Origin of the sequence: Candidatus Glomeribacter gigasporarum BEG34 (genome assembly GCF_000227585.1) — a bacterium.
Taxonomy (GTDB): Bacteria; Pseudomonadota; Gammaproteobacteria; order Burkholderiales; family Burkholderiaceae; genus Glomeribacter; species Glomeribacter gigasporarum_B.
Map to the genome: position 1 here is coordinate 1 of NZ_CAFB01000043.1, position 48,082 is coordinate 48,082.

Genomic DNA, 48,082 nt, shown 5'->3' on the forward strand with positions numbered 1-48,082 from the left:
CATGCGGATCGGTCTGGGCGGCGGCGCGGCCAGTTCAATGGCGGCGGGCGCAAACTGCGCCGCACTCGATTTTGATTCTGTCCAGCGCGCCAATCCCGAAATGCAGCGCCGCGCGCAGGAAGTGATTCATGCGTGCATCCAGATGGGTGAGCAGAATCCCATTCTGAGCATTCACGATGTCGGCGCGGGCGGTTTATCGAATGCCTTACCTGAGCTTGTGCACGGCGCGGGCAAAGGCGCGCGCATTGAATTCAGCCGCATTCCGCGCGCGGACCGGAAGATGTCGCCGCGGGAAGTCTGGAGCAATGAAGCGCAGGAGCGTTATGTGCTGGCGGTTGCGCCTGATGCGCGCGCGCTCTTCGAGGCGATGTGCGCGCGCGAACGCTGCCCGTATGCGGTGGTCGGCGTGGTGACCGACGAGCGGCAATTGCAGCTTGTCTGGACTGAAAACGGTGTCCAGACGCCCGCAGATATGCCAATGGATGTGTTATTCAACCATGCGCCGCGGCTGCATCGCACGGCTGAGCGCGCCAAAACAGCGTGCGCGGCAATAGATTTGACCGGCTTCAGTCTGGACGAACTGGCGTTTGACGTGCTCAGACATCCAAGCGTTGGCAGCAAAGCCTTTCTGGTGACGATTGGCGACCGCACGGTGGGCGGCTTGTCGGTGCGCGACCCGATGGTCGGGCCGTGGCAGACGCCGGTCGCGGACTGCGCGATCACCGCGATGGATTACGCGGGCTATCGCGGACATGCAATGACGATGGCTGAACGCGCGCCGGTCGCGGTTATCGATGCGCCGGCTTCAGCGCGCATCGCGATTGGCGAAGCGATTACCAATCTGGCGGGCGCGCCGATTGCGGCGCTGACGGAGATCAAACTGTCGGCGAACTGGATGGCGGCGTGCGGCAGTCCAGGGCAGGACGCCGCGCTCTACGATGCGGTGCGCGCGGTGGGTCTTGAGCTGTGTCCGGCGCTGGGCTTGAGTATTCCGGTCGGCAAAGATTCATTGTCGATGCGCGCCCAGTGGCGTGATGGGAAACGCGAGCGGGAAGTGATTGCGCCGGTCTCTCTGGTTGTTTCCGCATTTGCGCCGGTGACCGATGTCCGTCTCCATTTAACGCCCCAGCTCAGGCGTCCGGACGGATGCGGCGCGTCGGCGCTGATTGCGATTGATCTGGGACGCGGGCGAAACCGGCTCGGCGGCAGCATTGTGGCGCAGGTGACACAGCAGGCCGGTTCGGTTGCGCCCGATCTCGATCATCCAGAGGACTTGCAACGCTTTTTCACCGCGATTCAGCAACTGGCGGCGCAGCGCAGATTACTCGCGTACCACGACCGTTCGGACGGCGGCTTATGGGCAACGATCTGCGAGATGGCCTTTGCCGGCCACGTCGGCGTCTCGCTCAATGTTGATTTATTGACGCTGGAACACGGGCATGAGTCCGATTACGGCGACGCCAAAAACTGGGCGCGGCAAGTTGTGGGCCGGCGTGAGGAGCGGACGCTGCGCGGCCTGTTCGCTGAAGAACTGGGCGCGGTGGTGCAGGTGCGCGCCGCGGATCGCGAGGCCGTGTTTGCGGCGCTGCGCGCGCAGGGCCTGGCCGATTGCAGTTATGTCATCGGTCAGTTGAATGGGCGCGATACGATAGAAATCTGGCGCGATGCAAAAAAAATCTTCAGCGCGCCGCGCATCGATCTGCAACGCGCCTGGAGCGAGGCCAGCTGGCGCATTGCGCGTTTGCGCGGCCATCCAGCGTGCGCGGACGAGGAATACGGGGCGCTGCTCGATGCGCGCGATCCGGGATTGACGGTGCATTTGAGCTTCAATCCAGAAGAGGATATCGCCGCGCCCTTCGTTGCGTCTGGCGCGCGCCCGCGCATCGCGATTTTGCGCGAGCAGGGCGTGAATTCACATCTTGAGGCGGCATATGCCTTTGATTGCGCGGGATTCGCCGCATACGACGTGACGATGAGCGATTTGCTCGCGGGCCGCGCGTCTTTGGCGGATTTCAGCGGATTCGTCGCTAGCGGCGGTTTTTCATACGGCGATGTGCTGGGCGCCGGACGGGGCTGGGCCAAAACGATTCAGTTCAACGCGCAGTTAGCCGAAATGTTCAGCGCCTTTTTTGGGCGCGGCGATACATTTGCGTTGGGCATCTGCAACGGCTGCCAGATGATGAGCGCGCTGCAGGGCATGATTCCGGGCGCGCAGGCATGGCCGGAATTCAGCCGCAATCTCTCTGAACAGTTTGAGGCGCGGCTGGCGCTGGTCGAGGTCACAGAATCTCCCTCGCTGTTTTTTGACGGTATGGCCGGCTCGCGGCTGCCAGTCGCCGTTGCGCATGGGGAAGGGCGGGCGGATTTCTCGCGGCAGGGAAATAGGGAAACGGTGCATGTTGTGCTGCGCTATATCGACCCTTATGGCGCGCCGACGGAACGCTATCCGTTCAATCCAAATGGATCGCCCGCCGGCATGACGGCGGTGACCACGCCGGACGGCCGTTTTACGATTTTGATGCCGCATCCTGAGCGCGTTTTCCGCACTGTACAGATGAGTTGGCATCCACCAGAGTGGGGCGCGGAGAGTCCGTGGCTGAGGATGTTTTGCAATGCGCGCCGCTGGCTGGGTTAGAATAAAAAACATGAAATTCCTGTTCGACCTCTTCCCGCTGCTGCTCTTTTTCCTGGCGTTCAAACTGTGGGGCATTTTTGCCGCAACGGCAGTGACAATCGCGGCAACGCTGGCGCAGATTGTATGGATGGCAGTCCGGCGCCGGCGCGTCGAGCCCATGTTATGGGTCAATCTGGGGATTGTCGCGGTGTTCGGCAGCGCGACCCTATTGCTGCATAATGAAATATTTATCAAGTGGAAGCCGACCGCGCTGTATGGATTGTTCGCGGCGGCGCTGGCGGTTGCACAGTTTGGATTCGGAAAAAATCTGATTCAGGCGGCGCTCGATAAACAGATCGCGTTGCCCTCCCGCATCTGGAGCCGGCTCAATATGGCCTGGATGGCGTTCTTCGCCGCGCTGGGATTGCTCAATCTGGTGGTGGCGTATCATTTTTCGACCGCGGCATGGGCCCACTTTAAACTGTTCGGCGCCACCGCGTGCCTGGTGATTTTTATCATTGCGCAGAGTCTATGGTTGATCAAATATCTGCCGAGAAAATAGACCGCGATGCGCTGCGTGCACGTATTGAAGCGCGCCTGAGAAGCCGCTTTGCTCCGCCGCATCTGGTCGTGGAAGATCAGAGCGCGGTGCATGCCGGGCATGCGGGCGCGCAGGCGGGCGGGCATTTGCGCGTGCTGATTATTTCTTCGGAATTCGAAGGACAAACGCATATTGCACGCCATCGGAAAATTTACGAAGCGCTCAAGCCATGGATGCAGAAGGGAATTCATGCGCTCTCGATCAGGGCCTTAACGCCTGAAGAATTCTCTGCAGCGTCCTAGGGCCTAGGCTGATTTCCGCATGCTGTATCCATTTATTTGAGATCAAGGAGTGTAAAAATGATGCCGCTTTCTAATATTCCACCTTATGATGAGATATATTTGGGCCAAGACACCGCTCCCATGGAGCGCGTTTTAGATAATCTGGAATTATTTCAGAATAATCCCTCGCGTATTCCAGAGAATATAAGCGAGGCATTTAAATCATGGACGATTGACGAAGTTCAATGGACGCATGATCAGGCTCAATGGGAGTCTGCTATTCAGTCAGCGGCTCAGCGAGTACGATTTTTCAATCTTGCACGGAATCCGCGGATCTTACAATCCATTCCTGATGTCCAAACTGGAAGCCGCTTAAGTACAGAAATACAGGCTTCTCCAATTGGAAGACCCAACTGTCAATCAGGCTTCATAGTGATGACTGAAGACGGGTGTAATTTTTACCCTGATTGTTCAAATCCAGAGCACCTGACGCTTCCCTTATTATTAGCAAGAATCGGGGACACTCTAAAAGAAGTCAAAGAAGGAATACTTGCGTGTGTACGGGTGGATGGCGCACCCCCATCCAGTTTCAACCTTACACAAGGAGATATTGATGGGACAAAGGAGATGACGATTGGCGATTTTGCGTCTCAGAAAATTCCCCTTGTTTCAGTCAAGCATCTGCCGGATATATTCCACTATTCAGAATTACGGCACCTCACGCATATTCGCCTTCATGGCTTACTCGATTTGAAAGACCTCCCTGAGTCGTTGCATCAGCGGAATTTACCCTTTCTTCAAGAGGTGGAAGTGCACAACTGTCCCTCCTTTGAAGAAAGGGATGCTGAGGGAAGGGAGATTTCTTTAGGCGATCATGTGGAACTCATTGTGCATTGTGATTCTGAACTCAGCCCTCTTCTTCCAGAAGAGTAAGTCTCTATATCAATAATGAGTGAGTGATCGCGCACTCTCAATTTATTGCTCCATTTCTGCTGATTGACGCGGGCAACACTTTCATCAAATGGGCGCTAAACGAGGCCGATAGCGCGTATTTCGCGCAGCAAGGCAGGTTTGCGCAGTGGCATGTGCGCCGTGCGACCTCAGTATCCGCAGAACCCGACTGGTCAGATGCGCCTGCGCCGGGCAGCGTCTGGATTTCCAATGTAGCAGGTGAATGCAGCGCGCAGCGGATTGAAACCCTGATTCGCGCACGCTGGCCGGGGGTTCCATACCATGCGGTTCGCGCACAAGCTTCTCAGTGTGGGGTGCATAATGGATATCGCGAGCCTCCGCAACTGGGCAGCGACCGATGGGCGAGCCTGATCGGCGCGCGCGCCGCCTGGCCGGACGAATCAGTGCTGATTGCCGCGCTGGGCACCGCAATGACGCTGGATCTGCTCGATGCAAACGGATATTTCGCGGGCGGATTGATTGCGCCGGGCGGGTATTTGATGATGGAGGCGCTGGGACGGCATACCGCATTGCTGCCGACGATCACGCCAGAAGACCAGGATGCGTGCGCAACGCATGCGGATGCAGATGCGCGCGCGCGCTTTGCAACGGATACGCAATCCGCATTGCGCGCCGGGTGCCGGCTTGCCCAGGCCGCGTTGATTGAGCGCGTTTGGCAAGCCGCCCGTCAGCGTTTGAATGCGCCGGTGCGTTGCGTGCTCAGCGGCGGCGGCGCGGCTAGGATGCGGCCCCTGCTGAGGATGGATACAACGTATTGCGAGCATTTGGTGTTGTTAGGTCTTGCGCGGATTGCGCAGGCTGACGGCGCGGCGGCGATGCTCTAGCTCCCTTGTGTGCGGATGCGGCGCAACAGCGCGCTCGTCGAGCGCTGGTATTCGAACGGGATCGACACCGCGCGGCCGCCCCAACGCCGCGCCAATGCGGCTTCAGGCAGTGCGTCCATATCATAATCTCCACCTTTGACCAGGACATCAGGACGCAGAGCCTCGATCAATGCCATTGGATTGGATTCGCTAAAGCGCACGACCCAATCGACGCTTTCAAGCGCGGCAACCAGCGCCATCCGGTCTGCTTCATCGTTGATCGGGCGTTGCTCGCCCGCCTCGCCCTTGTTCAGCGTGCGTACGGAAGCGTCGCTATTGATGCCGACAATCAGACATGTGCCGAGCGCGCGCGCAGCGTCTAAATAACTGATATGGCCGCGATGCAAAATGTCGAACACGCCGTTGGTGAAAATCACCGGCGCAGGCAGAGTTGCGCGCAATGTGGCAAGCGCATGACAATCAATGAGTTTGCGTTCAAAATGAGCGGCCATCGTCAATCAGCGGCGGACATCCGCTGTTAGAATCTAGCGCCAAGCGCATTTAGAGCATTTTTCAGCGAGATTGCACAAGGAACGAGCGCGAAGACAGTATGCACAATACGGCGAGCGCGAAGTGACACAGTGCAAGCCGCTGAAAAATGCTCTAGCGCATTTTTCAGTCTGTAATCTCTCCAATCAGGCAATTATATTGATACGGCATGTTGCCCGCACAAACACAAATCATCGAAGCCATTTTTACCGATGCGGTTCGGGAACTGGCGCATTCTGCTCCATCTTCCGACGCTACGGATATATCCATTACGCTGGAGCGGCCCAAGATCGCCGCGCACGGCGATCTTGCAAGTACGGTTGCCTTGCAGCAGGCGAAGGCATGGGGCGTTTCCGCCCGCCGGCTGGCGCAGCAACTGGCAGATGCGGTACAGGCGCATCCGCGCGCGTGCGGCCTGATTGAATCGGTTGAAGTCGCCGGGCCGGGCTTTATCAATGTGCGCATCTCCGCGCAGGCGAAGCAGACCGTGGTTGCGCAGATATTGGCGCAAAAGGCGCAATTCGGCTGGAAGCCGTCGACGCCAAAAGGCAGGCAGCGCGTGTTGATCGAGTTCGTATCTGCGAATCCTACCGGGCCGCTGCACGTGGGCCATGCGCGCCAGGCCGTATTGGGGGATGTGCTGGCGAATCTGCTGGCAACGCAAGGCTGGCAGGTGCAGCGGGAATATTATTACAACGATGCCGGCGTTCAGATTCAGAATCTGGCATTGTCTGTGGCCGCGCGCGCGCGCGGTCTTCAGCCGGGCGATGCCGGCTGGCCGGACGCTGCCTATCACGGCGAATACATCGCGGATATTGCGCGTGATTATTTAATGGACGAAGAGGGGAAAAGCGATGCAGGCGATGCGAATGCTCTAGAGCATATTCGGCTTTTTGCCGTTGCATACCTGCGTCGTGAACAGGATGCGGATTTGCAGGCGCTGGGCGTTCGGTTTGATCAGTATTACCTCGAATCCTCCCTGTATCGCACTGGACGCGTTGACGCAACGGTACAGGCGCTGTGCGCTGCGGGTAAAACCTATATGAGAGAGGGCGCGCTCTGGCTGAAGACGACGGAAGAAGGTGATGATAAAGATCGCGTGATGCGTAAATCAGACGGGTCATATACCTATTTTGTGCCGGATATCGCGTACCACCTCACCAAGTGGGAGCGCGGTTTTACGCGCGCGATCAATGTGCAGGGCGCAGATCATCACGGCACGGTGGCGCGCGTGCGCGGCGGTTTGCAACAGTTGGCGCGGGGCGCGCCAAAAGGATATCCTGAGTATGTGCTGCACAAAATGGTGACGGTGGTGCGTGATGGGCAGGAAGTGAAATTGTCAAAGCGCGCGGGCGCTTATGTCACGGTGCGCGATCTGATTGAATGGTCTGGCGCGCGCGCGCCGACTGAAGAGAATGCCTTATTAGATGAAGGCGAAGCCATTCGGCGCGGGCGCGATGCGGTGCGTTTTTTTCTGGCGTCGCGGCGCGCCGATACGGAGTTTGTATTCGACGTCGATCTTGCAGCGCAGCAAAATGATCAAAATCCCGTCTATTATGTGCAATATGCGCATGCGCGGATTTGCTCGGTACTGGCGCAGTGGGGCGGCGAGGAGGAACGGCTGATAAACGCGGACGTTACGGTATTGACCAGTGAAAGCGAGCGCGCGCTGCTGAGCTGTCTGGCGGATTATCCCGATCTGCTCAGGCGCGCCGCCGATGAGCTGGCGCCGCATATGCTGACTTTCTATCTGCGCGCGCTCGCGAGTTGTTTTCATAGCTTTTACAATGCCGAGCGCATCCTGGTCGATGAAGCGCTCAGGCGCACGGCGCGCATTGCATTGATTGCGGCCACGCGCCAAGTGCTTGCGAATGGCCTGGCTGTAGTGGGTGTGCGTGCGCCCGTGAAAATGTAGAAGTCATTTTCTAAAATATTTTCAACTGATTGCAACAATGGCCAAATCACACCGCCTCCAAAAGCAAAACGGGGGCATGTTTATCGGGCTTGTGCTGGGACTGATTGCCGGGCTTGCGATTGCAATTGCGGTGGCGCTGTATATCACCCGCGCGCCCAGCCCGATTGTGCAAAAAGATTCGGCGCCTGAGCGCCTGATGCCGTTTGTCCCCTCGCCGTCCGACCCAAACCGCTCGCTGCAGGGTCAGGCGCCGGCCGAGCCTGCGCCCGCCGCGCCGCTCGCCGCTCAGTTCAGCGGCGCGCAGCCTGAACAGACGCGAAATCAGACGCCGCATGTCTCCGAAGCGTCGCCAGATGACACCCAAATCATCGAAGTATCTCCCCCGCCAGTTGAACAACCTGCTAGCCGCGCACCAGAGAAAGAGGAACCTGTTTCAGCCAGGCCCGCGCCGTCTCCAAGTCGTCCTGCCGCGCATGAAGCGCCGCGCGCGGAGATCAACACAGGCTATTATTTGCAGGCCGGCGTGTATCGGGCGCCTGCCGATGCCGAGGCGCGGCGCGCTCAGCTTGCGCTGCAAGGTTTTGAAGCGGGAGTGAGCCGGCAGGGCAGGGGGAGATATATGACCTATCGGGTCCGGATGGGACCGTTTATGCAATTTGATGAAATGCGCAATATGCGTCAGCAATTGACTGAAGCGGGCATCCGCACCGTGGTCATCCGTTTCCGTAAAGCACGAAATATGGAGTAAAAATGAAGAAGCTGCTGTTAATGGGGTTGATATGGATGGGATGCGCCGCTCAGGCGGCGCCGGCGCCTGCCGCACCGCAGGCCGGCAAGGATTACAAGGTGCTGGAAAATCCGCAACCGGTCAATGCGCCGGCGGAAAAAATCGAAATTCTCGAATTTTTCATGTATGGTTGTCCGCATTGTGAGCATTTTGAGCCGGTGCTGACAGGATGGGTGAAAAAGCAAAGTCCGGACATCGTTCTCAAACATGTGCCGCTTGCTTTTAACAAAGCCTTGGCCGCGCATCAAAAGCTCTATCATGCGCTGGATGCGCTGGGTCTGGCGGATCAATTGACACCTTCGATCTTTAAAGCCATTCATACCGAGCGGAATTATTTGCTGACGCCTGAAGCGCAGGCCGCGTTTCTGGCAAAAAAAGGCGTCGACAAGAAAAAGTTTCTGGCCGCTTATCATTCATTTGAAACGGCGAACGCGGTACAGCGCGATAACAAATGGATGGCGGACTACAAAATCACGGCCACGCCGGCTCTGATTGTGCAGGGCAAATATGAAACTTCGCCCGCCATGACGAATAATCTTGAAGATGTGATTTCGGTGCTGGATTTTTTAATGCAACAGATTAGGGCGGAGAAGATGTAGGATTCCGAGCGCCGCCCGACCAGAGCATTTTTCAGTGAGATTGCACAAGGAGCGAGCGCGAAGACAGTATAAGTAATACGGCGAGCGCGAGGCGACGCCGTGCAAGCCGCTGAAAAATGCTCTGATTCTTGGGGGACTATCATGCAGATCAAACAAAGCCTCTTTTATAAAGCGCTGGTTTTATTTGGGATACCGCTTACGGTTTCCGCGCAGTCGTTGACCGTGTGTACGGAGGGCAGTCCGGACGGTTTCGATGTGGTTCAATACAATTCCTTGATTACGACCAACGCATCGGCTGATCTGATCTTTAACGGCCTGGTGGCGCTCGATGAATCGACGGGCGCGGTGATTCCCGCGCTCGCCAGACGTTGGGAAGTCAGCGACGACGGACTCAGTTATACTTTTTATTTGCGTCCTGGCGTGCAATTCCAGACGACACCCTATTTCAAACCAAGCCGGGCATTGAACGCGGATGATGTGGCGTTCAGCTTCAACCGGATGCTTAATCCAGATCATCCGTGGCATCGGGTACCCGCAGGCGGCGGATTTCCGCATGCGCAAGCGATGCAGTTGCCGCAACGGATCAAATCAATTGACAAGCTGGACGGGATGACCGTGCGCTTTTCGCTGAACGAACCGGCGGCGACTTTTCTGCCGATATTGACGATGGGTTTTGTGTCGATCTACTCAAAAGAATATGCGGATCAGTTATTCAAGGACAAACGCACGGCGGACATGAATACCAAACCCGTCGGCACAGGCCCGTTCATGCTGCGCGGTTATCAGAAGGATGCGCTGATCCGCTACGATGCGAATCCGCATTATTGGGACGGACGCCCGAAGGTGGAGCGGCTGCTTTATGCGATTACGCCGGATGCCGCGGTGCGGATGCAGAAGCTAAAGGCGGGCGAGTGCCAGATTGTCTTGTCGCCGCGCCCGCAGGATGTGTTTGCGGTCAAGCAAGGCAAAGTTTCAAAAGAGATCAAAGCGGTCGAGACGCCGGCTTTTATGACCGCTTTTGTCGCGCTCAATACGCAGCGCATACCGCTTGACAACCCGAAAGTCCGTCAGGCGCTTAATCTTGCATTCGATCGCGAGACTTATCTGAAGGCTGTGTTTTATGGTACGGCAAGCCCGGCCTATCATCCGTATCCGCCGTCAACATGGAGTTATGCGAAAGGGATTCGGCCCTGGCCGTATGACCCTGAACAGGCAGCGAAGCTGCTGATCGAGGCAGGTTATCCCAAAGGCTTTGAAACGGCGATCTGGACGCGGCCGAGCGGCAGCGCGCTGAATCCAAATCCGAAGGTTGGCGCTGAGTTATTGCAGTCAGACTTGGCAAAGATTGGCGTGCGCGCAAAAGTGAAGATCGTTGAATGGGGCGAGCTCATCCGCCGCGCAAAACAGGGCGAACATGCGCTGTTATTTATGGGATGGAGCGGAGACAATGGCGATCCAGACAATTTTATGACGCCGCAATTCAGTTGCGCGGCGGTAAGGGCCGGAGTGAACTTTGCGCGTTTCTGTGACCCAAAACTGGACCAATTGATTCAGGAAGCGCGGACAAGCTCAGATCGGGCGCAGCGCACGCAAGCCTATCTTGATGCGCAGCAGATCATTCATGAACAGGCGCTTTGGATACCGCTTGGACATCCCAATGCCGCCGCATTGATCCGCGGTACGGTGTCTGGTTATCGCGTCAGTCCATATGGCCGTCAGAACTTTGCAACGGTATTGATCCGCTGAAGGCGCAGCTTATTGCAAGCAAGGTCACGCATCGTTTTCCGAACTATAGCCAAGCGCATTTAATTTGAGACAAGGAAGCAGCCGCGAAGACAGTATACAAATACGGCGAGTGGCGATGACACCGTATCAGATTAAATGCGCTTGGCTATAACGCACTGAAAAAATGCGCTAGCGCAACATATCATGCAAAGATTCAAATACCTGTTCCGGCCTCAGTTCACGCAAACAATTCAAATGGCCCAGCGGGCACTCGCGCGCAAAACATGGGCTGCATTCAAGTTGCAGCCATTGCACGCGCGCGGTGTTTGAAAGCGGCGGCGTATGACGCGGATCGCTGGACCCGTAGAGCGCGAGCAGCGGCCGGCGCAGTGCGGCAGCAATATGCATCAGCCCTGAATCATTGCTAATCACAGCGCTGGCATAGGCAATCAATGCACAGGCTTCATCCAGCGAGGTATGTCCGCATAGATTGCGGACGCGCGGCGCTCGTTCAGCAATCGCCTGCGCAAGCGGCGCGTCCTTTGATGAGCCAAGCGCAACAATGCAGGTCGTTGGAAATGCCTGAGCAATGCGTTGTGCAAGCATTGCAAAATGTTCAGCCGGCCAGCGTTTTGCCGGTCCATATTCAGCGCCCGGGCAAAACACAATGAGCGGGGCTTGAGCTTCCAGCGAGAAACGCGCTAACACCTGAGTCTGTTCATCGAATGCGATTTCAAGGCGGGGAGCTGGCAGAGGATCCGGCAGCGGCGCGCCGGGCGCATATGCAAGTGCGGCGTAGCGCCGCACCATCGGCGGCCGTTCTTTTTTGCACGGATTTGGATGCCGACTATTCAATAGTCCGTGGCGATGCTCTCCGTGATAGCCAATACGTAATCCGATACCCGCAAACCACGGAATGACAGCGGATTTTGCTGAATTCGGCAATATATAGGCGGCGGCGTATTTCGCTGCGCGCAGCCTTTGCGCCGTTTGCCAACGGCGCCATAACTGCAGTTTGCGGCGCGCGAAATCGGTGAGATAGACGGTTTCGATTTCTGGCATCCGTTCAAGCACAGGCGCGACCCAGCGCGGCGCAATGGCATCGAGCCTCAAGCGGGGATACCGTGTTTTCAGCAGTGTAAAAAAGGGTTGCGCCATCAGCGCATCGCCGATCCAGTTGGGCGCGATGATCAGGGCGCGGTTGATTGTAGCCACTTCAGGGCTTTTACCTATACCTGCGTTGAGCAAAGCTTCATATCATGGACAGAACCGTACACACTGTGGAGATATCCATGATTCCAAATATCGTAGTAAAGGCGAATATCATACCAGGCGTTGCCGGCACTCTAGAAATGCAGGCAGCGATTGAATACTGGAAAACGCAACAAAGACAGGAAGGTGTTTCTGATCGAGACATTCGCATGGTAGAAGAGGCCATTCAGGATAGTTTGAATGGTGAAGATATGGATGATTTTGGAAGGCGATATTTTGTGCTCAATGCGTTTGCTCCAGAAAATTCTAGCGTACTTCAGATCGGCATTACCACATTGCCCGAAATATTCGGATTCGATGAATTTCAAGAAATTGAACATTTTGAAGTCCATTATGCCAAGAATCTAAAAAAATTACCGATCTCTATGAGTTTAATGACGAAGATCAGACATTTTGAAATCAATTATTGCGGACTCGAAGAGATTGAGGGCGACTTGATCAGGAATAATCCAGACATTGGTTTTTTTAGTGTGCCAGAAAATAATCTTTCTACCATTCCACCAGAAATAAGCGATTTAAGAAATATAGAAACCCTGGATTTATCTTATAATAAAATAAAGTTTCTCCCGGATGCGATAGGAAACCTGAGAAATACAGAGGCCTTAGACCCAGAGCTTAAATTGAATGATAATGAACTCTGTACTTTACCGGTCTCAATTGAGATGTTGACAGAATGGTCCATCGCTTATCGGAACAATCCTTTTGAAATGCAAAACCCATTTGGTTGCATCCCGAGACATCAAGATTCAGGCAAAGCGCTCATCATTCAACTGTCTCAGTATAAAAACTATTTCAGGAGCCCTGAAGATGCGCAATGGCTCGATCTAACGATGCGTTTGATGCAAATAACCGGCGCTTGATGGCATAGTAAAACTCAACCGGATGATGCCAGCACTTTATTACACATATTTCACTTTCCTCGATGCGCGATGCTAGAATATACGCGACGGGCCTCCTCGCATGGCGGCGCGGTTAACCGGGTCAGGTCGGGAACGAAGCAGCCACAGCCGTTTTCCGCTAGTGCCGAGGGTCCGGCTCGTCGCCCCTGTTTTCTCTTTCCATGACTTATCAAGTACTTGCGCGCAAGTGGCGGCCAAAAGACTTTGCCTCACTGGTTGGGCAAGCGCATGTGGTTAAGGCGCTCACGCATGCGCTTGAGCGGCAGCAACTGCACCATGCCTATCTGTTGAGCGGCACGCGCGGCGTTGGAAAAACCACATTAGCGCGCATTCTGACCAAGGCGCTCAATTGCGAGACGGGCATTAGCGCAACGCCATGCGGCCAATGTCAAACATGCGTTGAAATCGATGCGACGCGCTCGGTGGATTATATTGAAATGGATGCCGCTTCCAACCGGAGCGTCGATGAAATGTCTGCATTGCTTGAGCGCGCGATCTACGCGCCGGTCGCCGCGCGCTTTCAGGTCTATATGATCGATGAAGCGCATATGCTGACGCATCACGCCTTTAACGCGATGCTGAAAACGCTTGAAGAGCCGCCGCCGCATCTCAAATTTATTTTGGCGACCACTGATCCCAAAAAAATTCCTGTCACCGTGCTATCGCGTTGTCTTCAATTCAATCTGAAGCAAATGCCGGCCGAGCAAATTTCTGCAGCGCTTGAAAAAATACTCGTCGCGGAAAATGTGCGTTTTGAGCCGCGCGCAGTCCATTTGCTGGCGCGCGCGGCACACGGCAGCATGCGCGATGCATTATCACTGACGGACCAGGCCATCGCGTATGCGGCGCGCGACTTAAGCCTTGCAGCGATCCGGGAGATGCTCGGCGCAGTGGAGCAGCGTTATTTGGTTCAGTTGCTCGATGCGGTTGTGGAACGCAACGGCGCCGCTGTGCTTGAGCTTGCAGATGAAATGGCAGCGCACAGTGTATCGTTTGCGCACGCGCTGCAAGATCTGGCGAGTCTGCTGCATCAGATTGCGTGGAGCCAATATGCGCCGGACTCCATTCCCGATGCCGAGGTGAATGGTGAAGAGATTCGCCGCTTTGCGGGCGTATTGCCGCCCGAAGAGGTGCAACTCTATTATCAGATTGTCACGATTGGACGCAGTGAGCTGGGGCTGGCGCCGGACGAATACGCGGGTTTTACAATGACATTGCTCAGAATGCTTGCGTTTTGCGCTGTCGATGCCAATGATTGCCGCACGCCTCAAACAACGTCAAAAACAGAGGCACGCAGCGCCTCGCCCGCCCGTGCAGCGTTGGAGGTGTTAAATGGCGTGCGTTCCGTGGATGATCAAGCCGCTGTGCAACGCCAGCAGGACGCCGAGCGTGCGCTCAAGCAAGACCCTTTCGTCAAGCAACTCGCGCGCGACTTCGGCGCCACGCTGATTCCAGGTTCGGTGCAGTGATCGATCAGATCGCGCACAAGTTCTGAAAATACCTCAATCCTTAAGGAGTTTTGTCACGATGAAAGGCCAACTGGCGGGCTTGATGAAACAAGCCCAGCAAATGCAGGAAGAAATGCAGAAAAAACAACAGAAGCTGGCGTTGATCGAAGTGGAGGGGACCGCGGGCGCGGGACTGGTGAAGGTCGTCATGAGCTGTAACCACGAGGTGCGGCGCGTATCCATCGACCCCAGTGTGCTGGACGAAGATAAAGAGATGCTTGAAGATCTGGTTGCCGCTGCGTTTAATGACGCGTTGCGCAAGGCCAGCGCAGCGGCTGAAGAGGAAATCGGCAGTATTGCGAGCGCGCTATCGCTGCCGTCGGGTTTTAAGTTGCCCTGCTGAGCGGGTGATGCGCGTTAGGCTTTGATCTCCTGATTCTGAGGTCCGGAATTGAGTTTAAAGTACGCCAATTTGAATCATGACTTGCCTGAACAGCGTTTGATTACTGAGGGAACCTCTTCTGCGATATTCAAAGAGCGTCTGTTCTTTAAACGGATATTGCAGAATATCAAACATCAATGCGAGTTGCGCCAAGTCGACCATTTCACGATAGTACAAATCGCGTTTTAGAAACGGGGCATGACATATCATGACCAAAGGTATTCCGAATGAGTGAGGATTACTACTGGATTCCAGAATTTTTCTGAGGAAATCGATAAATACCAGCCGTATCATCTCGATACTAATTTTTCGGTTATTTATAAAAGTCTTCTTGATCGGATAAAAATATACATCGCACAGCAAATAAAAAAATGGATAATACTGTATAGCACCTGAAGACTCAAAAAAGGATATCAAATCATTGATGACTTTTTCTTTTGAGTAGAGTATATCGATACTGCGGGCTGATTTATATAACACCCTGCTGAAATAGCATTCTCCTTTCCGAATAACATAAAGACGGGAATTATAGGGTTTATACTTTTCCCAATATTGTTTAACTTCTTGTTGACAAAAAACTTTTGTATCAATATCAATAAAAAAAGAAGAAATATGACGGTGATAATCTGTATTTTCGCAGAGTCCAATAACGTCAGACCTGGATGCGAAAAAAATTTTTTCAAATGCCCCAGTGTCACCCATTGGAAAAAATATACTGTCATTAATGAGTAAAACGCGCTGGTATTCAGAAATCCTATCGAATCCTACTTTGAGAATCGCATCTTTGTATGAGCCAAAATCTCTTCCGACATTTTGGCGCATTATCCGGAAACGGCAGCGCTGGTCGAGATAGTCTTGATCCGCTTGTCTCAGTTCGTGCGGGACGGCAACCGCAACATCATATCCCAGCTTGATTAAATAATCGAGTTGAGACTCTATAAATACTGAAAGATCGCTCAATTGATAAATAGAAAAGATCGCCAGACGGTTGGATTTTTTTTCTCCAAGAACGATCAGGTGGGATTTCTTCCAATAGTCTCGAAGCCAATAGACCAATCGATCTTGAACGGCACAGAGTAGTCTATGAATGCCACTGAAATAAATAAGCTGAGCAAAGCGTTTAGAAATAAGTTTATGCATAGGTTATAGAATTCCTAAAATAAAAAAACTATAAACACCGGTCCGAAACGATTCGCCCCCGCTCCAACGTGATCACCCGATTACAAATTTGATGGATCAATTCCTCCTGATGTGAGGCCAACACAAGAATCTTGGCTTTCTGGATGATTTTCTGTAATTTCTGGCCCGCTTTTTCCTTGAATTCAGCATCGCCCACCGAAAGCCATTCATCCATCAGTAATATATCCGCTTCAATTGAAGTGGAAATGGCAAAGCCTAAACGCATCCGCATTCCGGTCGAATACGTCCGAATCGGCAAATGCAGATATTCTCCCAACCCGCTCTCTTCAGCAATGAGTTCCACTTTAGACTGCATCTGTTTGGGGGGAACGCCAAGGTAGACGCCCCTTAACAGAATATTTTCATAACCGCTCGCTTCATCGTCCATTCCCAGAGAAATATCAAGCAGAGCAGCCACCTGGCCCTCGACACAGACCTGCCCGCCTGTGGGTAAGTAAACACCTGCCAGTACTTTAAGCAAGGTGCTTTTTCCTGAGCCATTATGCCCCAGTAAGCCGAGACGGCAGCCGGCCTTCACATCGAGGGAAATATCATCGAGTGCTTTGACTACCGTGATTTTCTCCGACAGTGTCGAGATTTTTCCGCCGGTACCCAGATTCAGCAGAGATTTTTTCAAAGAACGGTGGGTTGCGCCGTAAATTGGAAAATCGATTTGCAGCCGCTTGATATGGATCCTTGCCATTTTTAGAATATGAGTTATAACCAATAAGTAATGCGTGCACGATATTTAAGAAACAGAAACGCAGAGGTTAAAATAGATATTGCCGTACAAAGGAGAGCGCCATTCCACAGGTCGAAAGTGATTGTCAGGCCAAATAATGGCCGCCGAACGGTCTCCATTAAATAAAAAATCGGATTAATCCTAACAATAAGGGATTGGGCGCCATGTTCCAGTATCTCGGTCTTCCAGAGAATGGGCGATAGAAAGAAGAGGATCTGGAGCATGGAAGAGATGAGCTGTACCATGTCTCGATACCGTGTGCATAGAATACCAACGGCAACGGATATTGACAGTAAAAAAAGTAGGAAAATAAAAAAGGCGGGCAAAAAGTAAATGAGATTCAGAGAAAATTTGAAACCGAATATCATGAAAGCAATCAGAATAATCAGTGCATTATGTAAAAGAATAATGACATGACGGGTCAAAATCCGTAGTACACAGGAAAGTAATGGAATCCGCGTTTGCTTTAGAATATTTTCGAACTGCGTAAAAGCCGTTGCAGATTCATTGATTTGACCTGAGAAAAAAATCCAGAAAATATAGCTGACAGCGAAATTTGGTAAATAGTCAGAAATCGTATGTTTAAAAATCCCGGCATATAAAATGCCCATTGCGGCAACCAGAATCCCCGTGCTGATGGTGAGCCACCAGGGCCCTAGAGCCGACCTTCGATAACGCAGCTTGATATCCTGCAATCCCGTCCATAACCAGAGCTGGGTATGAGAAAACGACTCCCGAATATCATGGACAGCAAAGAGGAATGAATTCATATAAATGTTCTAGCGGAAACTCCAATATTTGTGACCGAGATAGCTGGTGAATACAGACAGCCCAATGCCGGCCGCATGCGATATCTCATGAATCAATGCAGTAATATGAAACGCTGGCAAGAGGTAATACGCAAATCCCATACTGATGAGCCAAGTTTGAATGATCGTAATGAGATTGACCAAACAGAACAAGAATATCGAGTGAAGAAAATTTTGCTGACTGTGCTTGAAAACGAATACTTTGGTTAAACTGAAAGCGATTGCCATTCCAGCGAAATGGGAAAGAAGTATGGACGTTGAAAAGCTGAACCAGAGATTGAACAAAATGCGCGCGCCAAAATTAACCGTTGTCGCAGTACCACCCATCAGTAAATAGATTAAGAACTGCTTTGAAAAAAAATGCCGGATCATGCAATCGCCTGCGTTGCTATCTTCTTTCCAAACTCAATACTCTCTGAAATGCCGCGATCTTCTGGATAGTAATAGGACGTATCGGCAGCCCACAGTCCTTTAACCGGCAGTTCGACGGGCGGTAGAGTGTCCAGATAATGCGGCGGGCAGACGGGCTGCGCAGAGCGGTAGCGGCTCGCGCGCAGCTCGATCAAGTCATCCGCGTTGAGTGCGGGGTTGATCGTCAAGAGATAACGCTGGACTTTGTCCAGAAAGACTTGATCGGGTTCCTGAAATTTGGGGTGCGCGCCGGGCATATAAAATGGTACATAAACGATGTGATGGTCGAGCGGCCTTAAGTGGGTATATTCCACCAGCCCCGGAATATCCATATGCGGATCGTTCACGTTCACCCAGAAGTTCCCGCTCACCGCGCGCTTCAATTTAGCAATCACGCACACCACGGCAATATTCTTGACCGCTTTAAATTTGCACAGAATATCTTCGGGTAAACCGGGCATGAGGCGCGGAATATACGGCAGCGGGACCGTGCTGATGACTTTATGAAATGGGTGAAATTTCCCTTGCGCCTCAACGCCGCGCGTCTGCCTATTTTCAAACACAACGCGCGAGACCGGGCACTTCAGGCGGAATTCGCCGCCCCGCGTCTCGATAAACGATCTCATTGCTTGTAATAGCGTTTCCGAGCCGCCTTCCAAATAGCCCAGTTTTTCACGGAACAGGTTGTAACGGGAACGGCCAATCCGCCGGATGCGGCTCCATATCCAGGCGGCGGATAAGTGATCGGCCTCCTCGTAGAACTTATAGTCGAACAATGTGCGCCAGAGAACATCATACGCTTCTTGACCCACCCAACGCTTAATCCAGCGCGTTGCGTTAATACCGTCCAGCGCTCGCCAATCGTTCCGTTTGGTTGACGCAAAGGCATGCAGCCCATAGCGAATCTTGGCCGGCAGACTCAATCCCTGAAACTTCAACAATGCGAGCGGATTGCCCCACGGCTGGAGTTTGCCCTGAGTCCAATAACCCATCTTGGTTTCAACCCAATGCATTTTGTCGGCCAAACCGAGTTCGTCAAGTGTCTGGAGAAACGCATGATCCGAAATGCAATGGAAGTGGTAATACCGCTCAATCGTCAAACCGTTGAAGTCAAACGCCGCCGTCATTCCGCCGATCCGGTCGTCGGCTTCAAAAATCACGGGCGGGTAACCTTCTTGAACCAATTGATAGGCAGCGGCTAAACCCATTGGGCCCGCGCCAAGAATAGCGACATTTTCTTTTTGAGCAGATCTGTTCATATCCAAATTTCCGATACGACTGGAGGGTGAGCTCGTTGAAGCATTGAGCGGACTCTTTCCATTCTATTTGATATAGGCGGGTACATTAAGATTCTGGCAATGCTCGATTTGATTTTTATATATTCGAGATAATCCAAGCACATACTCCCCTTTTAATTGAGAAATATCGGCAACCATCTCATAGCCTACATCGGGCATATTAGGCTGATTGAAATGATTTTTAACGTCGTTACGCGGCGTGCGGCGCGTTTCTATGTATAGAGTTTTCCCAAACGTATCGGTCAGCGTGACAAAGATATGTTCTGGAACGATCCCTTCTTTAGAAGATATAGAAAGCCAGCCGTTTACATTTAAAAGACTGGATATACGCATCCCTTTTGGAGAAGGAGAGATTCCATTGATCCAGTCAATTACGCCATCGCAGTTCACTGAAGATGCAGGTTGAGCCGTCTGAGCGGGGATTGCTGGATGAATGGTATTGAATTTAAGCAGTTTATGGATATCTAAGTGCGCTAACTCAAGACGGCTGAGCTTTAGGCGATAACGGGAATTCCATAACAGGGTTGTGTGATCGGAAGAGCGCACTCGAACGGATTGTACATTCTTGTCGAGCAGTAAATTTCGATTGCTAAATAAATAAGCGAATTCTGTTGTGTTTTCTACGAGCGGAGACAGCAAAAATCCAGTTTTTGCCATGCTTGCAACCAATCTAAAATTTTTTTTAATTCCATTATTCAGCTTAACTGAAATTTCCAGTGCGCTAGGCTTGTATAGAAAGGAGAGCAGTCGTCCTAACAAAGTCGGATGAATATCTATTTCAGCAAATAGGGGTAGCTCTGTATTTGGAAGGCGGCTCGTTTCTTCAAGCCGATGTTCTTGGTTGAGTATCTCCGTGCGGGCGGGTCGGACATTGCGTGAGATTTTCTTTCGCAGATAAACAAAATCCTTCTCTAATTTAAAAGGTATATAGTTGTAAATGAGTATAGGCCAGCTTAAGCCGTCTTCAAGAGAAGCTAGCCTTCCATCAATAGGCTCTACTTTGAAAACAATATTGTTAGGCGCTCTCTCGCTTAATAAATGTAATTCATTTAGTCGGGCAAGCTTTGGTGTGTAAGCGCCGTGACTTTGGATAACAGGGCGGGGAGACCAGAGATTGCCAGCAGCTAACAAATAGGACTGATTGTACGAATAAATATCGGTTGTGCCATTCAGCCTTGGTATTGCGCCTTCTTGGCTTATTTCTAATAGACGTTCATTAAAGTTTTCATATAAGCGCTCTTTATTAAACAGCCTCGCTTTGATTCCATCATAGGCACTCATATAAGTGCCTTTTATATTTTCAAAAAAGCTTTTCGTTGAGGAGCCGATAAAGTCTTTGTCAATATAAGCCCATGAAAGAACGGACAAGAAAAAAACAATAAACAAATATTTATGACGCAATGTGACTGCGAACAGGATGGCCGAGATAATAATTGCACTCCCGGCAATCGTTGCATGAGCGTCATGACGGACGAAACCATGCTTAAATGAAATGAATAAAAACAACGAAAAGGATAGCAATAAAAAAGCTCTAGATATATAAGGAATATCCTTTGATTTTCCTATAACCAATAGAATGCTACTGACTGCAATGATGTAGTAAGGGATCTGGCTATAGAACCCTCCTGTGCTCGACATAGCTTCGCTATAGCCAGAAATGACATGGGATATATTTAAAAAGTAATCAGGCAATCCATAAAGCGATTGGCCGGAAATCAACCAGAAGAAAGCTAGAGAAAGTGAAGGAGACAATATCGAAATCGCTGCGAGCTTCTTGTCTTTCTTGTATAAGAACATGAATGCGCATAATATTTCTACTGCAACACAAATAGGAAGGAAAGACCCTTTGATCAAAGGTAATAATCCCAGCGGAGAAAACAGCAGAATCGCCCAGGGCAATAAGTGAGCAGGCGCTGCGATCTTATTTTCATAGCTATTTGGGAGCGTCAGCTGGAAGACGGACAAAGCGGCTAATAAAGGGTACAGACACAATAACGTATCTCTAGAAAATATGAAACCTGTTAACAATACACACAGGATAATCGTCCATCTCAAAGATGGTTTCTTTTAATAAAAAGAGAATAAGTAATCCGTAACAAATACTCAGATAAAAACCGCCTATGAGCATTAAATAATCCGTGGCGGGATGGAAAGCCTTCGTGTAAATGGATCCATAAGGGCCCGTTGTAAATATAAAATCTCTGCCGAAAATTAGCCCTTGTGCAACGGCCTGATTTGTGCCGTATACCCAGGATGGATCTAGCCCAGAGGAGGGCATATAAGGCATAAAAGGAACAAAAATCGCTATAATTGTAACAAATAAGAGACCTGCAAGAACTATTCTTGATAAATGTAAATAATAAAGTTTTTTTGACATTTCATTCCTGTTCGACGCAGAGTCTGATGATTTTGCGTTTATATCCTCAAATAGTGATATTTGCATGAGTCAGTGAAGTCTCCTGCAGTCATCAGGCGAAACTTTTAAGGTCCATACATCTTTACTGCTTCCGGACGTATGAATAGGGAAAACAAACTCAGAAAAAGTAGACGCTTTACATTGTTCTACATAATCTTTCCATACGAATCGATCTATTGAACGGATATAGGGCAATGAAGCTGTTGTATAGATGCCTTGTGCCAGAAGCAGTGACAAAATGACTGAAAAGAAAAATCTACTATAAACGATTAAGTAAATTACTACCCAATATAAAAAAATATACGGATAAAAGAAATAACGAGGGCCTGCCAAATATGGATCAATAATTGAAACAGAAACTCGTACAACAGATAGCGCTACAGAGGAAAAGAACATACATAGCAATAGCCAGAATGTTTGGCTAAGCTGCTTTAGGCGTAGAGAGATGGAAATGATCAAAATTGCCAATATGGACAAAGTTAAGTATATAATATATGGTCTATATTGATTAGGATAAAAAAATGCGTAGCCGATAAATTTATTGATGAAATCAATAAATACATTTGAGTCAATTAAAGAGAGCAGTTGCACCAGCGCTCCGGGGCCTTGTTTATCTCCCGCCATTCCATAAGTGATGATGGCAAACATCTGAATTGCAGCGCAGATCAGCGCCAAGCCTGCAAATAGCCATTCCTTTCGCCCTTCCTTATAAGCTCTCCATAAAAATAACGGAGAAAGTGGGATAATGACTGGAGAGGATAATCCCCCTAAAACGATAAATATTGACCTAATCCAGCGATGCCTAAGATGATCGGCTTCTTTTTTCCATAATAAAGCCAGAGGCACAAGCAAAGTTGCATGCCAGAACGCAGTGAGCGGAACAATATAGTTTTCACCTCCATTCGGATGAAGCAAAACCATGAATGCACACAGTGCTTTACCCGCAAGATTCGTGGGCGCTTTCCAAATGCAACACAAGACAGCCAACTCAAAACTAAATGAAAGCCAATTGGCAATGACTGGATAATGCTTAAATGATATTGAGAGCGCGGTGACGCTAATGAGTTTGGTCGCAAGGACAAAGTAACCTGCAACCGTATGGAAAATGGAGCGTGCGCCATAATCAATAAAATCTCGGATATTGACAACCCCATCCTCAGCCCATACATAAGGATTCAATAACTCATCCGGCCTGCGCAGCGCCAATAGCGCGCCAGCGGTCAGTAAAAAGGCGAACCAAGTGATCGGCGCGGGAATTCTCTGGAGGGCGCTTGAAAAAGCGAAAGCCCAACGCGTGAAAGCCAAGCTTATATTTCTCATAACGTCAATCGCTTAAAAACACAATTCGGGATGGCTTTAATCCCCCACATCATGCCGCCCCAAAAACGCGGCGCATAAATGACATTGGATCGGCGTTCAATGCCGCGCAGAATCACGCGCGCGACTTTCTCCGCTGAAGCCACGAGCGGCTTCGGCAGCGGCAGTCCCTGCGTCATCGGCGTTGCGACGAAGCCCGGTTTGATCGTCAGCACGTGCACGCCGGATTTGAACAAACGTGCGCGCAGTCCTTCGCAGAATGCGCTGACGGCGGCTTTGGCAGCGCCGTACAAAGTGTTGGACGGCCGTCCACGATCTCCGGCGACGGATGAAATCACCGCAACGGTTCCGCGCCGCTGCGCTTCCATCCGGGGCGCTAATGCAGTGAGCAGCGCAATGACGCTTAAGCCATTGTTGGAGAATTCCTGCAGCGCCAGATCGACATTGTGTTCGCACGCTTTTTGATCGGGCAATGTACCGTGCGCGATGAGCGCGATATCGATCTGCCCGAACTGGCTGAACGCCGCGTCGAGCATGGCCGGATGCGCATCAAACTGATTCAGGTCGAGCGTGTGCGTGTGCACGGCCGCTGCGCCGCGCGTCGTTAAATCGTCCGCCGTCTGTTGCAGTTTCTCAGCATTACGCCCAACGAGAAACAATTCGGCGCGTTCAGCGGCCCACAAGCGGGCGCACGCAGCGGCGATGCCGGACGTTGCGCCGATGATCAATATCTTTTTCATATCTGTGTCACCCGTTTCCAAAAGCGCGAGCATAAAGCGGGGTCGCGCAGCGCTTCAATCCGTTCCCAGGCGGGATACGCACGGCGGAAGTCCGCGCCGGACATATGCGCATCCTTGGCTGGATACAGTCTTCCTTCCGCGTGTCGAACAATCGCATCCAGCCGGTCAAAGAGCGGATGGTTGACGCGTTCGCGCTGCGGAAAATCCAGTGCCAGCGAGACGCCCGGCATTGGAAAGGACAACAGGCCCGGCGATGGAAGATCGCCGCAGCGTTTCAAAACCGCCAAAAACGATCCGCGGCCTGAATCCGCAATCGCTCGCAACAGTTCAGCGATGCCCGCTTCGGCGCAACGCTCTGGAATCACGCATTGATATTGTTGAAAACCGCGCGGGCCATACAAACGGTTCCACTGTGATATGGCATCCAACGGATAAAAAAAGCTTTCATAGGAGACAGCGCGCCTTTGTTGCGCGGACGGATGCCGGTGATAATAAAGCGTATTGAACAACCGCAGCGTCAAGGAATTGACAGCGGATACGGGCAGCGTACAGGGCGCCGTCCAGCGGCGTTTCCGACTGATCGTCAACGGGCCGTCAGGCGCATGATCGCCGGCCATCCACACGCCGCGTCCGGATGAGGCGCCTTTGGCCAAACAATCGATCCACGCGACGGAATATTCATGGCGCGCATCGAATTCGCGGGAGAGTGCAAAAAACTCGTCCAGCGCGCCGAAGCGGCATGTCAGCGTGTCAATCTGACTGGATTGAATCGGCATTAATTGCAGCTCGACCCATTCAATTAAGCCCGTCATTCCGAGACCGCCAATCGTTGCCGTAAACAGTTCGGTGTTCTCTTCCGGCGCACAGATGAGCGGGAGACGGTCCGAACGGATAAGACTGAACCGGCGGACATGCCGGCCAAGCGTACCGCGCACATGGTGATTTTTGCCATGCACATCGTTGGCGAGCGCGCCGCCGAGCGTGACATATTGCGTGCCAGGCGTGACCGGTAAAAACCAGCCGCGCGGCATGCAGAGCGTCAGAATCTCCTCCAAAGTGAGGCCCGCTTCGGCGATCAAGAGGCCCTTTTCCCAATCCGCAGCGATAAAACGGTCCAGCGCGCGCATGTGCAGCGCATGATCGGATGCGGCCAGGCAACTATCGCCGTAACTTCGGCCATTGCCAAACGGCAGCGTCGTACTGTGCGTGTGCACAATCGCAGAGAGCGTATGCGGCAGATCGCAACGCCAATGGACAGCGTGAAGCGTTTGAGGATGCGCTGGATAGCGCCCCCACGATAAACGCTGAACAGCGCTCATGTCGCAATCCAGAAGACTGCGCCGAATAAAAGACCGACGAGCAGGCTAACGCGATCCTTGACAGCAAAGATGACCGGATCATCATGTATTTGACCGCGATGCGCGAGTAGCCAGGTCCGGCTAATCCAAAACAGGAGCAGCGGGCACGCAAGCCAAATCAATTGCGGGGCGCGGTACAGCGCTGCCGTGGAAGTCTCCTGAATATAAAGCGCCAGCACCATGACAGAGAGATAACCGGATGCAGCGCCTAGCGTAGCGATCATTTCTAAGTCATCCGCGATATAACCACGCCCCCGAAGTTGGGCGCTTTTATTTTTTTTGCGCGCCTCTTTCAATTCAGCGTAGCGCTTGACCAGCGCCAGACTCAAAAAAATGAACATTGAGAAGACAAGCATCCAGAAAGTCAACGGTATTTGAAACGCGAATGCGCCCGCAATAATGCGCAATGTGTAAAGCAGCGCCAGCGTGATGATATCGACGACCATCTGACGCTTCAATGCAATTGAATAAGCGAGCGTCAGAGCGTAATAAGCAGCGAGCGTAGCGGTAAAGCGGCCCGGTAGAAATAAGGCCACGCCTGTAAAAGAAACGGCCAGCAGCAGCGGGAAAGTGAATATTCCCGCGGCAATGGATAAATCTCCGGATGCAAATGGACGATCACGTTTTATAGCGTGACGCCGGTCATGGGCCAGATCCAGCAGGTCATTGAGCACATAAACGCTGGATGCACACAGTCCAAACAAGAAGAAGGCAAGGCATCCCTTGACCAGCAGAGCCGCCTCATTGAGCCGATGGCTTGCCAGTAACGGGACAAAGAGCAGCAGGTTTTTGACCCACTGATGCAGGCGCAAACCTTTCAGCCAGCTCTGGATTCGACGGCGCGGGGTCTGAATGACGCGCTGCACATTGCCGCCCGCTTTCGCCTTGGCTTCGACCCCCGGTTGGGGATTCACCAGATAGGCGCGGCGCGCCGCAGCCCATACGGGTAAATCATCATGCGCATTGCCGCAATAGTCAAATCCGCCTTCGCCATACTCGGCAATCAACCGATTCCGTTTATTGTGAGCGGACAGATTGGTCGAGTCTTCAGTCGCCAAAACCCGGTCAAACAATTGTAAATGCGCGGCAACGCGATTGGCGTAAATTTGATGACTGGCCGTCGCCAGTACGACGGGCCTGCCCTGAGCGCGCGCTTCCCGGATCAACGCGAGCACCTGTGTGTTATAAGGCAGGCAAGTCGCGTCAATGTCCGCGCGATGCGCGAGCTTTGCTTTGAGGTATGCTTTTCCCCGCGTGAGCCATACGAATGGATGGAAAGCGCGCGCCGGATCCGTGCGAATTAATGTAAAACAGGATTCCAGAAATAAATCCGTGTGAATCAGGGTGCCATCCAGATCGATGACTAAGGGAAGCGTGTTCACAGGATGGACCTACGGAAGAGAAATTCCTGGGATGATGCGATTTCCATCGAAGAAACAGCCGTCAAAGCGGGGGCGGTACACGGCGCATATTCTGCCACCCAGCGGCGCAAATCGCGCCGCACTTCATCGTCGGCTGGCGTATCCCGGCGCAGCAGCCAGGGCATCAAGGCGTCGAACAAATCATCGGGCGAGGGACGCGCGCGCGCAATGCGCAGTTTTGCATGATGCGTTGGGCGCGTGGTTTCATCCTGCGCAAGCAGTTCTTCATAGAGCTTTTCGCCGGGGCGCAAACCTGTGTAGACAATTTTGATCTGCGCTTCGGAGCATCCGGACAGCCGGATTAAATCACGGGCAAGGTCGGCGATGCGCACGGGATGCCCCATATCCAGAATAAAAATCTCGCCGCCTTGCCCCATGCTGGACGCTTGCAACACCAATTGCACCGCTTCTGAAATCGTCATAAAGAAGCGCGTCACTTCGGGGTGCGTAACCGTCACGGGCCCGCCTCTCGCAATCTGTTCCTGGAATTTCTGCGTCACGCTGCCCATGCTGCCGAGCACATTGCCGAAGCGGACCGTTTCAAACTGCGTATGGACACTGTTTTTCTGGAGCGTCTGGCAGACCATTTCAGCCAGACGTTTGCTAGCCCCCATCACGCTGACCGGATTGACCGCCTTATCGGTGGAAATCAGCGCAAAGCGCGCGACGCGATGACGGATGGCGGCGCGCGCAACGCGGCATGTGCCCAGCACATTATTGCGCACCGCCTGCCAGGCGTTGAATTCTTCCATCAGCGGCACGTGCTTGTAGGCGGCGGCGTGAAAGACAATATGGGGGCAATAGCGCTGCATCACATGATCAACCAGCAATGTATCTTTGACATCTCCGACGATGGGCGTCACTGGAAGACCAGGGAACGCATACGATAATTCTTCAGTCAGCCGGTACATCGCATATTCGGAAATTTCAAATGCAATCAGTTGCGCCGGCGCAAAATGCAGAATCTGGCGGCATAACTCGGCGCCAATGGAGCCTCCCGCCCCCGTGACCATCGCCACCCGGTTCTTGAGCAGCAGGGCCACATGATCAGCATCAATGGTGACGGGTTCCCGCCGCAGTAAATCTTCCAGGTCGATGTTCCGCACGTGCGACAGGACCTCTTGCCCTTCAGTCAGCGGCGTGAGCGCAGGCAGAACCAGCGCGCGCACTCCCGCGCGGACGCACAGCGTCGCAATCCGCTGGCGGACCGCGAGCGGCGCGGAGGGCAGCGCAATAATGGCGTGTTTGACCTTAAGCGCTTCAGACCACCGCGGCAGCTCGCTGATCGGCCCCCATACTTTATAACCATGCACTTCGCGGCGCTGCTTATCCGGCGCATCGTCCAGCAGCCCGGCCAGGCGCCATTTGCTGGAACGCATTAATTCGCGCGCCAGGTTGGCCCCCGAAGCGCCCGCGCCCAGCACAAGCACCGGCGTGCCTTGCGCGCGCAACCCACCATAACGATGGAGTTCTTTCGCGGTACGGTATAGCGCGCGCGAGCCGCCCATCAACAGCAGCAGAAAAAGCGGCGTCAGAATCCATACCGAGCGCGGTATCGCAGGCGCAGGCTGGAACAAAGCGGCGCCAATGATCATCAGCAAGGCACCGGTGAGGACCGCTTTGCCCAGCCGCAGCAGGTCAGGCAGACTGGCGAAAACCCACATGCCCCGATACAGGCCAAAGACGCGGAAGACAAGACCATGCAATGGCAATATCCAGAGCAGATGCCGTTGCGCGCTTTGCCAGAATTCAGGCGGAACCTCGCCGTTAAAACGGGCTACGTAGGCAAGCAGCCAGACGGCGGCAACTGCGCCCAGATCAAAAATGCAGACAATGAATGAAAGCCAGGCGGCCCGATAACGGAATATAAAGTCCATGATGCGTGCATTAGAGCATTTTTCAGTGATTTTCCCTATGTTGCTTCGCGCTCGCCGTATTGTTCATACTGTCTTCGCGCTCGCTCCTCGGGCCAATTGACTGAAAAATGCTCTAGAGCCTGTTCAGCCGGGTCCAGACATGCCAGCGCCGATCAACTTCCCATCCGCACATTAAAAGCGCGCCGCTCCAGAGTCCAAATATGATCCATTGCGCCTGAATGCCAATGCGCAGTCCCGCCAAAGCGAATCCTGCGCCGAGCAGCATCACAACGTACCAGATGCGTACTGTGATCGCATGACCCTTGCTCATCCGGATCATTCGCTGGTAATAGTGTTCGCGGTGCGCTTGCCAGAACTTCTCGCCGCGCAGCACACGCCGGCCCAGGGTAATCGATGCGTCCAGAATAAAGGGCGCGAACACCGTCAGCGGAAAAGCGCCCCCCCAAACGCCGCGCATCGTTCCGATATATCCCAATGCGCCGGCCAGAAAACCGAGCGGAGCCGCGCCCGCATCGCCCAGAAAGACCCGCGCGGGCGGCCAGTTAAAGCATAAGAACCCGCTGGCTGCGCCCGCCGTGAGCGCCGCGCTGATCGCAAGATCGGGCGCAGTCGAAGACGCGGCGGCAGCATAGGCGCTAAAGCCCAGAAGGGCCATTCCACCGGCCAGCCCATCGGCGCCATCCATGAAATTATAGGCATTGATGCCCCAGGTCAGAAAAAAGACCATCATGATCCATGCCCATTGAGCGGACGGCGGATACAGCAGTAGCAAGCCGCTTGCGGCTAACACGTGCGCGATGAAACGCGCGCGCGCGCAAAGCCCGCGCCAGTCATCCAAAGAAGAGATCAATGCCAGTCCAAGCGTCATCCATGCGACTGGCCAAAGCGGACGCGCCCAAATGAACGCGCCTGCAACCGCCACGGGTATCAGCGCCCAGCCGCCGATCCGGGGCGTGGCGCGCGCGTGCAGCGACCGGCGGTTGGGAAGATCGACTGCCATTCGCTGCGCATATCCGGCGCGCAGCGAAAGCCAGATCATCAATGCTGTGACGACTGCAGCGCCGGCGGCCAGACTGAAGAGATAAAGAATGGAGGACACATCCATGTTTTAGAGCATTTTTCAGTGAGATTGCCCAAGGAGCAAGCGCGAAGATAGTATGGAGCTCGATGCGGGCGGAGCAGGTCTCCATCGTACAGCGATGGAGGCGACCCCGCAGCGAGCTCGGATCGATGCGGGCGGAGCAGGTCTCCATCGTACAGCGATGGAGGCGACCCCGCAGCGATCCCGAATACCGAACACGCAGAAGCGACACAGGGCAAGCCGCTGAAAAATGCTCTAAACGCGCATTCTGTCCTTTTCTCCCGCGCCAAACAAATTTTGAATACAACGCCCGCAGAGCGCCGGATGCGCGGAATCGGCGCCGACATCCGCCCGATAGTGCCAACAACGCGCGCATTTCGGGTGAGGCGAAGGCGTCACCGTCACGCCTTCCTCATCTGGACAGCGCGCTTCGATCACCGTTGCCGCGGACGTGATCAGCATGAATTTCAGATCATCGCCCAGACCGGCAAGCGCCTGATAGCGCGCGCCGCATGCGCGCACTTCAACGTGCGCCTGTAGCGATGAGCCGATCTTGCGCGCTTCGCGCGCCGCCTCCAGCGCGCGCATCACATCGGCGCGGATGGCGCGCAGCAGTTGCCATGTGTCCAGCAACGCGCAGGCGTCTGGAATATCCGGATAGAGATGCCACCGTTGCGTAAAGATAGAAGAGGCTTCGGACTGGAAAACGCGCCAAGCCTCTTCCGCGGTGAATGACAGAAACGGCGCGATCATGCGCAGCAGGCCATGCGCAATGTGATAGAGCGCCGTTTGCGCGGCGCGCCGCGCGCGCGCATCGCAGGCCGAGGTATAGAGGCGGTCTTTCAGGATATCCAGATAAAAACCGCCCAGGTCTTCCGAGCAGAAGCTTTGCACTGTGGCGACGACCGGATGGAACGCATAGCGTGCGTAATGCGCCAGCCATTCCTGCTGGAGTTGAGCGGCCAGCGCGACGGCGTAGCGGTCGATTTCAAACCAGTCTTCAACCGGCTGCGCATCTCGCGCGAAAGAAAAATCGGACAGATTGGCGAGCAGAAAACGCACCGTATTCCGGATGCGCCGGTAACTCTCGACGACATGACGCAGGATTTGATCGGAAATACACAGTTCGCCTGAATAATCGGTGGACGCGACCCACAGGCGGATCATTTCAGCGCCAAGCGCGTCGGCGATTTTCCGCGGCGCCATCACATTGCCGAGCGATTTCGACATCTTGCGACCTTCGCCATCCACGGTAAACCCGTGGGTGAGCAGCGCCTGATACGGCGGCTGGCCGTCGAGCATGACCGCGGTGAGCAGCGAGGAATGGAACCAGCCGCGGTGCTGGTCTGAGCCCTCCAAATACAAATCGGCGGGCCAGCCGAGCACATGCCGATGCGAGCCGCGCAGCACGTGCCAGTGAGTGGTACCCGAATCAAACCAAACATCGAGCGTGTCCCGACTTTTTACGTATTGCTCCGCGTCATTGCCAATCAGTTCGCGCGGATCAAGCGCGTGCCAGGCACGGATGCCGTGTTGTTCAATGCGCTCTGCAACGGCTTCAAATAATTCCAGCGTGCGCGGATGCAGCGCGCCCGTCTCCTTGTGGATAAAGCAGGCAATCGGCACGCCCCATTGACGCTGCCGCGACAGGGTCCAGTCGGGCCGGTGCGCAATCATCTGGGTCAGCCGCGCCTGGCCCCAGGCGGGATAAAAGCGCGTCTGCGCGACGCCTTCAAGCGCGGACTCGCGCAGCGTTTTGCCGCCATCGCGCGGCGTAATATCCATCCCCGCGAACCATTGCAAAGCGGCGCGGTAAATCAGCGGCGTTTTATGCCGCCAGCAATGCATATAACTGTGCGGATGCCGCTCGGCTCTGAAAACTGCGCCCGCTTTGTCGAGCGCGGCGACGATAGTGGGATTCGCGTCCCAAATTGAACGACCGCCGAACAATGGCCAGTCTTCCGCGTAGCGGCCATCGCCGCGCACTGGATTCAGAATATCGGCATCGGCCAGCCCGTGCGCTTTACAGACGTTGAAGTCTTCAATGCCATACGCGGGCGCAGCGTGGACGATGCCGGTGCCGGTGGCCAACGTCACATATTCAGCCGGATAGACGGGCGCGCAGCGGCGATAACCCGGATGGCTGCCTGCCAGTGGATGCTCGAATCGCAGACCCGCCAGCGCGCGGCCCGGCGCATTGACCAGAATCCGCCCTTCAAGTTGATACGCTTCCAAGCAGGCGCGGACCCGTTCGCTCGCCAGAATCAACAGGCCGCGCGGTGTCTCGACCAGGCTATAGCTGAGGTCCGGATGCACGTTCAGCGCTTGATTGGCCGGAATCGTCCACGGCGTGGTCGTCCAAATCACAATCCAGCCGCGTGTACCCGGAGCAGCAGGCAAATTGAACGCCTGCGCGATGCGCTCCGGTTCCGTAAACGCAAAACCGACGTCAATCGCGGTATCCACCCGATCTTGATATTCGATTTCCGCTTCAGCGAGCGCCGAACCGCAGTCAAAACACCAGTTCACCGGCTTTAAGCCGCGAAACACGTAACCTTTTTCAAAAATGCGGGCGAAGGCGCGCAGCGTACCGGCTTCGTTTTGGAAATCCATCGTGCGGTACGGCGCCTCCCAATCCGCGAGCACGCCCAGACGCTGGAAATCCGCTTTTTGCCGCTCGATCTGCGTCTGCACATACGCGCGCGCGGCGCGCTCAATGTGCTCTGGCGGCTGGCCGCGGCCAAGCTGCTTTTCAATCTGGATTTCAATCGGCAGACCGTGGCAGTCCCAGCCCGGCACATAGGCGGCGTCGAAGCCGTCGAGCGTGCGCGCCTTGACGATCATGTCTTTCAGGATTTTGTTCGCGGCGTGCCCCAGGTGGATATCCCCGTTTGCGTACGGCGGCCCATCGTGCAGCACGAACTTTGGAGCGCCCGCGCGCGCGCGCCGAATCTGTTGATATACGCCGCGCCGCTGCCATTCTTCAATCCAGACTGGTTCGCGCCGAGGCAGATCGCCGCGCATCGGAAAAGGCGTATTGAGCAGATTCAGCGGATAGGGCGATTCGGAAGGGGATTTAGGTTTATTCATGATGTGAGTTTGAAAAAAGCGCGCGCTTGTTCCACATCTTCCGCGATCGCGGCGCGCAGTGCGTCGAGGCCCGTATATTTTTCCTCGTCGCGCAGTTTTTTTAAAAATTCAATGCGCACCCGCGCGCCATAGGCATCGCCGTCCCAATCGAGCACATGCGCTTCGAGCAGTATGCGTCCCGAATCATCGACGGTCGGACGCACGCCGAGGCTGGCGACCGCGGGCAGCGGTTCGCGCGCGAGCCCATGCACGCGCGCCACGCAAATGCCCGCCAGTGCAAAGCGCGACGGCGCGATGCGCAGATTCAGGGTTGGAAAACCGAGCAGCCGGCCGCGTTTCTCGCCGTGAATCACATGGCCGCTGATGCCATAGGCGCGTCCCGATAGCGTGCGCGCTGCCTCAAGATCGCCCGCGATTAACGCCGTGCGGATCGCGGAACTGGAAATGCGCGCGCCGCGCGCATCGGTCACGGTCGTTTGCTGCGCGACCTCAAAACCGAAGCGCGCGCCTTCTTGCTGCAATAGGGAAAAATCGCCGCCGCGCCCGCGCCCGAACCGGAAATCATCGCCCGCAAGCATCCAGCGCGCGCGTAATCCGTCCACTAGAATCCGTTCAACAAAAGCGCGCGCGGATTGCGCGGCGAAGCGCGCATTGAAATGCTCGACGACCGCATGCGTGACGCCGTGCGCACGCAGCGCTTCCAGTTTGTCGCGCAGCAACTGGATGCGCGGCGGCGCTGCTTCCGGGTTGAAGAATTCGCGCGGATGCGGCTCAAAAATCAGCGCGTACACGGGCAGACCATGCGCCGCCGCATATTCGCGCGCGCGCGCAAGCAATGCCTGATGACCGCGGTGCACGCCATCGAAATTGCCGGTAATCAACGCGCACGGCCTTCGATGCGATGCGTCTGGAAGACTGCGGAAGATTTTCACGCCGGATGCACTTAAAAAGCCAAAAATTATGTCATACCGTTGTTCAACCCGCTTCAAACCGCCTAAAACATCGCCGGAGTCGCTGGCATTTGCGCTGGATGGCGCTGCGCACGCGGTTGACGCGGTGCGCGCGGGCGGCGCATTACCCGCCGCGCTCGCAAGAATATTCACGCGGATTGACGCGCCCGCCGCGCGCGGCGCGATTCAGGACCTGGCCTGCCGGGCGCTGCGCGCACTTGGTCGCACCGACGCGCTGATCGCGACGCTTGTGCGCCGCCCGCCGCCGCCGCTAGCGCATTTTTCAGTGAGATTGCCCAAGGAGCGAGCGCGAAGACAGTATGGAGATCGATGCGGGCGGAGCAGGTCTCCATCGCGAAGCGATGGAGACGACCCCGCAGCGAGCTCATACGGCGAGCGCGAAGCGACACCCGGCAAGCCGCTGAAAAGTGCGCTGGAGAGTCTGCTCGCCTGCGCATTGGCGTTGCTGAGTGAAGCCGATCATCCGACGTATGCGCCGTATACCGTGGTTGACCAGACGGTGCAGGCAGCGGACGCGCGCGCGCAATGGCAGCCAGCGAAAGGGTTGGTCAATGCGGTGTTGCGCCGTTTTCTGCGCATGCGCGCACAGATGCTGAAGGCGGTGTTGCGCAATCCGGTTGCGCGTTGGAATTATCCGCGCTGGTGGATAGATGCGGTGCGCGCTGCCTGGCCAGTGCATTGGGAAGAGATTCTGAGCGCAGGTAATACGCATCCGCCAATGACGCTGCGCGTCAATGCGCGTAGGACAAACGTCGCCCATTATCTGGAGTATCTGCGCGCGCGCCATATTTCAGCGCTCGCCGCGGACGAGTATGCGATCCAGTTGACCCGTCCGCGTCCGGTCGAACAATTACCGGGTTTTAAAGAGGGCCTGGTATCGGTGCAGGACGCCGGCGCGCAATGCGCAGCAAAGCTGCTGAATGTCCGTGATGGTCTGCGTGTGCTGGATGCGTGCGCCGCGCCGGGCGGCAAGACGGGTCACCTGCTTGAATTGGCCAATCTGGAATTGGTCGCGCTCGATATCGACGGCGCGCGCGCCGCGCGGATTGACGCAAATTTACAACGCTTGCGGCTGCGCGCAACGGTCTGCGTCGGCGATGCAGCGCAGCCCGCGCAATGGTGGGATGGCCGCCGCTTCGACCGGATTCTGCTCGATGCGCCCTGTACGGGTTCAGGCGTGGCGCGCCGGCATCCCGATCTGCGCTGGCTGCGGCGCGCCAGCGATATCGCGCAGTTAGCAGCGCGCCAGCAGCAGATGCTGAGGGCAGTATGGCCGTTGCTTAACACCGGCGGTGAATTGCTGTATTCGACCTGTTCGGTTTTTCCTGAAGAAGGCGAGGCGCAGGCGCGCGCGTTTGAGCGCGCCGCAAGCGATGCGGTACGATTGCCTGCGCCGGGCCAATTGCTCCCCTCTGTCACACCGGCAGAGCAGAATCACGATGGATTTTTCTACGCGCGCTTTTTGAAACGGTGAAATGGCTTTTTGTTCTCTTCTTAGGCGTTTCGCACTGCCGCGCTGGTCGGCGCAGCGCCCCTTGTCGCACTGCTTGCACTGGCAGCAAAGGCGCGCCTTGCCAGCACAGCGGTGCGAAACGCCCGTTCTGAGGCGGATATGCGCAATCGTTGCGATAGCCAGCATGCTCGGCGGGTTCGGCGCGTATGCTTCCGCGCAGGCGGGCGCCATTGAGGTGCGCAGCGCGCAACTGGAGGCGGATCGCAATGGCTGGGCGCTTGATGCACATTTCTATTTCACCTTGAATGAGCATCTTGCAGAAGCGGTCAATAAGGGCATTCCCCTCTACTTTACGACGGGTTTTACGCTCACGCGCGCGCGCTGGTACTGGTTCGACGAGCGCGCCGTTTCGGTTGAGCGCAGCGTTCGGCTGGCGTATCAGCCCCTGACCCGTCAATACCGGATTTCAAGCGGCGGATTACATTTTGGTTTGCCAACGCTGACAGAAGCGCTGGCTGTGATTCAGCGGCTCAGCGGCTGGCATGTGATTGACCGGCGCGCGGTGCATCCGGGCGCGCGCTATACCGCATCGGTGCGGATGATTCTGGACACAGCGTTGATGCCGAAACCTTTTCAGATCAATGCAATCAACGATCGTGACTGGAAACTGGTGTCCGATTGGAAAAGCTTCGACTTTAAGCCAAGCGCGTTCAATTGAAGAAATTCCACCTCCCAACCCGCCCGAAACTTCTTGTCCTGGGCGCGCTGCTCGCGATGGTCGCGCTGTGCGCGCTGCTTCTGCTCGCGTTATTGGCTGTTGCCGCGGCCAATACCGAGTTCTTTGACCGCTACTATTCATGGCTGTATGCCGCGAACGCCGCGGTCGCGTTGATTTTGACGCTCATTGTCGGCGGTCTGGCGGCGGCGCTGATCGTGCGTTTGCGGCAGGGCCGTTTCGGCACGCGGCTGCTGGCGAAGCTGGCGGTGTTTTTCACGCTTGTCGGCGTATTGCCGGGCAGTCTCATTTATTTGATCTCGCTGCAATTTGTGGCGCGCAGTATCGAGTCGTGGTTCGATGTCAATATCGAGGCCGCGCTTGAGTCCGGCCTGGAGTTGGGACGCGCCGCGCTGGATGCCGAACTGGCGGAACTGCGCCGCGAGGGGGTACGCATCGCAGCGCGGTTATCGGCTCTGGGCCGTATCCATTCCGCTGCGCTGGAGCGGTTGCGGGCGCGAAGCGGCGCGCAGCAGGCGATGGTGGTGTCGCAAACGGGCCGCGTGCTTGCGCGCGCGCCGGCGCTGGATGCTGACCATCTAGGGCAGGAGATTCCCACGCGCGCGATGCTGCAGATCAGCGCGCGCGCGGGCGGCGATGCCATCGTTGAAGATATGGGAAAAAACGCGCGCACGCAGAACGCGCTGCGCTTGCGCGTGCTGATTCCGTTTCCGGCGCATGGCGAGAAATTTCTGCAGCTCATGCGCACCGTACCGGCTCCGCTCGCACGCAACATGCAAGAGGCGCAACGCGCCTGGCGCGACTATCAAATCAAGAAGCTGGGACGGACCGGCCTGCGCAAAATGTATATCGGCACTTTGACGCTCGCGCTCTTCTTCGCAAGTTTTCTGGCGATGATATTGGCGCTTGTGTTGGGGAATCAGCTCACGCGCCCCCTTTTCCTGCTGGCGCAGGGCACGCGGGAAGTGGCGCGCGGCGATTACACGCCGAAGCGCGAAATCAGAAGCAAGGATGAACTGGGTTTCCTGACCCAGTCGTTTAATGCGATGACCCGGCAATTGTCTGATGCGCGCGCGGCGGTTGAACGGAACCGGAACGCGCTAGAACAGGCGAAAGCATACCTTGAGAGCGTATTGGCGAATCTGAGCGCGGGCGTATTTGTGTTCGACCGTCAATTTCGTCTGAACATCGCCAATGCGGGCGCGCAGCGTATTTTGCGCCAGTCCTTTCAGCCGCAGCTGAGCCGGCTGCTCGACGAAATCACCGGTTTAAATGCGTTTGGCGCGTTGGTGCGTAAAGCCTTTGCCGAGCGCGCAGCGGCGGACGCGGACGCATTCGCCGATCCAGATCATTGGCAGCATCAGCTTGAAGTCCGGGTTGCGGGCGAAACAGAGCCGCTGACATTATTAGTGCGCGGCGCGCGCCTGTTGCGCGCGCCAAGCGGCGCGGCAAGGCATTCCCTCACATCCGGCTATGTAGTGGTATTCGACGATATTTCAGATGTCATTTCAGCGCAGCGTTCAATCGCCTGGGGCGAAGTTGCGCGCCGGCTCGCGCACGAAATCAAGAATCCGCTGACGCCGATTCAACTGTCCGCCGAGCGGTTGCAAATGAAGCTGATGCATAAACTGGATGCGAACGATGCCGCGATGCTAAAGCGCTGCGCAACAACGATCATCCGTCAGGTCGCGGCGATGAAACGGATGGTCGACGATTTTCGCGAATATGCGCGCATGCCGACGCCCGCGCTGCAAAATCTGCAATTGAACGATCTGGTGACCGAAGTGCTGACGCTCTATGGCGCGGGCGAGGGCAAGAGCGAGATTCATTTTGATCTGAAGCCGCTGCCGGTCATGCGCGGCGATCCAAACCAACTGCGGCAGGTGATTCATAATTTATTGCAGAATGCGCAGGATGCAGTCGCACAGCGGCCCCGGAAATGGGTGTTGATCGAGACTCAAACGGTGAGGCTGGAACCGTCAGACGCCGAGACGAATCAGTCGGGACACGTTCCTCAGGCCGTGCGCCTGAGCATTTCCGACAACGGCCCAGGTTTTCCGGCGCATCTGCTTGCGCGCGCTTTTGAGCCTTATGTCACGAGCAAGTCCAAAGGCACCGGCCTGGGACTGGCCACCGTCAAGAAAATTGTGGATGAACACGGCGCACGCATTGAAATCCGCAATGATGTGCGGGACGATGGGACGGTCAGCGGTGCGCAGATTTCTATTTTGTTTTTTCTAGTTAGCTGATGACGCAGCGCCGCGTATAGGGTAGATGAAGGATATGGCAACCATTCTGGTCGTAGATGATGAAATTGGGATTCGTGAGCTGCTCACGGAAATTCTGCATGATGAGGGGCATATTGTCGAAATCGCCGCGAACGCGCGCGAGGCGCGCGACTGCCGGTTGCGCGGCGCGCCAGACCTTGTATTGCTCGATATCTGGATGCCGGATACCGATGGCATGACTTTGCTCAAGGAATGGGCATCGCAAGGCCAACTGACGATACCGGTCATTATGATGTCCGGACATGCGACGATTAACACCGCCGTCGAAGCGACCAAAATCGGCGCGCTGGACTTTCTGGAAAAGCCCATCGCCTTGCAGAAATTATTAAGGGCAATCGAGAAAGGATTGGCGCAGGGCATGCGCAGGCCGGAAGCGCCGTCCGCTTGCCCAAAGCCGGTATCAGAGGTTCAGCGGCAAGCGCCGTCTTCCGAGGACGCAGCAGAGGCGGATTCTCCAATCGTGCGCATGCAGCATATTTCCTTCGATATCCCTCTGCGGGATGCGCGCGACGCCTTTGAGCGCGCCTATTTTGAATATCATCTGGCGCGTCAGAACGGCAGTATGACGCGCATTGCAGAAAAAGCCGGTCTCGAACGCACGCATCTATACCGCAAACTCAAGCATTTGCGCGTTGGGATTCATAAAAATAAAAATGACGATAAACCCGGCCGAAACCGGGCTGAATAAGAACCTGTCTAAAAATTGCGGCATGACGCCCGCTCAGTAGATTTATAGACAGGCTCTAAGGAATCCAGAAACTAAGCCGTTTCTTCTATTTCGATTTTTAAGGCTTGTTTTCCTTTTGGACTTTCCCCGATTTCAAAACTGACTCTGCTGCCCTCTTTTAGCGTTCTGAAGCCATTGTCTTGAGAGGCGATTTCCGAGAAATGCACAAATAAATCCTCATGCCCTTCATCCGGTGTAATAAATCCAAACCCCTTGCCATCGCTGAACCATTTAACCTGTCCGTAACAGCGTTTTTTTTCCTGATCAATCGTTACCATTGCGTGTTCCCTTCATTTCATGACATATCTACAAGCGCATCTAAAAGCCTGTCTGCAAACTGCACAGAGGTTTATAAACCCGCTCCGCTATTTTCTGTAAATATACAGAAAAACGCTGGCCCGATTGTTCGCGCTCTGGATGCGGGTGTCAAGCTTTTTTGGGCCTTTTGTGACTTTTGAAGCTGAATGAAAAACAACGGGTGGGCGGTGCAGGAATCGAACCTGCGGCTTCCACCGTGTGAAGGTGGCACTCTACCGCTGAGTTAACCGCCCCAGAGCATTTTTCAGCGGCTTGCCCTGTGTCGCTTCGCCGTTCCGTGTGTTCGGGATCGCTGCGGGGTCGCCTCCATCGCGCAGCGAGGCAGACCTACTCCGCCCGCATCGATCTCCATACTGTCTTCGCGCTTGCTCCTTGTGCAATCTCACTGAAAAATGCTCTACAGGGTAATTATAACGATGAGCGCCATGCGCATGGCGCTTTTAAAGTCCGCTCAAGCTCATCCAGCATTGCGCGATGCGCTGCAACTTCATCAGGCGAAGCTTTGCGCACGGGCAGCGCCCCGGCATCCAGCGCCGCCGGAACAGGCAGGCTTTTGCCAGGCGCGGACGGTTCGGAGAGCTCGATCCCCAGGCTTTCCTGGCCGCGCGTCATCGCCAGATAGACATGCGCAAGCAGCCGGGTGTCCAGCAAAGCGCCGTGCAAGGTTCGATGGGTATTATCCACTCCAAAACGCTCGCAAAGCGCATCAAGAGAATTCCGTTTACCGGGAAAAAGCGTTCTCGCCAGCGCTAAAGTATCGATAATCTCGACGCCGCAATGTTCCTGGAAGGGCGGCAAACCGAGCAAAGCCAGTTCCGCGTCCAGAAAGGCCAGATCGAATGGAGCATTGTGAATAATGATTTGCGCGCCTTGCATAAACGCGCACAACTCGAACGCAATCTGTGCAAACTTGGGTTTATCGCGCAGAAATTCGGTCGTTAAGCCATGTACGGCGAGCGCTTCTTTGGCGCTTTCACGCTCTGGATTGAGATAAAAATGGCGGGTCTGACCGCTCAGTTGGCGATTGATCAATTCAACGCAGCCGATTTCGACAATACGGTCGCCAGACTGAGCGTTTAAGCCCGTGGTTTCAGTATCGAGAGTGAGTTGACGCATGGATAGGCGAAATATTATAGTGAAGAGCTATATTTTCTAGCTCTTTATAAAGGAGAGGAATATGTGGAACAGTAGTAGTTATGGAGGCGTAGACCTTTCATTGTATAACGCCGTTAGTGAAGAAGAACTCAAACAGCAGAATTTTCTAAAATCCGCGGATATCAAGGAGTTAAAAGAGGCCTGTAAACAGAATTCTGATTTAAAAATCGATATTTTTAAAAGTGCAGCGATCTGTGAAAAATTTACGCCGAACCAATTGGTCGAACTTGTGACCGTAGAAGGGTTCATGCCTGGCTCTGATGACAAGTCTACAAAGGCCGCGAAACTTCTTTTGCAGAACCCGCACTTCCTCCAGCAGACCCTAGCGCCGCAAATGCCCGAGTCTGAATCAAACCCGGCCGCCAATTTACTCACGCTGGCCTCTATTGACCCGGCCATAGAAAAACAGATCATACAAGATGCGCGACTGATCGGAAAACTGGGCGCTGATCATTTAAACAGAATCATGATTTCCAGCGCTGAGAATGCGCGAATTGTATTTGATAATCATGGTTTATCAGACGAAATAGCAGAACGTCTGCAACCTGAAACCCTATTCAGGCTGGCTTTAAATAAAGAAAATATTGAAATTGCCCAAAGAATCCTGGAACATCCTATTCTTTGTAAAATACTGATAGAAAATAAAAATGAGACTGCACAGAAAGAATGCTATATCAGACTGGTTAAGGCGCATCATTTATATGAATACAACAAGCTCATACCTGAGTGTTTGATGCAATTCAATAGTGAAATTGTAAGAGTCGCTCAAAGTGATGGCCGATCCACAGAAATACGCGATGCGCTCCTCGCTTTTCAAAGCGAGCAACAGAATAACCAGCATCCGGAACTGCTCGATATCGTGACGGAATGTGCATGGGCGCTCGAAATACAAACGAATCAGGATGTCCGTGACAAATTCAACGCATTCATCAGTTGTTGCAGATCGCATGGCGAAGAGGACATAGTGAATATTCTCGATGAGATTAAAGCTGCCCAACAAATATTTTTGAGCCGAGAAGGCGTATTGCTGGCGATTCAGGAAAAAAGGCAATCTAGTCAAATACAGAAGGCGAGTATCGTCTAGAGTATTTTTCAGCGGCTTGCTCCTTGGGCACGCTCACTGAAAAATGCTCTACATGACAATCGTTACTGCTAAAAATCATGCCCGCTTTGCAGGTAAAGCCACTATACTTTGACGCGCGAGCCGGTCCGCGCGTTCGTTCTCTGGATGGCCGGCGTGCCCTTTGATCCAGTGCCATTCAATTGGATGCAAAGCAGCCAGCACCGCCAGCCGCTGCCATAAATCCACATTTTTAACGGGCGTTTTCGCAGCCGTCATCCAGTGATTCCGTTGCCAGCGGTGAATCCACTCGCTGATCCCTTTCTGCACATATTGCGAATCGGTGTAAATTGCGATTTTTTCGGCGCAAAGCGGAGGTTGAACCGCTTCAAGCGCGGCAATGACGGCCATCAGTTCCATCCGGTTGTTGGTGGTTGCCGCTTCATGACCGGATAATTCCCGTTCGCGCATCCCCATTTCCGCGTCCAGGGCGTGATAACGCAGTACGGCGCCCCAGCCGCCGGGGCCGGGGTTTCCCCGGCAAGCCCCGTCGGTATAGATTTCGATGAGTTTTATATTCATTTGTGGCAAGTCCTAGAAGTCATTTTATAAATGGCTGCAAGGCTGTGGTGCTATGAAATGGCTTCTCTTGAGGTTGGAGAAACGGGCGCAGGTAACAGCGAGGGCGCGTTCAATTGCGCTGGTCCAATCAAACGCACGCCATGCGCGCGTTTGACCGCCGTGATGATATACACAGCGCCGAAAATGGGCCACCAGCGATGACCAGCGGTTTCCAGAAAGTGGCCTCGATTCGGCCAGCGTTTCATGCTAGAGCATTTTTCAGCGGCTTGCCCGGTGTCGCTTCTGCGTGTTCGGTATTCGGGATCGCTGCGGGGTCGCCTCCATCGCTGTACGATGGAGACCTGCTCCGCCCGCATCGATCCCCATACTGTCTTCGCGCTTGCGCCAGTGGCAATCTCATTGAAAAACGCTCTAAAAGGCGGCCTGTATATTCCAAAGCGCCCCTGATTCAATTGAAGACCCAGAAGTTTGAGCCAATCTTTGAGTCTTGAGAGCGCGATCAGCGGATGCAACGCGGGCACGAATGGATGGCGTATTCTGTATCCGAGCGCATGCCGCGCGCCCCATAAACTGTGCGGATTAAATCCGCTCAGGATGATCTGACCCTCAGGCAGCAGCGCGCGCGCGGCTTCGCGCAGGAGCTGATGCGGTTCACGGGTGAGCTCAAGCGCATGAGGCAGCGCCAGTAAATCGATGCTTTGCGTTGCAAGGGGAAGCGCTAGAAAATCGCACTGGAGGGTTGAGTGAAAGCTTGGGTTCAAGGAATCTTCCGGGCATACAGATTCACGTCCGCCTGAAATTGCGCCGAGTGCAAGCGTGCGGCATGAGATGCGGTTTTCCCGCAACGCATTCAGCTCAGGCAAGCCCAACTGCACTGCGTGATAGCCGAAAATATTGCCGACCAGGGTATCGAACTGCGCCTGTTCCCAGCGCAGCACAGTGCGGCCAAGAGGCGAGGCTGCCCAGACGGGCCATTGGATGCTGGATAGAGCAGGCATAATACAAGATGGAAAAAGGAAAATCCGAGATGGAGATTTCAGGCGTTGGAGGCGTTGGACATAGCGCGCTCGAATATGCGGCAATCCCCGCGTTTCAGGATAACTATATCTGGGTGATCTCCAATGGCCGCGATGCGGTGGTGATTGATCCGGGCGATGAAGCGCCGGTGCGCGCCTATCTGCGCGAGCGGCGTTTGCGATTAAGCGCTATTCTACTGACTCATCATCATGGCGATCATACCGGCGGCGCGCTTGCGCTGGCGGAGGGGCAGGATATTCCGGTCTACGGCCCGGCCTCCGAGAGCATTCCCGGCGTGACGCATCCCGTGAGGGAAAAGAACACCGTGCAAATCAAAACGCCGGCGTTGCGCTTTTCCGTGCTGGAGGTGCCGGGGCATACGCTGGGACATATTGCTTTTTTTGCTTCCGGATTCGCTTAACGGACCGCCGCGCCTTTTCTGCGGCGATACCCTGTTCGCATGCGGCTGCGGGCGGCTTTTTGAAGGAACGCCGCGGCAGATGCTCGCTTCGCTGGACAAGCTCGCCGCCTTGCCAGATATGACGCGCGTGCACTGCGCGCACGAATATACCCTCGCCAATATCCGTTTCGCGCGCGCGTGCGAACCTGAGAATGCCGCATTACAAGACTGGCAGCGTCAGGCTGAAATGCTGCGCGCACAGGGCGCGCCTACCGTCCCCACCACCATTGGCCATGAAAAACGGGTGAATCCTTTTTTCCGGCTTGAGGCACTGGCGATTCTTCGATACCTAGAGCATTTTTCAGAGAGATTGCACAAGGAACGAGCGCGAAGACAGTATGAACAATACGGCGAGCGCGAAGTGACACAGTGCAAATCGCTGAAAAATGCTCTAAACGCCCGCGCGGGCCGCTGCAGCAATCGCCTCGCTGTATTTACGGCGTTGCGCGCGTGGAAGGATGATTTTGGCTAAAGCGCGCATTCAGGGCCATACTGCGCGTAAGCGGTTTGGCCAGCATTTTTTGATCGATTCCGCAGTCATTGATGCAATTGTCTCGGCGATTGCGCCCGCGCCGCAGGATTGTCTGGTCGAAATCGGTCCCGGCCTGGGCGCATTGACCTGGCCGCTGCTTGAGCGGCTCGGCGGCGCAGGCCGCCTGCACGCGATTGAAATGGATCGCGATCTGGCGGCGCATTTGCAAAGACTGGGCCATGCTTCGCTCATCCTCCATGCGGGCGATGCGCTGCGCTTTGATTTCGCTCAGCTTGCGCGCGCGGAACAGGCGCGGCTGCGGATTGTGGGCAATCTGCCTTACAACATCTCCAGTCCGCTGTTATTTCATTTGCTTGATGAGATGAATGAGGTGGTGGACCAGCATTTCATGTTGCAGCGCGAAGTTGCAGCGCGCATCGCCGCCGCGCCTGGCAGCGCCCACTATGGACGGCTCTCGGTGATGTTGCAGTCGCGTTATGCGGTCGAACGGCTTTTCGACGTGCCGCCCTGCGCCTTTGCGCCGCCGCCGGCGGTGCATTCAGCGGTGCTCAGAATGGCGCCGCACGCATCGCGCGCCTTGCCCCAGCTTGACTGGGCGCGCTTCGCCGCGCTGGTGCGCGCGGCGTTCTCGCAGAGGCGCAAGATATTGCGTCATACTCTGTCCGTTTATCAAAAGACCCCTGATTTTGACGCGCTTGGCTTCGATCTTGGGCGGCGCGCGCAAGAGGTTCCGGTCGGTGAATATCTCAAGCTTGCACAACACATTGAACAAAACGCTCACCCCAATCCCAAGCCGTGAAGAAATTCTAGGCGCGCTGCGCGCCGCCAAGGCGCCGCTGGCAGCAGATGATCTGGCTCAGATGCTTGCAGTCCGGCGCAAGGCGCGCGAAGGATTTTCGGCCCGCCTCGCGGCGATGGCGCGCGACGAACAAATCCATTTCGATGCCAAAGGACGGGGGCGGGCGATGCCCGTGACCCGCTTCATTGCCGGCCGCGTCCAGGGCCATCGGGAGGGGTATGGCTTCTTGGCGCGCGACGATGGCGAACCCGATCTGTTTTTGTCGAGCGCGCAGATGCAAAAAGTGATGCACAACGACCGCGTGCGCGCGCGGCTGGTCGGATACGACCGCCGCGGGCGTCCTGAAGGGCAGATTGTCGAAGTCATTGAGCGTGCCCATACGCATCTGAGCGGTCGCTTAATTCTCAAGGAAGAGGGGATGTGGCTGGCGCCGTCCGATCAACGCATCAGCCAAGAAATTTTGATCCAGCCGCGCGGACGGCGAAAAGCGCGCGCGGGTCAGATCGTCAACGTTGAATTGCTCCGTTTTCCAGACCGCTATACGCCTGCGCTTGGCAAAGTGACGGAAGTGCTCGGTGAGCCTGATGACCCAGGCATTGAAATTGAGATCGCGGTGCGCAAATTCGGCGTCCCGCATCAGTTCAGCGAGGAGGCGCGCGCGCAGGCGGCGCAACTGCCCGACGCGCCCGCGGAAGCGGATTGTCGCGGCCGCGTTGATCTGCGTCATTTGCCGTGGCTTACGATTGACGGCGAAGATGCGCGCGATTTCGACGACGCGGTGTACGGCGAAGCGGTCAAACTGGGACGCAAACGCGGTTTTCGATTGAGGGTGGCGATTGCCGATGTCTCTTATTACGTCAAGCCTGGCGATGCGCTCGATACCGCAGCGCTGGAACGCAGCACCTCGGTGTATTTCCCGCGCCGCGTGATTCCCATGTTGCCGCCGGAACTCTCCAACGGCTTATGCTCATTGAATCCAGAGGTGGACCGCTGCGCGCTGGTCTGCGATCTTGTAATCGATGCCCAGGGGGCGGTGCATACGTGCCAGTGTTATCCGGCAATGATTCATTCCGTCGCGCGGCTGAGCTACACCGAAGCGGTGGCGCTGATGAGCGGACCGTCCGATGCCAGTGCGCCGCCGCGAGCGGCGTTTCTCCCTCAGTTGCGCGCGTTGCACGGTATTTATCAAACGCTGGCGCGCGCGCGCGCGCGCCGCGGCGCGATTGATTTCGACGTGGTTGAGACGGCCATGATCTGCAATGCGGAAGGGAAAATTGAACGCATTGCGCCGCGCGTGCGTAATGAAGCGCACAAATTGATTGAAGAGTGCATGCTGGCGGCCAATGTCTGCGCCGCCGATTTTTTAAAGCGGCATCAACATCCGTGTCTGTACCGCGTGCATGCCGGCCCTTCCGAGGAAAAGCTGGCCAGTCTGCGCCGTTTTCTGGGCGGAATGGGGTTAAGGCTTGGCGGCGGAGCAAAACCCCAGGCGCGCGACTACGCGGCATTCATCGCGCAGGCGCGCGCGCGGCCCGATGCGCAGATGTTGCAGTCAATGCTGCTGCGCTCATTGCAACAGGCGATATACAGCCCGGACAATATTGGGCATTTCGGCCTGGCGTATCCCGCCTATACCCACTTTACAAGCCCTATCCGGCGTTATCCGGATCTGCTCGTGCATCGCGCGATTCGCGCAATCCTAAAGGGACGTGCATACCGGCCGCGCAAATCGGCGGCATTGCGGCATTTGCCCGCTTCTGCGCCGAGCGCGAAAACATCGGTCTGGCAAAGCTTGGGATTGCATTGCTCGGCGAATGAACGGCGCGCCGATGAGGCGACGCGCGATGTCGAAGCCTGGCTCAAATGTCAGTTCATGCTCGACAAGCGGGGCGAAATTTACGAGGGCGCAGTCAGCGGCGTTACCGCCTTCGGTCTGTTTGTGACGCTTGAGCCGCTTTTTGTCGAAGGGCTGGTGCATATCAGCACGCTCGGTCCGGAATATCTGGAATACGATGCAATTAAAAATGAATTGCGCGCGCGGACAGGCGCACGTTATGGCTTATCCGACCGCGTGCGGGTGCAAGTCAGCCGCGTCGATCCTGATGCGCGCAAGATTGATTTGCTGCTGGTTGAACGAAGCGCCTAACGTTCCTGGTCCCCGCTGAATGCCCCGCCTCAAACTGTTACACGGTTTTCACGCCATCACAGCGCGGCTTAGAGCCTTTCCGGCGACGGTCAATGAAGTGTGGTACGACCCGGCGCGGCAGGATGCGCGGATGCGCGCGTTTTTGCATCTTGCCGCGTCCGCGAATGCGCGCCTGATTGCCGCGGACGCATCCCGATTAAACGCGCTGAGCGGAGAGAAGCGCCATCAGGGCGTTGTTGCGCGCGTGACGGAGGCGACGCGCGCGCATTCGCTGGAGACGCTGCTTGATACCATTGAAGGCCAGCCCTTACTGCTCGCGCTTGATGGCGTGACCGATCCGCATAACCTCGGCGCGTGTCTGCGGGTGGCCGATGGCGCGGGCGCGCATGCGGTGATTGCGCCGCGGCGGCGCGCGGCTGGATTGACAGCGGCCGCGGCAAAAGCGGCCAGCGGCGCGGCAGAAACGGTCCCGTATCTGACTGTGATCAATCTCGCGCGTGCGTTGCGCGCATTGAAAAACGCCGGCATACAGGTGATTGGCACCGCGGACGACGCAACGACCTCTTTGTTCGATATTCAGTTGGACGGCGCGCTGGCGCTAGTGATGGGGGCGGAGGGCGCGGGCATGCGGCGTCTGACGCGCGAGGCGTGCGATGAAGTCGTGCGGATTCCGCTCGCGGGCCATGTGCAGAGTTTGAATGTATCGGTCGCGAGCGGGATTTGTTTATTTGAGGCTGTGCGGCAGCGTTTGAAAAGGCTTTAATCAATGGATCAATACGCGCTTAAACAACGCGCCGCGCTGGCGGGCGCCGATTATGTACAGGCGCATGCGCCGAAAGGCGCATTGCTTGGGGTGGGCGCCGGCTCGACCGTCAATATATTGATCGACGCGCTCGTGGCGCAACAAGCCTTTGGGCGGCATTTCCGGGGTGCAGTTTCAAGCTCGCGCGCAACGACTGCCCGCCTTGAATCCTGTGGCGTTCCAGTATTCGAGCTGAATCAGGCCGATGCTTTACCGCTCTATCTCGACGGCGCGGACGAAATCGATCCGCATGGCCGGATGATCAAGGGCGGCGGCGGCGCATTGACCGGCGAAAAGATTGTCGCAGCCGCCGCCAAAGTCTTTGTATGTATTGCGGATGTTTCAAAATATGTGCCGCTGCTGGGCCGCTTTGCATTGCCCGTTGAGGTTGTACCGATGGCATACGCCATGCTCAGCCAGCGCTTCGCGGCGCTCGGCGGCACGCCAAGGCTGCGCTGTATGCCAGATGGTGCGCCGTATTTGACTGAC

General features: G+C 55.0%; 41 protein-coding genes, 1 tRNA gene, 1 other RNA gene and 3 pseudogenes. 23 read left to right on the top strand and 23 right to left on the bottom strand.

From position 1 onward, the window contains the following. The 5 genes from purL to CAGGBEG34_RS05040 form a co-directional block, all read left to right on the top strand. On the top strand, positions 1 to 2,635 hold a 2,635-nt coding region (gene purL, locus CAGGBEG34_RS05020; protein WP_006682735.1), incomplete at its 5' end, for a phosphoribosylformylglycinamidine synthase. Between the two features lie 10 nt (positions 2,636 to 2,645). Beyond that, on the top strand, positions 2,646 to 3,176 hold the full coding sequence (locus CAGGBEG34_RS05025; RefSeq protein WP_006682736.1) for a septation protein A: 531 nt from the start codon (positions 2,646 to 2,648) through the stop codon (positions 3,174 to 3,176). Further along, a complete protein-coding gene (locus CAGGBEG34_RS05030; RefSeq protein WP_006682737.1) occupies positions 3,146 to 3,457 on the top strand; it encodes a BolA family protein in 312 nt (103 codons plus the stop codon). The genes CAGGBEG34_RS05025 and CAGGBEG34_RS05030 overlap by 31 nt, the downstream gene beginning before the upstream one ends. Positions 3,458 to 3,514: 57 nt before the next feature. Next, positions 3,515 to 4,369, top strand: a complete 855-nt coding sequence (locus CAGGBEG34_RS11010; RefSeq protein WP_006682738.1) for a hypothetical protein — start codon at positions 3,515 to 3,517, stop codon at positions 4,367 to 4,369. A gap of 26 nt (positions 4,370 to 4,395) precedes the next feature. Beyond that, positions 4,396 to 5,232, top strand: coding sequence for a type III pantothenate kinase (locus tag CAGGBEG34_RS05040; RefSeq protein WP_042688165.1), 837 nt, complete (start codon positions 4,396 to 4,398; stop codon positions 5,230 to 5,232). Here CAGGBEG34_RS05040 and CAGGBEG34_RS05045 read toward each other — a convergent pair. Then, positions 5,229 to 5,723, bottom strand: coding sequence for an adenylyltransferase/cytidyltransferase family protein (locus CAGGBEG34_RS05045; RefSeq protein ID WP_006682740.1), 495 nt, complete (start codon positions 5,721 to 5,723; stop codon positions 5,229 to 5,231). The genes CAGGBEG34_RS05040 and CAGGBEG34_RS05045 overlap by 4 nt on opposite strands. A 206-nt stretch (positions 5,724 to 5,929) precedes the next feature. Between CAGGBEG34_RS05045 and argS the strand changes: the two genes are divergently transcribed. From argS to CAGGBEG34_RS05065, 4 genes are all read left to right on the top strand, one after another. Beyond that, on the top strand, positions 5,930 to 7,675 hold the full coding sequence (argS, locus tag CAGGBEG34_RS05050) for an arginine--tRNA ligase (RefSeq protein WP_006682741.1): 1,746 nt from the start codon (positions 5,930 to 5,932) through the stop codon (positions 7,673 to 7,675). 76 nt (positions 7,676 to 7,751) lie between these two features. Beyond that, positions 7,752 to 8,423 (top strand): SPOR domain-containing protein, encoded by a 672-nt coding sequence (locus tag CAGGBEG34_RS05055; RefSeq protein WP_238984981.1) that lies wholly within the window; start codon positions 7,752 to 7,754, stop codon positions 8,421 to 8,423. 2 nt (positions 8,424 to 8,425) lie between these two features. Next, positions 8,426 to 9,061, top strand: a complete 636-nt coding sequence (locus CAGGBEG34_RS05060) for a thiol:disulfide interchange protein DsbA/DsbL (RefSeq protein WP_006682743.1) — start codon at positions 8,426 to 8,428, stop codon at positions 9,059 to 9,061. Between the two features lie 141 nt (positions 9,062 to 9,202). Further along, positions 9,203 to 10,807 (top strand): ABC transporter substrate-binding protein, encoded by a 1,605-nt coding sequence (locus tag CAGGBEG34_RS05065; RefSeq protein ID WP_006682744.1) that lies wholly within the window; start codon positions 9,203 to 9,205, stop codon positions 10,805 to 10,807. A 168-nt stretch (positions 10,808 to 10,975) separates the two neighbouring features. Here CAGGBEG34_RS05065 and waaF read toward each other — a convergent pair whose 3' ends face one another. Further along, complete coding sequence (waaF, locus tag CAGGBEG34_RS05070) at positions 10,976 to 11,992, bottom strand: lipopolysaccharide heptosyltransferase II (RefSeq protein WP_042688166.1); 1,017 nt, start codon at positions 11,990 to 11,992, stop codon at positions 10,976 to 10,978. An 86-nt stretch (positions 11,993 to 12,078) separates the two neighbouring features. On the opposite strand from waaF, the gene CAGGBEG34_RS05075 reads away from it, so the two are divergent. The 4 genes and pseudogenes from CAGGBEG34_RS05075 to CAGGBEG34_RS05085 all read left to right on the top strand — a co-directional run bounded on the left by CAGGBEG34_RS05075 (position 12,079) and on the right by CAGGBEG34_RS05085 (position 14,808). After that, the gene (locus tag CAGGBEG34_RS05075) at positions 12,079 to 12,918 is read left to right on the top strand and encodes a leucine-rich repeat domain-containing protein (RefSeq protein ID WP_006682746.1); all 840 of its coding nucleotides are present in this window, start codon (positions 12,079 to 12,081) and stop codon (positions 12,916 to 12,918) included. Between the two features lie 85 nt (positions 12,919 to 13,003). Then, positions 13,004 to 13,102, top strand: an RNA gene (ffs, locus tag CAGGBEG34_RS10105) — signal recognition particle sRNA small type. Between the two features lie 16 nt (positions 13,103 to 13,118). Next, positions 13,119 to 14,192: pseudogene (gene dnaX / locus CAGGBEG34_RS05080) on the top strand (DNA polymerase III subunit gamma/tau); the annotation flags it as partial. Positions 14,193 to 14,484: 292 nt separating this feature from the next. Then, positions 14,485 to 14,808: a YbaB/EbfC family nucleoid-associated protein gene (locus tag CAGGBEG34_RS05085; RefSeq protein WP_006682748.1), complete on the top strand. Its 324-nt coding sequence runs from the start codon at positions 14,485 to 14,487 to the stop codon at positions 14,806 to 14,808. A 54-nt stretch (positions 14,809 to 14,862) separates the two neighbouring features. Here the strand turns inward: CAGGBEG34_RS05085 and CAGGBEG34_RS05090 are convergent, their stop codons facing one another. The 15 genes from CAGGBEG34_RS05090 to CAGGBEG34_RS05155 all read right to left on the bottom strand — a co-directional run bounded on the left by CAGGBEG34_RS05090 (position 14,863) and on the right by CAGGBEG34_RS05155 (position 33,518). Beyond that, positions 14,863 to 15,987: a rhamnan synthesis F family protein gene (locus CAGGBEG34_RS05090; protein ID WP_006682749.1), complete on the bottom strand. Its 1,125-nt coding sequence runs from the start codon at positions 15,985 to 15,987 to the stop codon at positions 14,863 to 14,865. A 28-nt stretch (positions 15,988 to 16,015) separates the two neighbouring features. After that, on the bottom strand, positions 16,016 to 16,729 hold the full coding sequence (locus tag CAGGBEG34_RS05095; protein WP_006682750.1) for an ABC transporter ATP-binding protein: 714 nt from the start codon (positions 16,727 to 16,729) through the stop codon (positions 16,016 to 16,018). Positions 16,730 to 16,743: 14 nt separating this feature from the next. After that, positions 16,744 to 17,538 (bottom strand): ABC transporter permease, encoded by a 795-nt coding sequence (locus CAGGBEG34_RS05100; protein WP_006682751.1) that lies wholly within the window; start codon positions 17,536 to 17,538, stop codon positions 16,744 to 16,746. 9 nt (positions 17,539 to 17,547) lie between these two features. Further along, a complete protein-coding gene (locus tag CAGGBEG34_RS05105) occupies positions 17,548 to 17,949 on the bottom strand; it encodes a GtrA family protein (protein WP_006682752.1) in 402 nt (133 codons plus the stop codon). Then, a complete protein-coding gene (locus CAGGBEG34_RS05110; RefSeq protein WP_081463754.1) occupies positions 17,946 to 19,247 on the bottom strand; it encodes an NAD(P)/FAD-dependent oxidoreductase in 1,302 nt (433 codons plus the stop codon). The genes CAGGBEG34_RS05105 and CAGGBEG34_RS05110 overlap by 4 nt, the downstream gene beginning before the upstream one ends. A 63-nt stretch (positions 19,248 to 19,310) precedes the next feature. Continuing rightward, a complete protein-coding gene (locus CAGGBEG34_RS09640) occupies positions 19,311 to 21,251 on the bottom strand; it encodes a hypothetical protein (RefSeq protein ID WP_203224837.1) in 1,941 nt (646 codons plus the stop codon). A 37-nt stretch (positions 21,252 to 21,288) separates the two neighbouring features. Then, positions 21,289 to 21,663 carry a hypothetical protein gene (locus CAGGBEG34_RS09645; RefSeq protein WP_050009323.1) on the bottom strand — a complete coding sequence of 125 codons (375 nt, stop codon included), beginning with the start codon at positions 21,661 to 21,663 and terminating at the stop codon, positions 21,289 to 21,291. Between the two features lie 69 nt (positions 21,664 to 21,732). Continuing rightward, positions 21,733 to 23,022, bottom strand: coding sequence for a hypothetical protein (locus CAGGBEG34_RS05120; RefSeq protein WP_006682755.1), 1,290 nt, complete (start codon positions 23,020 to 23,022; stop codon positions 21,733 to 21,735). Further along, positions 23,019 to 23,759, bottom strand: a complete 741-nt coding sequence (locus CAGGBEG34_RS05125; RefSeq protein WP_006682756.1) for an SDR family oxidoreductase — start codon at positions 23,757 to 23,759, stop codon at positions 23,019 to 23,021. Before CAGGBEG34_RS05125 ends, CAGGBEG34_RS05120 begins: the two co-directional genes overlap by 4 nt. After that, a complete protein-coding gene (locus tag CAGGBEG34_RS05130; protein ID WP_006682757.1) occupies positions 23,756 to 25,078 on the bottom strand; it encodes an FAD-binding oxidoreductase in 1,323 nt (440 codons plus the stop codon). The genes CAGGBEG34_RS05125 and CAGGBEG34_RS05130 overlap by 4 nt, the downstream gene beginning before the upstream one ends. Further along, positions 25,075 to 26,499, bottom strand: coding sequence for a UbiA family prenyltransferase (locus tag CAGGBEG34_RS05135; protein WP_006682758.1), 1,425 nt, complete (start codon positions 26,497 to 26,499; stop codon positions 25,075 to 25,077). The genes CAGGBEG34_RS05130 and CAGGBEG34_RS05135 overlap by 4 nt, the downstream gene beginning before the upstream one ends. Next, positions 26,496 to 28,415 carry a polysaccharide biosynthesis protein gene (locus tag CAGGBEG34_RS05140; RefSeq protein WP_006682759.1) on the bottom strand — a complete coding sequence of 640 codons (1,920 nt, stop codon included), beginning with the start codon at positions 28,413 to 28,415 and terminating at the stop codon, positions 26,496 to 26,498. Before CAGGBEG34_RS05140 ends, CAGGBEG34_RS05135 begins: the two co-directional genes overlap by 4 nt. 112 nt (positions 28,416 to 28,527) lie before the next feature. Continuing rightward, positions 28,528 to 29,520: an MraY family glycosyltransferase gene (locus CAGGBEG34_RS05145; protein WP_006682760.1), complete on the bottom strand. Its 993-nt coding sequence runs from the start codon at positions 29,518 to 29,520 to the stop codon at positions 28,528 to 28,530. Between the two features lie 231 nt (positions 29,521 to 29,751). After that, entirely contained in the window at positions 29,752 to 32,586 is a 2,835-nt protein-coding gene (ileS, locus tag CAGGBEG34_RS05150) for an isoleucine--tRNA ligase (RefSeq protein ID WP_006682761.1), read from the bottom strand. After that, positions 32,583 to 33,518 carry a bifunctional riboflavin kinase/FAD synthetase gene (locus CAGGBEG34_RS05155; RefSeq protein WP_006682762.1) on the bottom strand — a complete coding sequence of 312 codons (936 nt, stop codon included), beginning with the start codon at positions 33,516 to 33,518 and terminating at the stop codon, positions 32,583 to 32,585. The genes ileS and CAGGBEG34_RS05155 overlap by 4 nt, the downstream gene beginning before the upstream one ends. A gap of 28 nt (positions 33,519 to 33,546) precedes the next feature. Between CAGGBEG34_RS05155 and rsmB the strand changes: the two genes are divergently transcribed. The 4 genes from rsmB to CAGGBEG34_RS05175 all read left to right on the top strand — a co-directional run bounded on the left by rsmB (position 33,547) and on the right by CAGGBEG34_RS05175 (position 38,722). Then, entirely contained in the window at positions 33,547 to 35,031 is a 1,485-nt protein-coding gene (gene rsmB / locus CAGGBEG34_RS05160) for a 16S rRNA (cytosine(967)-C(5))-methyltransferase RsmB (RefSeq protein ID WP_042688161.1), read from the top strand. Between the two features lie 163 nt (positions 35,032 to 35,194). Next, a complete protein-coding gene (locus CAGGBEG34_RS05165; RefSeq protein WP_006682764.1) occupies positions 35,195 to 35,728 on the top strand; it encodes a DUF4390 domain-containing protein in 534 nt (177 codons plus the stop codon). Positions 35,729 to 35,784: 56 nt separating this feature from the next. Next, a complete protein-coding gene (locus CAGGBEG34_RS05170) occupies positions 35,785 to 37,995 on the top strand; it encodes a sensor histidine kinase (RefSeq protein ID WP_042688169.1) in 2,211 nt (736 codons plus the stop codon). Positions 37,996 to 38,029: 34 nt separating this feature from the next. Further along, the gene (locus CAGGBEG34_RS05175; RefSeq protein ID WP_042688170.1) at positions 38,030 to 38,722 is read left to right on the top strand and encodes a response regulator; all 693 of its coding nucleotides are present in this window, start codon (positions 38,030 to 38,032) and stop codon (positions 38,720 to 38,722) included. A gap of 71 nt (positions 38,723 to 38,793) precedes the next feature. On the opposite strand, the gene CAGGBEG34_RS05180 is transcribed toward CAGGBEG34_RS05175, so the two are convergent. The 4 genes and pseudogenes from CAGGBEG34_RS05180 to dnaQ all read right to left on the bottom strand — a co-directional run bounded on the left by CAGGBEG34_RS05180 (position 38,794) and on the right by dnaQ (position 40,195). Beyond that, positions 38,794 to 39,039: a cold-shock protein gene (locus tag CAGGBEG34_RS05180; protein WP_006682767.1), complete on the bottom strand. Its 246-nt coding sequence runs from the start codon at positions 39,037 to 39,039 to the stop codon at positions 38,794 to 38,796. A gap of 201 nt (positions 39,040 to 39,240) precedes the next feature. Further along, positions 39,241 to 39,312 (bottom strand) — tRNA-Val (locus CAGGBEG34_RS05185). Further along, positions 39,292 to 39,480 (bottom strand): annotated as a pseudogene (locus CAGGBEG34_RS10115) (2-oxoglutarate dehydrogenase complex dihydrolipoyllysine-residue succinyltransferase); the annotation flags it as partial. The pseudogene CAGGBEG34_RS10115 and the gene CAGGBEG34_RS05185, both read right to left, overlap by 21 nt. Positions 39,481 to 39,487: 7 nt before the next feature. Further along, complete coding sequence (dnaQ, locus tag CAGGBEG34_RS05190) at positions 39,488 to 40,195, bottom strand: DNA polymerase III subunit epsilon (protein WP_006682768.1); 708 nt, start codon at positions 40,193 to 40,195, stop codon at positions 39,488 to 39,490. 61 nt (positions 40,196 to 40,256) lie between these two features. Here dnaQ and CAGGBEG34_RS05195 point away from each other — a divergent pair, with 61 nt between their 5' ends. Further along, positions 40,257 to 41,318: a hypothetical protein gene (locus tag CAGGBEG34_RS05195; protein ID WP_006682769.1), complete on the top strand. Its 1,062-nt coding sequence runs from the start codon at positions 40,257 to 40,259 to the stop codon at positions 41,316 to 41,318. Positions 41,319 to 41,393: 75 nt separating this feature from the next. Here CAGGBEG34_RS05195 and rnhA read toward each other — a convergent pair whose 3' ends face one another. After that, the gene (gene rnhA, locus CAGGBEG34_RS05200) at positions 41,394 to 41,876 is read right to left on the bottom strand and encodes a ribonuclease HI (protein WP_006682770.1); all 483 of its coding nucleotides are present in this window, start codon (positions 41,874 to 41,876) and stop codon (positions 41,394 to 41,396) included. Between the two features lie 50 nt (positions 41,877 to 41,926). After that, the gene (locus tag CAGGBEG34_RS11685; protein WP_042688163.1) at positions 41,927 to 42,874 is read right to left on the bottom strand and encodes a class I SAM-dependent methyltransferase; all 948 of its coding nucleotides are present in this window, start codon (positions 42,872 to 42,874) and stop codon (positions 41,927 to 41,929) included. Between the two features lie 29 nt (positions 42,875 to 42,903). Between CAGGBEG34_RS11685 and gloB the strand changes: the two are divergent. The 5 genes and pseudogenes from gloB to rpiA form a co-directional block, all read left to right on the top strand. Then, a pseudogene (gloB, locus tag CAGGBEG34_RS10120) lies at positions 42,904 to 43,825 on the top strand (hydroxyacylglutathione hydrolase). Further along, positions 43,812 to 44,645 carry a 16S rRNA (adenine(1518)-N(6)/adenine(1519)-N(6))-dimethyltransferase RsmA gene (gene rsmA / locus CAGGBEG34_RS11325; protein WP_420885887.1) on the top strand — a complete coding sequence of 278 codons (834 nt, stop codon included), beginning with the start codon at positions 43,812 to 43,814 and terminating at the stop codon, positions 44,643 to 44,645. Before gloB ends, rsmA begins: the two are co-directional and overlap by 14 nt. After that, a complete protein-coding gene (gene rnr / locus CAGGBEG34_RS05220; RefSeq protein WP_042688171.1) occupies positions 44,611 to 46,791 on the top strand; it encodes a ribonuclease R in 2,181 nt (726 codons plus the stop codon). The genes rsmA and rnr overlap by 35 nt, the downstream gene beginning before the upstream one ends. A 19-nt stretch (positions 46,792 to 46,810) precedes the next feature. After that, positions 46,811 to 47,554: a 23S rRNA (guanosine(2251)-2'-O)-methyltransferase RlmB gene (rlmB, locus tag CAGGBEG34_RS05225; protein ID WP_006682773.1), complete on the top strand. Its 744-nt coding sequence runs from the start codon at positions 46,811 to 46,813 to the stop codon at positions 47,552 to 47,554. Between the two features lie 3 nt (positions 47,555 to 47,557). Further along, a partial coding sequence (gene rpiA / locus CAGGBEG34_RS05230; RefSeq protein ID WP_042688164.1) for a ribose 5-phosphate isomerase A occupies positions 47,558 to 48,082 on the top strand: 525 nt, incomplete at its 3' end.

Excerpts from the sequence above, each read along its gene's own strand:
- argS (WP_006682741.1), top strand. The coding sequence starts at position 5,930 with ATGTTGCCCGCACAAACACAAATCATCGAAGCCATTTTTACCGATGCG.
- CAGGBEG34_RS05165 (WP_006682764.1), top strand. The coding sequence starts at position 35,195 with ATGCTCGGCGGGTTCGGCGCGTATGCTTCCGCGCAGGCGGGCGCCATT.
- CAGGBEG34_RS05140 (WP_006682759.1), bottom strand. The coding sequence starts at position 28,415 with ATGGACTTTATATTCCGTTATCGGGCCGCCTGGCTTTCATTCATTGTC.
- CAGGBEG34_RS05110 (WP_081463754.1), bottom strand. The coding sequence starts at position 19,247 with ATGAACAGATCTGCTCAAAAAGAAAATGTCGCTATTCTTGGCGCGGGC.
- CAGGBEG34_RS05180 (WP_006682767.1), bottom strand. The coding sequence starts at position 39,039 with ATGGTAACGATTGATCAGGAAAAAAAACGCTGTTACGGACAGGTTAAA.
- CAGGBEG34_RS11685 (WP_042688163.1), bottom strand. The coding sequence starts at position 42,874 with ATGCCTGCTCTATCCAGCATCCAATGGCCCGTCTGGGCAGCCTCGCCT.
- CAGGBEG34_RS05030 (WP_006682737.1), top strand. The coding sequence starts at position 3,146 with ATGGTTGATCAAATATCTGCCGAGAAAATAGACCGCGATGCGCTGCGT.
- CAGGBEG34_RS05120 (WP_006682755.1), bottom strand. The coding sequence starts at position 23,022 with ATGAGAAATATAAGCTTGGCTTTCACGCGTTGGGCTTTCGCTTTTTCA.
- dnaQ (WP_006682768.1), bottom strand. The coding sequence starts at position 40,195 with ATGCGTCAACTCACTCTCGATACTGAAACCACGGGCTTAAACGCTCAG.
- CAGGBEG34_RS05175 (WP_042688170.1), top strand. The coding sequence starts at position 38,030 with ATGGCAACCATTCTGGTCGTAGATGATGAAATTGGGATTCGTGAGCTG.
- CAGGBEG34_RS05105 (WP_006682752.1), bottom strand. The coding sequence starts at position 17,949 with ATGATCCGGCATTTTTTTTCAAAGCAGTTCTTAATCTATTTACTGATG.
- CAGGBEG34_RS05025 (WP_006682736.1), top strand. The coding sequence starts at position 2,646 with ATGAAATTCCTGTTCGACCTCTTCCCGCTGCTGCTCTTTTTCCTGGCG.
- CAGGBEG34_RS05090 (WP_006682749.1), bottom strand. The coding sequence starts at position 15,987 with ATGCATAAACTTATTTCTAAACGCTTTGCTCAGCTTATTTATTTCAGT.
- rlmB (WP_006682773.1), top strand. The coding sequence starts at position 46,811 with ATGCCCCGCCTCAAACTGTTACACGGTTTTCACGCCATCACAGCGCGG.
- ileS (WP_006682761.1), bottom strand. The coding sequence starts at position 32,586 with ATGAATAAACCTAAATCCCCTTCCGAATCGCCCTATCCGCTGAATCTG.
- CAGGBEG34_RS05125 (WP_006682756.1), bottom strand. The coding sequence starts at position 23,759 with ATGAAAAAGATATTGATCATCGGCGCAACGTCCGGCATCGCCGCTGCG.
- rsmA (WP_420885887.1), top strand. The coding sequence starts at position 43,812 with ATGATTTTGGCTAAAGCGCGCATTCAGGGCCATACTGCGCGTAAGCGG.
- CAGGBEG34_RS05095 (WP_006682750.1), bottom strand. The coding sequence starts at position 16,729 with ATGGCAAGGATCCATATCAAGCGGCTGCAAATCGATTTTCCAATTTAC.
- CAGGBEG34_RS05085 (WP_006682748.1), top strand. The coding sequence starts at position 14,485 with ATGAAAGGCCAACTGGCGGGCTTGATGAAACAAGCCCAGCAAATGCAG.
- CAGGBEG34_RS05075 (WP_006682746.1), top strand. The coding sequence starts at position 12,079 with ATGATTCCAAATATCGTAGTAAAGGCGAATATCATACCAGGCGTTGCC.
- CAGGBEG34_RS11010 (WP_006682738.1), top strand. The coding sequence starts at position 3,515 with ATGATGCCGCTTTCTAATATTCCACCTTATGATGAGATATATTTGGGC.
- rsmB (WP_042688161.1), top strand. The coding sequence starts at position 33,547 with ATGTCATACCGTTGTTCAACCCGCTTCAAACCGCCTAAAACATCGCCG.
- CAGGBEG34_RS05170 (WP_042688169.1), top strand. The coding sequence starts at position 35,785 with ATGGTCGCGCTGTGCGCGCTGCTTCTGCTCGCGTTATTGGCTGTTGCC.
- CAGGBEG34_RS05060 (WP_006682743.1), top strand. The coding sequence starts at position 8,426 with ATGAAGAAGCTGCTGTTAATGGGGTTGATATGGATGGGATGCGCCGCT.
- CAGGBEG34_RS05045 (WP_006682740.1), bottom strand. The coding sequence starts at position 5,723 with ATGGCCGCTCATTTTGAACGCAAACTCATTGATTGTCATGCGCTTGCC.
- rnhA (WP_006682770.1), bottom strand. The coding sequence starts at position 41,876 with ATGAATATAAAACTCATCGAAATCTATACCGACGGGGCTTGCCGGGGA.
- CAGGBEG34_RS05055 (WP_238984981.1), top strand. The coding sequence starts at position 7,752 with ATGTTTATCGGGCTTGTGCTGGGACTGATTGCCGGGCTTGCGATTGCA.
- CAGGBEG34_RS05195 (WP_006682769.1), top strand. The coding sequence starts at position 40,257 with ATGTGGAACAGTAGTAGTTATGGAGGCGTAGACCTTTCATTGTATAAC.
- CAGGBEG34_RS05065 (WP_006682744.1), top strand. The coding sequence starts at position 9,203 with ATGCAGATCAAACAAAGCCTCTTTTATAAAGCGCTGGTTTTATTTGGG.
- CAGGBEG34_RS09645 (WP_050009323.1), bottom strand. The coding sequence starts at position 21,663 with ATGTCAAAAAAACTTTATTATTTACATTTATCAAGAATAGTTCTTGCA.
- CAGGBEG34_RS05130 (WP_006682757.1), bottom strand. The coding sequence starts at position 25,078 with ATGAGCGCTGTTCAGCGTTTATCGTGGGGGCGCTATCCAGCGCATCCT.
- CAGGBEG34_RS05100 (WP_006682751.1), bottom strand. The coding sequence starts at position 17,538 with ATGAATTCATTCCTCTTTGCTGTCCATGATATTCGGGAGTCGTTTTCT.
- CAGGBEG34_RS05145 (WP_006682760.1), bottom strand. The coding sequence starts at position 29,520 with ATGGATGTGTCCTCCATTCTTTATCTCTTCAGTCTGGCCGCCGGCGCT.